This is a genomic window from Fructilactobacillus sp. YLN 2507 (assembly GCF_059614085.1).
This window is the reverse complement of record NZ_CM184303.1, coordinates 57,672-115,342: the sequence shown is the minus strand read 5'-3', so window position 1 is coordinate 115,342 and position 57,671 is coordinate 57,672. Positions and strand designations below refer to the sequence as shown.

Annotated in this window: 59 protein-coding genes and 1 pseudogene (1 of these 60 only partly in view); 20 read left to right on the top strand and 40 right to left on the bottom strand. The window is 34.4% G+C overall.

The genetic code is table 11. From position 1 onward, the window contains the following. Positions 1–39 precede the first annotated feature (39 nt). Entirely contained in the window at positions 40–1,194 is a 1,155-nt protein-coding gene (locus AC0GLY_RS00520) for an MFS transporter (protein WP_496611630.1), read from the top strand. A 302-nt stretch (positions 1,195–1,496) separates the two neighbouring features. Then, positions 1,497–1,952 carry an LbetaH domain-containing protein gene (locus AC0GLY_RS00515; RefSeq protein WP_496611629.1) on the top strand — a complete coding sequence of 152 codons (456 nt, stop codon included), beginning with the start codon at positions 1,497–1,499 and terminating at the stop codon, positions 1,950–1,952. A gap of 158 nt (positions 1,953–2,110) precedes the next feature. Here AC0GLY_RS00515 and AC0GLY_RS00510 read toward each other — a convergent pair whose 3' ends face one another. From AC0GLY_RS00510 to AC0GLY_RS00485, 6 genes are all read right to left on the bottom strand, one after another. Further along, positions 2,111–2,710 carry a nitroreductase family protein gene (locus tag AC0GLY_RS00510; protein WP_496611628.1) on the bottom strand — a complete coding sequence of 200 codons (600 nt, stop codon included), beginning with the start codon at positions 2,708–2,710 and terminating at the stop codon, positions 2,111–2,113. Between the two features lie 82 nt (positions 2,711–2,792). Then, on the bottom strand, positions 2,793–3,161 hold the full coding sequence (locus AC0GLY_RS00505) for a carboxymuconolactone decarboxylase family protein (RefSeq protein WP_496611627.1): 369 nt from the start codon (positions 3,159–3,161) through the stop codon (positions 2,793–2,795). Positions 3,162–3,181: 20 nt separating this feature from the next. Further along, entirely contained in the window at positions 3,182–4,195 is a 1,014-nt protein-coding gene (locus AC0GLY_RS00500) for a zinc-binding alcohol dehydrogenase family protein (protein ID WP_496611626.1), read from the bottom strand. Positions 4,196–4,570: 375 nt separating this feature from the next. Further along, positions 4,571–4,966, bottom strand: coding sequence for a VOC family protein (locus AC0GLY_RS00495; RefSeq protein WP_496611624.1), 396 nt, complete (start codon positions 4,964–4,966; stop codon positions 4,571–4,573). Between the two features lie 36 nt (positions 4,967–5,002). Continuing rightward, a complete protein-coding gene (locus tag AC0GLY_RS00490; protein ID WP_496611623.1) occupies positions 5,003–6,334 on the bottom strand; it encodes a sugar MFS transporter in 1,332 nt (443 codons plus the stop codon). Between the two features lie 460 nt (positions 6,335–6,794). Beyond that, positions 6,795–7,766 carry a GMP reductase gene (locus AC0GLY_RS00485; protein ID WP_496611621.1) on the bottom strand — a complete coding sequence of 324 codons (972 nt, stop codon included), beginning with the start codon at positions 7,764–7,766 and terminating at the stop codon, positions 6,795–6,797. Between the two features lie 242 nt (positions 7,767–8,008). Between AC0GLY_RS00485 and AC0GLY_RS00480 the strand changes: the two genes are divergently transcribed. Continuing rightward, on the top strand, positions 8,009–8,563 hold the full coding sequence (locus tag AC0GLY_RS00480) for a DapH/DapD/GlmU-related protein (RefSeq protein WP_496611620.1): 555 nt from the start codon (positions 8,009–8,011) through the stop codon (positions 8,561–8,563). A 121-nt stretch (positions 8,564–8,684) separates the two neighbouring features. On the opposite strand, the gene AC0GLY_RS00475 is transcribed toward AC0GLY_RS00480, so the two are convergent. From AC0GLY_RS00475 to AC0GLY_RS00465, 3 genes are all read right to left on the bottom strand, one after another. After that, complete coding sequence (locus AC0GLY_RS00475; RefSeq protein ID WP_496611619.1) at positions 8,685–10,001, bottom strand: APC family permease; 1,317 nt, start codon at positions 9,999–10,001, stop codon at positions 8,685–8,687. A gap of 310 nt (positions 10,002–10,311) precedes the next feature. Next, entirely contained in the window at positions 10,312–10,875 is a 564-nt protein-coding gene (locus AC0GLY_RS00470) for an LOG family protein (RefSeq protein WP_496611618.1), read from the bottom strand. A 68-nt stretch (positions 10,876–10,943) separates the two neighbouring features. Then, entirely contained in the window at positions 10,944–11,309 is a 366-nt protein-coding gene (locus tag AC0GLY_RS00465; protein ID WP_496611617.1) for a PaaI family thioesterase, read from the bottom strand. 79 nt (positions 11,310–11,388) lie between these two features. Between AC0GLY_RS00465 and menB the strand changes: the two genes are divergently transcribed. From menB to AC0GLY_RS00440, 5 genes are all read left to right on the top strand, one after another. Further along, positions 11,389–12,210, top strand: coding sequence for a 1,4-dihydroxy-2-naphthoyl-CoA synthase (menB, locus tag AC0GLY_RS00460; RefSeq protein ID WP_496612209.1), 822 nt, complete (start codon positions 11,389–11,391; stop codon positions 12,208–12,210). Positions 12,211–12,224: 14 nt separating this feature from the next. Next, the gene (locus AC0GLY_RS00455) at positions 12,225–13,658 is read left to right on the top strand and encodes an o-succinylbenzoate--CoA ligase (RefSeq protein WP_496611616.1); all 1,434 of its coding nucleotides are present in this window, start codon (positions 12,225–12,227) and stop codon (positions 13,656–13,658) included. Positions 13,659–13,732: 74 nt separating this feature from the next. After that, on the top strand, positions 13,733–14,140 hold the full coding sequence (locus tag AC0GLY_RS00450; RefSeq protein WP_496611615.1) for a CidA/LrgA family protein: 408 nt from the start codon (positions 13,733–13,735) through the stop codon (positions 14,138–14,140). Further along, positions 14,140–14,880 (top strand): antiholin-like protein LrgB, encoded by a 741-nt coding sequence (gene lrgB, locus AC0GLY_RS00445; protein WP_496611614.1) that lies wholly within the window; start codon positions 14,140–14,142, stop codon positions 14,878–14,880. Before AC0GLY_RS00450 ends, lrgB begins: the two co-directional genes overlap by 1 nt. A gap of 149 nt (positions 14,881–15,029) precedes the next feature. Then, the gene (locus AC0GLY_RS00440; RefSeq protein WP_496611613.1) at positions 15,030–16,412 is read left to right on the top strand and encodes a sugar porter family MFS transporter; all 1,383 of its coding nucleotides are present in this window, start codon (positions 15,030–15,032) and stop codon (positions 16,410–16,412) included. Positions 16,413–16,462: 50 nt separating this feature from the next. On the opposite strand, the gene AC0GLY_RS00435 is transcribed toward AC0GLY_RS00440, so the two are convergent. From AC0GLY_RS00435 to AC0GLY_RS00395, 9 genes are all read right to left on the bottom strand, one after another. After that, the gene (locus AC0GLY_RS00435) at positions 16,463–17,503 is read right to left on the bottom strand and encodes a zinc-dependent alcohol dehydrogenase family protein (RefSeq protein ID WP_496612208.1); all 1,041 of its coding nucleotides are present in this window, start codon (positions 17,501–17,503) and stop codon (positions 16,463–16,465) included. Between the two features lie 95 nt (positions 17,504–17,598). Further along, positions 17,599–18,459: a triphosphoribosyl-dephospho-CoA synthase CitG gene (gene citG / locus AC0GLY_RS00430; protein ID WP_496611611.1), complete on the bottom strand. Its 861-nt coding sequence runs from the start codon at positions 18,457–18,459 to the stop codon at positions 17,599–17,601. Further along, the gene (gene citX, locus AC0GLY_RS00425) at positions 18,446–18,976 is read right to left on the bottom strand and encodes a citrate lyase holo-[acyl-carrier protein] synthase (protein ID WP_496611610.1); all 531 of its coding nucleotides are present in this window, start codon (positions 18,974–18,976) and stop codon (positions 18,446–18,448) included. Before citX ends, citG begins: the two co-directional genes overlap by 14 nt. 60 nt (positions 18,977–19,036) lie before the next feature. Next, positions 19,037–20,575, bottom strand: coding sequence for a citrate lyase subunit alpha (gene citF, locus AC0GLY_RS00420; protein ID WP_496611609.1), 1,539 nt, complete (start codon positions 20,573–20,575; stop codon positions 19,037–19,039). Continuing rightward, the gene (citE, locus tag AC0GLY_RS00415; RefSeq protein WP_496611608.1) at positions 20,565–21,479 is read right to left on the bottom strand and encodes a citrate (pro-3S)-lyase subunit beta; all 915 of its coding nucleotides are present in this window, start codon (positions 21,477–21,479) and stop codon (positions 20,565–20,567) included. The genes citF and citE overlap by 11 nt, the downstream gene beginning before the upstream one ends. A gap of 1 nt (position 21,480) precedes the next feature. Continuing rightward, complete coding sequence (citD, locus tag AC0GLY_RS00410) at positions 21,481–21,774, bottom strand: citrate lyase acyl carrier protein (protein ID WP_496611607.1); 294 nt, start codon at positions 21,772–21,774, stop codon at positions 21,481–21,483. Continuing rightward, positions 21,764–22,822 carry a [citrate (pro-3S)-lyase] ligase gene (citC, locus tag AC0GLY_RS00405; RefSeq protein WP_496611606.1) on the bottom strand — a complete coding sequence of 353 codons (1,059 nt, stop codon included), beginning with the start codon at positions 22,820–22,822 and terminating at the stop codon, positions 21,764–21,766. Before citC ends, citD begins: the two co-directional genes overlap by 11 nt. Positions 22,823–22,850: 28 nt before the next feature. Continuing rightward, on the bottom strand, positions 22,851–23,993 hold the full coding sequence (locus AC0GLY_RS00400) for an NAD(P)-dependent malic enzyme (RefSeq protein ID WP_496611605.1): 1,143 nt from the start codon (positions 23,991–23,993) through the stop codon (positions 22,851–22,853). A 67-nt stretch (positions 23,994–24,060) separates the two neighbouring features. Then, positions 24,061–25,344, bottom strand: a complete 1,284-nt coding sequence (locus tag AC0GLY_RS00395; protein ID WP_496611604.1) for a 2-hydroxycarboxylate transporter family protein — start codon at positions 25,342–25,344, stop codon at positions 24,061–24,063. A 188-nt stretch (positions 25,345–25,532) separates the two neighbouring features. Between AC0GLY_RS00395 and AC0GLY_RS00390 the strand changes: the two genes are divergently transcribed. Beyond that, positions 25,533–26,480, top strand: coding sequence for an L-lactate dehydrogenase (locus AC0GLY_RS00390; RefSeq protein WP_496611603.1), 948 nt, complete (start codon positions 25,533–25,535; stop codon positions 26,478–26,480). Positions 26,481–26,538: 58 nt separating this feature from the next. Here AC0GLY_RS00390 and AC0GLY_RS00385 read toward each other — a convergent pair whose 3' ends face one another. The 4 genes from AC0GLY_RS00385 to AC0GLY_RS00370 all read right to left on the bottom strand — a co-directional run bounded on the left by AC0GLY_RS00385 (position 26,539) and on the right by AC0GLY_RS00370 (position 29,258). Beyond that, entirely contained in the window at positions 26,539–27,507 is a 969-nt protein-coding gene (locus AC0GLY_RS00385; RefSeq protein ID WP_496611602.1) for a type I phosphomannose isomerase catalytic subunit, read from the bottom strand. An 81-nt stretch (positions 27,508–27,588) separates the two neighbouring features. Next, positions 27,589–28,380: an alpha/beta fold hydrolase gene (locus AC0GLY_RS00380; protein WP_496611601.1), complete on the bottom strand. Its 792-nt coding sequence runs from the start codon at positions 28,378–28,380 to the stop codon at positions 27,589–27,591. 2 nt (positions 28,381–28,382) lie between these two features. After that, positions 28,383–28,733 (bottom strand): hypothetical protein, encoded by a 351-nt coding sequence (locus tag AC0GLY_RS00375; RefSeq protein WP_496611600.1) that lies wholly within the window; start codon positions 28,731–28,733, stop codon positions 28,383–28,385. 27 nt (positions 28,734–28,760) lie between these two features. Beyond that, complete coding sequence (locus tag AC0GLY_RS00370) at positions 28,761–29,258, bottom strand: MarR family winged helix-turn-helix transcriptional regulator (protein ID WP_496611599.1); 498 nt, start codon at positions 29,256–29,258, stop codon at positions 28,761–28,763. Positions 29,259–29,418: 160 nt separating this feature from the next. Between AC0GLY_RS00370 and AC0GLY_RS00365 the strand changes: the two genes are divergently transcribed. After that, complete coding sequence (locus tag AC0GLY_RS00365; RefSeq protein ID WP_496611598.1) at positions 29,419–30,354, top strand: ATP-binding cassette domain-containing protein; 936 nt, start codon at positions 29,419–29,421, stop codon at positions 30,352–30,354. Between the two features lie 14 nt (positions 30,355–30,368). Next, positions 30,369–31,148 carry an ABC transporter permease gene (locus tag AC0GLY_RS00360; RefSeq protein ID WP_496611597.1) on the top strand — a complete coding sequence of 260 codons (780 nt, stop codon included), beginning with the start codon at positions 30,369–30,371 and terminating at the stop codon, positions 31,146–31,148. On the opposite strand, the pseudogene AC0GLY_RS00355 reads toward AC0GLY_RS00360, so the two are convergent. Both AC0GLY_RS00355 and AC0GLY_RS00350 read right to left on the bottom strand, forming a co-directional pair. Then, positions 31,149–32,480 (bottom strand): annotated as a pseudogene (locus AC0GLY_RS00355) (amidohydrolase family protein). It lies immediately after the preceding gene. A gap of 64 nt (positions 32,481–32,544) precedes the next feature. Next, the gene (locus AC0GLY_RS00350; protein WP_496611596.1) at positions 32,545–33,882 is read right to left on the bottom strand and encodes a uracil-xanthine permease family protein; all 1,338 of its coding nucleotides are present in this window, start codon (positions 33,880–33,882) and stop codon (positions 32,545–32,547) included. Between the two features lie 209 nt (positions 33,883–34,091). On the opposite strand from AC0GLY_RS00350, the gene AC0GLY_RS00345 reads away from it, so the two are divergent. Next, positions 34,092–34,352 (top strand): hypothetical protein, encoded by a 261-nt coding sequence (locus AC0GLY_RS00345; protein ID WP_496611595.1) that lies wholly within the window; start codon positions 34,092–34,094, stop codon positions 34,350–34,352. Between the two features lie 93 nt (positions 34,353–34,445). Here the strand turns inward: AC0GLY_RS00345 and AC0GLY_RS00340 are convergent, their stop codons facing one another. The 6 genes from AC0GLY_RS00340 to AC0GLY_RS00315 form a co-directional block, all read right to left on the bottom strand. Then, the gene (locus AC0GLY_RS00340; protein WP_496611594.1) at positions 34,446–35,009 is read right to left on the bottom strand and encodes a hypothetical protein; all 564 of its coding nucleotides are present in this window, start codon (positions 35,007–35,009) and stop codon (positions 34,446–34,448) included. A gap of 14 nt (positions 35,010–35,023) precedes the next feature. Further along, positions 35,024–35,752: a hypothetical protein gene (locus AC0GLY_RS00335; RefSeq protein ID WP_496611593.1), complete on the bottom strand. Its 729-nt coding sequence runs from the start codon at positions 35,750–35,752 to the stop codon at positions 35,024–35,026. A gap of 614 nt (positions 35,753–36,366) precedes the next feature. After that, positions 36,367–37,650 (bottom strand): replication-associated recombination protein A, encoded by a 1,284-nt coding sequence (locus tag AC0GLY_RS00330; RefSeq protein WP_496611592.1) that lies wholly within the window; start codon positions 37,648–37,650, stop codon positions 36,367–36,369. A 530-nt stretch (positions 37,651–38,180) separates the two neighbouring features. Further along, entirely contained in the window at positions 38,181–39,680 is a 1,500-nt protein-coding gene (locus tag AC0GLY_RS00325) for an MFS transporter (RefSeq protein WP_496611591.1), read from the bottom strand. Between the two features lie 99 nt (positions 39,681–39,779). Further along, positions 39,780–40,073 carry an ArsR/SmtB family transcription factor gene (locus tag AC0GLY_RS00320; protein WP_496611590.1) on the bottom strand — a complete coding sequence of 98 codons (294 nt, stop codon included), beginning with the start codon at positions 40,071–40,073 and terminating at the stop codon, positions 39,780–39,782. A gap of 61 nt (positions 40,074–40,134) precedes the next feature. Beyond that, positions 40,135–40,980 (bottom strand): aldo/keto reductase, encoded by an 846-nt coding sequence (locus AC0GLY_RS00315; protein WP_496611589.1) that lies wholly within the window; start codon positions 40,978–40,980, stop codon positions 40,135–40,137. A 242-nt stretch (positions 40,981–41,222) separates the two neighbouring features. Here AC0GLY_RS00315 and AC0GLY_RS00310 point away from each other — a divergent pair, with 242 nt between their 5' ends. Beyond that, positions 41,223–42,380 carry an MFS transporter gene (locus tag AC0GLY_RS00310; protein WP_496611588.1) on the top strand — a complete coding sequence of 386 codons (1,158 nt, stop codon included), beginning with the start codon at positions 41,223–41,225 and terminating at the stop codon, positions 42,378–42,380. Positions 42,381–42,434: 54 nt separating this feature from the next. Here the strand turns inward: AC0GLY_RS00310 and AC0GLY_RS00305 are convergent, their stop codons facing one another. The 3 genes from AC0GLY_RS00305 to AC0GLY_RS00295 all read right to left on the bottom strand — a co-directional run bounded on the left by AC0GLY_RS00305 (position 42,435) and on the right by AC0GLY_RS00295 (position 43,849). After that, positions 42,435–42,800, bottom strand: coding sequence for a winged helix-turn-helix transcriptional regulator (locus tag AC0GLY_RS00305; RefSeq protein ID WP_496611587.1), 366 nt, complete (start codon positions 42,798–42,800; stop codon positions 42,435–42,437). 108 nt (positions 42,801–42,908) lie between these two features. After that, on the bottom strand, positions 42,909–43,262 hold the full coding sequence (locus AC0GLY_RS00300) for a hypothetical protein (RefSeq protein ID WP_496611586.1): 354 nt from the start codon (positions 43,260–43,262) through the stop codon (positions 42,909–42,911). Positions 43,263–43,291: 29 nt separating this feature from the next. Next, on the bottom strand, positions 43,292–43,849 hold the full coding sequence (locus tag AC0GLY_RS00295) for a hypothetical protein (protein ID WP_496611585.1): 558 nt from the start codon (positions 43,847–43,849) through the stop codon (positions 43,292–43,294). A 426-nt stretch (positions 43,850–44,275) separates the two neighbouring features. Here AC0GLY_RS00295 and AC0GLY_RS00290 point away from each other — a divergent pair, with 426 nt between their 5' ends. Further along, on the top strand, positions 44,276–45,301 hold the full coding sequence (locus AC0GLY_RS00290) for an MFS transporter (RefSeq protein WP_496611584.1): 1,026 nt from the start codon (positions 44,276–44,278) through the stop codon (positions 45,299–45,301). A 46-nt stretch (positions 45,302–45,347) separates the two neighbouring features. Here AC0GLY_RS00290 and AC0GLY_RS00285 read toward each other — a convergent pair whose 3' ends face one another. The 4 genes from AC0GLY_RS00285 to trhA form a co-directional block, all read right to left on the bottom strand. Further along, the gene (locus tag AC0GLY_RS00285) at positions 45,348–45,926 is read right to left on the bottom strand and encodes a hypothetical protein (protein WP_496611583.1); all 579 of its coding nucleotides are present in this window, start codon (positions 45,924–45,926) and stop codon (positions 45,348–45,350) included. A 122-nt stretch (positions 45,927–46,048) separates the two neighbouring features. After that, positions 46,049–46,759 carry a gamma-glutamyl-gamma-aminobutyrate hydrolase family protein gene (locus AC0GLY_RS00280; RefSeq protein ID WP_496611582.1) on the bottom strand — a complete coding sequence of 237 codons (711 nt, stop codon included), beginning with the start codon at positions 46,757–46,759 and terminating at the stop codon, positions 46,049–46,051. A 12-nt stretch (positions 46,760–46,771) separates the two neighbouring features. Then, entirely contained in the window at positions 46,772–47,638 is an 867-nt protein-coding gene (locus AC0GLY_RS00275) for a MetQ/NlpA family ABC transporter substrate-binding protein (RefSeq protein ID WP_496611581.1), read from the bottom strand. 310 nt (positions 47,639–47,948) lie between these two features. Continuing rightward, positions 47,949–48,596 (bottom strand): PAQR family membrane homeostasis protein TrhA, encoded by a 648-nt coding sequence (trhA, locus tag AC0GLY_RS00270; protein ID WP_496611580.1) that lies wholly within the window; start codon positions 48,594–48,596, stop codon positions 47,949–47,951. A gap of 227 nt (positions 48,597–48,823) precedes the next feature. Between trhA and AC0GLY_RS00265 the strand changes: the two genes are divergently transcribed. The 3 genes from AC0GLY_RS00265 (at position 48,824) to phnD (ending at position 50,772) form a co-directional block, all read left to right on the top strand. After that, positions 48,824–49,267 carry a LytTR family DNA-binding domain-containing protein gene (locus AC0GLY_RS00265; RefSeq protein WP_496611579.1) on the top strand — a complete coding sequence of 148 codons (444 nt, stop codon included), beginning with the start codon at positions 48,824–48,826 and terminating at the stop codon, positions 49,265–49,267. Then, positions 49,264–49,725, top strand: coding sequence for a DUF3021 domain-containing protein (locus AC0GLY_RS00260; RefSeq protein WP_496611578.1), 462 nt, complete (start codon positions 49,264–49,266; stop codon positions 49,723–49,725). Before AC0GLY_RS00265 ends, AC0GLY_RS00260 begins: the two co-directional genes overlap by 4 nt. 111 nt (positions 49,726–49,836) lie before the next feature. Continuing rightward, positions 49,837–50,772: a phosphate/phosphite/phosphonate ABC transporter substrate-binding protein gene (phnD, locus tag AC0GLY_RS00255; protein WP_496611577.1), complete on the top strand. Its 936-nt coding sequence runs from the start codon at positions 49,837–49,839 to the stop codon at positions 50,770–50,772. A gap of 58 nt (positions 50,773–50,830) precedes the next feature. On the opposite strand, the gene AC0GLY_RS00250 is transcribed toward phnD, so the two are convergent. After that, positions 50,831–51,841: a YeiH family protein gene (locus AC0GLY_RS00250; protein ID WP_496611576.1), complete on the bottom strand. Its 1,011-nt coding sequence runs from the start codon at positions 51,839–51,841 to the stop codon at positions 50,831–50,833. Positions 51,842–51,951: 110 nt separating this feature from the next. On the opposite strand from AC0GLY_RS00250, the gene AC0GLY_RS00245 reads away from it, so the two are divergent. The 3 genes from AC0GLY_RS00245 (at position 51,952) to AC0GLY_RS00235 (ending at position 54,922) form a co-directional block, all read left to right on the top strand. Continuing rightward, positions 51,952–52,797: a LysR family transcriptional regulator gene (locus AC0GLY_RS00245; RefSeq protein ID WP_496611575.1), complete on the top strand. Its 846-nt coding sequence runs from the start codon at positions 51,952–51,954 to the stop codon at positions 52,795–52,797. Between the two features lie 82 nt (positions 52,798–52,879). After that, positions 52,880–53,671 carry a glutamate 5-kinase gene (gene proB, locus AC0GLY_RS00240; protein WP_496611574.1) on the top strand — a complete coding sequence of 264 codons (792 nt, stop codon included), beginning with the start codon at positions 52,880–52,882 and terminating at the stop codon, positions 53,669–53,671. Positions 53,672–53,680: 9 nt separating this feature from the next. Further along, positions 53,681–54,922, top strand: a complete 1,242-nt coding sequence (locus AC0GLY_RS00235; protein WP_496611573.1) for a glutamate-5-semialdehyde dehydrogenase — start codon at positions 53,681–53,683, stop codon at positions 54,920–54,922. Positions 54,923–54,963: 41 nt separating this feature from the next. Here the strand turns inward: AC0GLY_RS00235 and AC0GLY_RS00230 are convergent, their stop codons facing one another. Both AC0GLY_RS00230 and addA read right to left on the bottom strand, forming a co-directional pair. Further along, positions 54,964–56,166 carry an arginine deiminase gene (locus tag AC0GLY_RS00230; protein WP_496611572.1) on the bottom strand — a complete coding sequence of 401 codons (1,203 nt, stop codon included), beginning with the start codon at positions 56,164–56,166 and terminating at the stop codon, positions 54,964–54,966. 147 nt (positions 56,167–56,313) lie between these two features. Beyond that, positions 56,314–57,671: the 3' end of a helicase-exonuclease AddAB subunit AddA gene (gene addA / locus AC0GLY_RS00225; RefSeq protein ID WP_496611571.1), read on the bottom strand. 2,365 nt of this gene lie beyond the right edge of the window; 1,358 of the gene's 3,723 nt are visible here — the last part of the coding sequence; its start codon lies beyond the right edge, outside the window; it ends in the stop codon at positions 56,314–56,316.

Sequence of the window (57,671 nt, the reverse complement as noted above, 5' to 3'; positions counted from 1 at the left end):
GATAGTTATAAAACAATCTATTTTACAAAGGAGCCTCTTATGCGACGTTATTCGTCTATGTTTTTTCTAATTATGTTTGTAATTGGAACTGATACATTTTTAATAGCACCATTATTGCCAACATTAGCAAAAAATTATGGTATATCTACTTCAATCTCAGGCTGGCTAGTAAGCGCATATGCTATTGGATATGCCTTATGTGCATTATTTTCTGGTCCTATTTCTGATGGTAGAAATAGAAAAAAGGTCCTAACTTGGGGATTAGCAGGCTTTACTATATCAACTTTTCTTTGTGGTTTTGCTTTCAATTTCCCTTTAATGATTACCTTCAGATTATTAGCTGGAATTAGTGCATCTTTTGTTACACCACAAGTTTGGGCTTCAATCCCAGTTGTAGTAAACAAAAAAGACATTGTAAAAGTAATGGGCTATGCAACTGCAGGTTTATCTGTTTCTCAATTAGTTGGGATCCCAATTGGAAGCTATTTGGCTGTGATTTCTTGGCAAACTCCATTCTTCGTTATTTCAGTTGCTTCATTAATTTTATTAATTCTTAGTGTTTTTGTTTTACCCGAGTTAGAAATTGGTGAAAGAAAAAGATTTTCTTTCTTTGAAACTTATGAAAATGTTTTAAAGAATAAAAAATCCACGAATTATTTATTTGCTTATTTTATTTTTCAAATGGGATCATTTACTGCTATTTCCTTTATCTCTACTTGGTTCACAAAATCCTTTGGTCTTACATTAACCAATGTAGGTACTGCAATGATTGCAATTGGAGCAGGTAATTTAATTGGTTCATTAACTGGAAGTAAAATCGTAAAAAAGTTGGGGATTCAAAAATCATTTTTATTTGAAATTTTAATTTTAATTTTTTTATATGTTATTCTGGCTTTTATTCATACGTTTGTAATATCAGAAATTATTTTCACAATTATTTTTCTATTTAACGGTTTTATTTTCCCAATTTTTATGGCTACATTACAAAGCACAACTGTTAATGAACGTAGTACCATTTCTTCTTTATCAAATGCAGCAATGTACTTTGGTGAAACAATTGCCGGCGTTATTGGTGGAATTTTATTTAAAGAATTCTTAGGATTTACTGGAATTGCAATTTTTGCTGCTTTAACAATGTTAATTTCTTTAGGATTATATTGGAAATCAGGATTATTTAAAAAAACAAAAGTATAATCATTATTGATTCAAAATTAAAATACCTATCTAACAAAACGATACTGCTAGATAGGTATTTTGCTTTTTAAAGTCAATTACCAACACTAATTTATTTAATAAAATGTTATTATTATACTAATCAAAAAATTAAAACAAAACTAGGAGGCAGGTCTCCGATTCAATATCGAAAACTTGTCTCCTAGAAAAACTAAATATGTGTCCAACTTTATGGGTTCACATCAGAATAGTGAACCACTTGATTTTTGTGACTCTACTTTTAAAGAATTATTTGATATTCAAGAAAAAATACAGCACTTTTAATGGAGTTTAACAATGAACCTAACTATAAAGTTAGACAAAAGCTTTTAGAAAAAATAACTGACCAAAAACTTCCAGAAAATATTAAAGTTTTCGCACCTTTACATAGTGACTTTGGTAGACATATTTTCTTAAAATCTGGTGTAGTTATCAATACAGACTGTGTTTTTGTAGATTTGGGAGGTATTTATCTAGATGAAAATGTTTTAGTGAGACCAAGAGCTACTTTTATTACCCTTAATCATGATCTTAGACCCGAATATCGAGATATAATTCTTACCCAAGCAATTCATCTTCATAAAAATGCCGGGATTGGAGCTGGAGCAATTATTTTACCAGGTGTAACAGTTGGCGAAAATGCAATTGTTGGAGAAGGTGCAGTTGTCAGAAAAAATGTTCCAGCCAATTCAGTTGTAATTGGTAATCCAGCTAAAATAATTAAAAAAGGTAAGCATTAAAGCAATCCTATGACTACTTTATAAACTATAATTTTAAATTCTCTTTAAGAGTTATTTTATGACATCGATATATTTTTAAATTTAGTGATGAAAAATGCCCCATAAAAATTAGATTTTTATCTAACTTTTATGAAGCACTTAGTTAAAGTAATTTAATTTTATTTAAACATTTTAAAACGTTTGTCATCTTCCATATATTCTTTTTCTCCAGCAGGAGCTTCGATAGATCCAAAAGGCATTTCTGCTCTTAAAGTCCAGCTATCAGGAATATTAAACTCTTTTGCAACTGCTTCATCAATTAGTGGGTTGTAATGCTGATTAGAAGCACCAATCCCCATTTCTGCTAACGCAACCCAAATTGAATAGTCTGCGATACCAATTGATTGTTCTGACCAATCATAAAAATTAGAAGCATAGCTAGGAAAATTATTTTTTAAATCATCAACTACTTTTGTATCAGTGTATAGCAACACCGTTCCAAATCCAGATTTAAAAGAATTTTCTACTTTATCAGCAGTTTCTTTAAAATCAGCTTCACTTTTAGAAACTTCATGAAGCTTATCTAATGTAATATCCCAAAGTTTTTTATTAGCTTCTCCAAATAAAACCACCGCTCTTACTGATTGAGAATTGAATGGAGAAGGGGATTCCCGTACTGATTTTTTGATAACATCATATACTTCTTCATCTGTATGCGTTTTGTTATCACCTAACGCATAAATTGAACGACGCTTCTTTTGTAAATTATAAAAATCCATTATAAATCTCCTTAAATATTTTAGTTACTTTAAGTAAGTATATCACCAACATCACATAATTATAAATAAAAAGCTTTAATTTTTAGGCTTGAAAAACTTTTTTTGCAATTGCGATCGCATCCATTACTTTAGGAAAACCTACATAAGGGATACTTTGAATAAAAATCTCAATAATCTCGCTTTGTTTCAAACCAACATTCAACGCTTCCTTAACGTGTGCTTCTAGTTCGCCTAATTCAGATTGCGCCAATACTGCAGTCATAATAACCGTTTCTCTTTGCTTTAAGTCCAAACCAGATCGCGTATAAATATCGCCAAAAACAAATTCTACTATATATTTAACTACATCTGGAGCAACGTCTCCTAGACTAGCTTGAAGATTTTTCATTGCCTCAGAATCTACTTTGGCAAGGGATTCTTTGCCTTTATTAAATCTATCATCATTTGCCATTTTTGTGCTCCTAATCAATTCTATTTATTTGTTAAAACAACCTTACCAATCATCTTCCCTGAAGCAACTAATTCATGAGCCTGTTCTAAGTTTGCTGCATTAATGGGAGTTAACTCTTTTGTAAGTGTTGACTTAATCGTGCCATTATCTAATAATTCAGCAACTTTATTAAGAATGTTATGTTGGCTAATCATATTTTCATGATAGTAAGACTTAGTAAACATCCATTCCCAAGCAAAGTGACCACTCTTTTTAGTTAATTGTTGTAAGTCGATTCCAGCCTGATTTTCGGTAATAGAAGCAATTCTTCCAAATGGCTTAATGATTTCAGTCATCAATTGCCAATATGAATCAATTCCTTTTAATCCTAAAATATAATCAACATACTTATAACCAAGCTTATTTAATTCATCAGCTAAATTATAATGATGATTAATTACGTCATCAGCACCATGATCCTTTACCCATTGGATAGTTTCTGGTCTTCCAGCAGTTGCAATTACATGTAACCCAGCCCATTTTGCTAACTGAGTAGCAATAGAACCAACACCACCAGCACCATTAATAATTAGAATTGTATGTTTTTGATTTTCAGCATAATTGTTTGGATTAATTTCTAATTGTTCAAACATAGCTTCCCATGCTGCCAAAGATGTTAAAGGCATTGCTGCTGCTTCTGCATCAGTTAATGTTTTAGGAGCATTACCAACAATTCTTTCATCTATTAATTGATATTCGCTATCACTTCCAGGTCGAATAAATGAACCTGCATAAAATACTCGATCACCAGGTTTAAACATAGTAACACTAGCTCCAACAGATTCTACTACTCCAACTGCATCCCAACCAATTACTTTAGGCTTTTCTAATGAACGATCTAAGCCATTTCTAACCCCAACATCTACTGGATTAACTGAAGTGGCATTAACCTTTACCAATAAGTCATGATCAGTTGGCTTAGGCGTGTTAGTCTCAAATTCAAAAAAGTTTTCTCCAGTATCTGAAACTGGTTTATTATATCCAATTGCTTTCATAAATATTTCCTCCATCTGTTCTTATAGAACATTTCCTTAAGTTGTATTTTTAACTCAAGACTATCGTAAATCCGAAATTAAAATTCAACAATAGTGAAATTTTTGTTACATCGAAAATGAAAATAAACAAAAGAGGATGTGAAATAAACATCTAAAAAAGAATCAACGATTGTGATGATGACATTACATATAAGAAACTAGTCTAGTTAAGGATTTGTTTTGATAAATTTTCACAAATAAATATAGGACGAAAAATCAAAATCAGATTTTTCGTCCTATATTATTTTTAGAGGCTAGTTATGTGACAACCTCTTATTTTTTGGATAGTTTATAAATTCTCAATCCAAGATAATAAAAGTCAAACTATTAATTAAATCATTTCAATATCTGACAAAATTCAATTCTTTCATGGTTTGGTCCATAAACATTAAAATATTTTATTCCATGATCCCAATAGGAGGATATTTCTTGAACTTGGTCATCGTCAATATTTAAATTCATTTCTTTGGCAACTTGAAATGCTTGCTCAATATCAGGCGTGTTAAGTGCAAAATGATTTATAGCGCCATCGACTGGATTAGTTGGATCACCTTCCCATGTCTCAATAGTTAAATTGCCAAATTCCATAAAAGCAACTGTAACCGCTCCATTATTAAATTTACCTTTTTCAGTGAATCCTAAATCTTTATAATAATTAATTGTTTTTTCTAAATCCTTTGTAGGTATGCCAACGTGTTGTACTCCAGTAATTAAGTTGCCCATTTTTTTCATGATTTTGTCTCCCTTTTTATATTTTTTTAAAATACATTAGTCATTCTGTGAAACGCGATTTTTTAAATTATAGATGGCAAAAGCAATCATTACTCCTAAGGTGATGATTTGGACACCAAAAGAAAGCGACATTGAATGGAACAAATCGGCTGCATATCCTTGAACAAGGGGCCAAATCCCACCGCCAACAATCATCATGACCAATAATGCCCCAGCTGTTTCTCTTTCATGAGGATTTTTGACGAATCCTAAAGAGGTGCTATAGATTGTAGCATATCCAGGACCCATCAATCCAGAAACTAAAACGGCTGCGTATACACTCATAAAGCTATGGTCAACAACAATAAAGATTATGCCTGCTAATGCAAGGGTTTCAAATACTAAGAAAACCTTTAGTGGGTTAAACTTCTCCATTAATTGATCAGCCAATAATCTACCAATGAAAAAGGCAATATAACTGTAAATAACAAAATTAGCTGCCTCACTTGATGTGATCGAATGATTTAGGTTTAAAGCAAGTTGGATTGTAAATGACCATACTCCAACTTGTAGTCCCATATACATAAACTGAGTAAGCATCCCAAAAGTGAATTTATGGTTTTTCAACAATGAAACAATTGTTTTCCATAGCGGATCTACCTTTTCTGTAACTGTTGGCTTACATTTAGGAAATTGGACAATTAGAAACAAAACTAACAATACGACCAAAACCATGATCATGTAGCGATATGGAAGTAGTGTCCTGTGCAATGCATCTTCTGCAATAGCAACTTGTTTAACAGCAGAAACTCCTTTGAGTTTATCCGCAAGGCTAATGCCGTTGCCAAATATTAAGTATTTTCCAAGTAAAATTCCAATTACAGCACCAATTGGATTAAAAGTTTGGGAGATATTTAATCTTAACGTTCTTTTATTTTCTGGACCAAGTAATGAAGAAAAAGTATCCGCCGATGTTTCCAGAAAACTCAATCCTGTTGCTAGAACGAATAAAGCTATAAGAAAGAACCCATAAGTTGCTGATTCAGAAGCGGGGAAAAAAAGAACACAGCCACTGATATAAAGAATCAGACCAATTACGATTGTAAATTTATATGATGTTCTTTTAATTAAGTATGAAGCAGGAATTGCCGTCAAAAAATAACCTAAAAAGAAGGCGCTCTGCACATATGCAGAAGCAAAATAACTTAGATGAAAGATTGCCCTAAACTGGGTAATCAAGACATCGTTTAAGCTTTGTGCTGCTCCCCACATTGGAAACAATAGCGACACCAAAATGAACTGAAGTATTGGCGTCTTATTTAAATAGCCACTGTCTAGTTGTTTCCCTCTAAATTTAAATATGTTTAAAATACTAACTTTATTATTCATATAATCACCTATCCTTCTTTTTGAAAGCGCTTTCAAAAAAGTTTAACATATATTTTCATTTTTAACAATTACGACATACTTATTTTAACGATTTTAGATGCCTTAACTCCGAATGGCAGGATTCGACAAATAAATGTAAATAAAGATTTGTGAGTTGCTTTCATTACCTAAAACAGGTCAAATCTATGCCAAACATAAAATAGAAGTGAACCAATTTTTGGAAAGATGAAAGCTTCTTTGAATTTTGATTGTAGAGAAATTGATAAAGTCCGAAAAGAAACAGGAATTGTGATAATGATATTAAATATAAAAAAATAGTCTCATTAGGGACTTGTTTGGATAAATTTCTACAAATAAATAGGACGAAAAATCAAAAATAGATTTTTCGTCCTATTTATTTGTAGAAGCTAGTTATATCATAGTTCTTTTACTTTGAAAAATATTTAATTAACAGTTTTGTTTAATCGCCATTATAAATAGAATTTTTTACAATTACATAATCAACAGTCTTTAATGCGGAAAGATCTCTCCCACCAGCGTAAGAAACTGATGATTGAAGATCTTCTTTCATTTCTTGAAGGGTATCATAAATGCTTCCCTTAGAAGTTACAAGCAATTTTTTACCTTCCACATTGTGATAAGCACCTTTTTGGTACTGTGAAGCGGAACCGAAGTATTCTTTAAATACTTTTCCGTCTTTTTCGACTTTTTTACCAGGTGATTCAAGATGTCCAGCAAACATTGAACCAATCATCACCATTGAAGCCCCAAAACGAAGTGACTTTGCGATATCACCATCAGTTCTAATCCCACCATCAGCAATAATTGGTTTTCGAGCACCCTTTGAACAAGCGTTGATGGCCGCTAATTGCCAACCGCCTGTTCCAAAACCAGTTTTGATTTTAGTGATACAGGCCTTTCCAGGTCCAATTCCAACTTTAGTAGCATCGGCACCGGCATCTTCTAAAGCACGGACTGCTTCAGGAGTTCCAACGTTTCCAGCAATCAAAAAAATTGAAGGAGCTTTTGCTTTAATGTACTTAATCATTTTAATCACTGAATCAGAGTATCCATGCGCAATATCGATGGTTACGTATTCAGGAAGATCACCAGATTCCACTAATTCATCAATGAAATCGTATTCAGCTGGTTTTACTCCAATACTGATGGATGCAAATTGACCATGATCGTGCATGGAACGAATAAAATCATGCCGTTTTTCTGGTTGAAACCGGTGCATTACATAGAAATATCCATTTTTTGCAAGTGAAATGGCTAATTCTTCATTAATAACCGTTTGCATATTGGCAGGAACGACCGGTAATTTAAAGGTTCGATCGCCAAATTTCATTTCGGTACTACATTCACTACGTGAGTTAACAATACATTTGTTAGGAATCAATTGGATATCTTCGTAATCAAAAACTTTCATGCTTTTTTCTCCAGTCATAACGAACTTTTTAAGTTTCAAATATTAATATTATTCGCATTACTGTTCTTATGTTATCTGAAAAATTGCAACAAATCAAGAATATTTTAATATAGTTCGTAAATAAAATTGCTCTTGACGAAACTTTACCAAATAACTGACGTTACCATCTAAAATTAATTCATTGGCTCTAAAAGTGATTAATGTTATTATTATTAAAAATTAAAAATAAGGTGGTAACTAATATGACAAGTGATTTATTACAAACAGCCCTAAATGGTGGTACTATAAACTTTCGTGACCCTGCTTCTAAAGAAATCTTTGATATTCATTATCAAAATGCCGCTCTCTTGATAAAATTTAATAATGAATCTGATCCAACTATTCAAAAACAACTGTTAGAAAAAATTACGGGTAAAAAAGTGCCAGAAAATGTTATGATTTTTCCCCCCTTAAATACTGACTTTGGTCGTCACATCTTTTTAAAATCTGGAGTATTAATTAATACTGATTGCCTTTTTGAAGACGCAGGCGGAATTTATTTAGACGAAAATGTACTAATTGGTCCCCGCGTTTCCCTAGTTACAATTAACCACGATAAAGATAATCGTGACTTAATGCATATGAAACCAGTTCATATTCATAAAAATGCTTGGATTGGAACTGGAGCAATTATCTTACCTGGAGTTACTGTTGGTGAAAACGCCATTGTTGGTGCTGGGGCAATTGTTACCAAAGATGTACCAGCCAATACAACTGTAGTTGGTAACCCTGCAAAACCGATTCACACAAATAAATAAAATGATTCATTTATGCACCATAAGCTAAAAATTAGCTTATGGTGTATTTTATTTAGCCCTTTTCTCAAAACAAAAAAACTTATCCTAATAGAGTATCAAGATAAGTTTTAACAAATTAAGTTTAAATACCAAATTTTTTGTGTAAATAATAAACTGGAATCCCTAGTAAAGTAATAACTAGGCCAACTGCGGCAAGTCCAGTTTGATTAACTAACGTTGTTACAATAATAAATAATCCACCAACAATTGCCACAATTGGAACGAATGGATACCAAAGGACTCGATAAGGCCGTTCCAAATTTGGTTCCCGTTTTCTTAAAATAAAAACTGCTAAAAACATTAAGCAATTAAAAATCCACATTACAAACACCAACATATCCGTTAAGATGTCAAAACTTCCTAAAATAATCATGATAATTGCAATTACTAAAATGAATAGGCTAGCCACATAGGGAGCCGCAGCTTTGTTTAATTTGCTAATTTGTTTACTAAATGGTAATAAATCATCTTTAGCTAGCGCATAGGGAATCCGGGCACCCGTCATTGTATAACCGTTAATCGTTCCAAAAACTGAAACTAAAATTCCAATTGTAACTAATTTCCCGCCAAATTCACCGAATAATTTGCCAGCTACTTGAGAAGCGGTATTAGTATTACCAGCAATGGCGTCAATAGGCATGTTCTTTAAGAAAATCCAGTTAACCAATACATAAATAATCATGATAAAAGTTAAACCAAACACAACCGCTTTGGGAATGTCTTTCTTGGGACTCTTCATTTCTCCAGCAATATCACCGATGTTAATCCAACCCTCATAAGCAAACATCGTGGCCAACAACCCACCTGAAAAGGCCGTTAACAAATTGGCATGGTCAGTTGGAGCTATCGGGAAGAACGTCACATCTACGTGGCCGGGCATCAATAATCCCACAATCACAATTAGAAAAATCGGAATCAGTTTAAAAATTAAAGTGGTTGATTGAACCATTCCCCCAACTTTGGCGCCTAAACTATTCAAAGCAGTAATTATAACCACCACGGCAATCGCAATTGGAATAACTAAAGACATACTTAAGTGCAGTAAGACGATTACTTGAGTAGAGAAAATGATTGCTAATGCAGCCATATTAGCGGGCACGTAGATTAACATTTCGGCCCAACCGAGCAAAAATCCACTCAAAGGTCCATAAGTATGACGCATGTATTGAACACTTCCGCCAGTTTCAGGAATCGCTGCTCCCAATTCAGCTACCGTCAACCCCCCACAAATAGTTAAAATTCCAGCCACAACCCAAGCTAATAAAGTCAAACTAACCGAATGAGTTGCCTCAACAACACTCGCTGTCTTGAAAAATACTCCTCCACCAATTACCGTTCCCATTACCAAAGCTAGGGCGGTAAACGGTCCAACACTTCGTTTCAATTTTTGCTCTTCCATAATTAAAAGCTCCCCCTTTAAAAAATAAGTAATAAAAAGGCCTAGTTAGCATTAACTAACTAGGCTTAAAATTCATTTAGATATTCGGCGAAACATTCATGAATATTAATGATGACCTAGTTAGAAAACTCATGCATCTAACCAGGCAACTCAAACTAACCTCGCTTAGATACAGCATGCCAAGCAAAGCTAGAGGATGAGTTAAGTTGATTCATCATTTTAAAATTCATCATAATGTTCCTTTCTGTTTTTGATATGTCTGATTATAACCTGCGATTTTATAAAACGTCAATACTTTTTTAACCAATCTTTAATATTTTCTAATTTTAGGTGGAACGTATCCCTCAATAAAGGTTCCAATTTCAGTAAGTGAATCTGAGAAAAATAACTTATCCCGATCTACTTTCGTTAAAAAACCCTTCTCAGTCATTTCATCATACATTTTTTCTAAAGGACGATAATAATCTGCAACACTGTACAAAATACAAGGATTATCATTGTCACCAATTCGCGCCCAGGAAAAGGCTTCGGAAATTTCTTCCAAAGTTCCTGGACCACCAGGAAGCGCGATACAAGCGTCGGAAAGTTCAATCATCCGCCGTTTACGAAGTGACATATTTTCAACGACTTCCAAATCAGTTAATCCATCTAATGCCGTACCACGTTCTGCTAATTCTTGTGGTAACACTCCATAAACTGAACCACCATTTTGCAAAACTGTTTGCGCCAATACTCCCATTAATCCAAATTTTCCGCCACCATAAACTAAGGCATAGTCGTTTTCTACTAGCCATTTGGCTAATTTAATCGTGGCAACTTCATAAATTGGATTGTTACCCATGGCTGCTCCACAATATACTGCAATTGCTTTCATTAATAAATCCCCCTTAATTAACTACATTAATTATCAATATCTCGTTATAATAGATAATACACGATTAATTAAACTGATTGATTAACCAGATTAACGTTTGATTCACTAATTTGGTGATTATTATAGAAAATCCCAACTTTCCAGGTTTGGATTTGATGGCCAACTTTAACTGGGGTCGCAATCGCTTGAATTTCACCCAATTTTACCGGTTTCAGATGGGTCGTTTGGATATCAAGTCCCACCGCAACTTGATTGCTAGTATCAAGATTTTGATTAGCACCTAAACTAGCCGCCGTTTCTGCCAAAACACAACTAATCCCACCATGCATTAAACCATAGGGCTGTTGATGTTCTGGCTTAATTTCCATGGTCAAAATAACTTTGTTGGCAGTTAATAATTCAGTTTTGATGTTAAAAAAATCAATCAAGTTCATGCGTTAATCCTCTCTACTAACAATCTTTTTTAATTAATCTTATACTAATCATATTATCACAATTAATTTGGAGGTCATGATGACTAGAAAATGGGAAACAATCGAAAACAATTATCAAGATATTTTATTTGAAAGAACAGGTAAAATTGCCAAAATTACCATTAACCGTCCCGAAGTCCGGAACGCCTTTACCCCAGTGACGGTCGAAGAAATGATTGACGCCTTTGCGCGCTGTCGGGATGACTCAACCATTGGAGCCATTATTTTAACCGGTCAAGGTGATCTTGCCTTTTGTTCTGGTGGAGACCAAGGAGTTCGGGGAAACGGTGGTTACGTTGGTAAAGACCGAATTCCGCGGTTAAATGTCCTTGATTTACAACACTTAATTCGTATCATTCCTAAACCCGTCATTGCCATGGTTCGTGGTTGGTCAGTTGGGGGCGGAAATGTTTTACAGCTTGTCTGTGACATTACGATTTCTGCAGACAACGGTAAGTTTGGTCAAACTGGACCAAAAGTTGGTAGTTTTGACGGTGGTTACGGTTCTGGCTTATTAGCTGACACAATTGGAATGAAACGGGCCAAAGAAGTCTGGTTTATGTGTAAAACCTACACTGCCCAAGAAGCCTATGACATGGGCTGGATTAATAAAGTTGTTCCACTTGCTGATGTGGAAACCGAAACTTTAGCCTGGTGTGATACGATGTTAAAACGCTCTCCAATGTCACTTCGGCTAATCAAAGCTTCAATGAATGCTGCTACTGATGGTTTAGCTGGAATTCAACAATTAGCTGGTGACTCTACCCTCCTTTACTACACAAGTGATGAAGCTAAAGAAGGTCGCGATGCTTTCATGGAAAAACGTGATCCTGACTTTGATAAGTTTCCTAAATTCCCATAAAGAAGGTTTGCTAAATGGATAATTGGCTGAAAAAGCGAGTTGCTCTAACGCCAAACCGAATGGCTCTTTCTTATCATGAGCAACATTGGACGTTTGCCGAATTACAACAAGCCGTTTTAAAAACTTGTGATCAGTTAGTTGGTAAACAAGTCCATAAGACAAAGCGCGTGGCCGTCATCGGTAACAACACTCCACAACTTTATTTCACTATTTTGGCACTTCAACAACTTGGTATTGAGATTGTCTTAATTAATAAAAATTTGGCATTACCAGAAATTAAATACCAACTTCAAGATGCCCAAGTTAGTTACTTAATTTATGATGATGAGTTTCAAAATAAGTTACAAGCATTACCCTCAGTTAAGCTAATGTCATTAACTGACTTAAGAAATTCACGAACCAAGAATGCCACAAATTTAATTAAATCGGAATTTGATTTTAACCAAGTAACTACCATCATGTACACATCCGGTACTACTGGCAATCCAAAGGGCGTTTTACAAACTTACCGAAACCATTGGTCAAGTGCAATTGGAGCTGATTTAAATTTACCAGTAACCGAAAAAGATATTTGGATTTGTGCCGTTCCCTTATTTCACATTAGCGGTTTTTCAATCATCATGAGAAGCCTAATTTATGGAATGGGTGTTCGTTTATATGAACATTTTGACGCAGGACTAATCAATCATGATCTCACAACGGGAACTGGAACAATTATTTCGGTAGTACCTTATATGCTAAAAAAATTGTTAGCTATCAAGACTCAACCTTACAGTCCCAACTTTTCGTATATGTTACTTGGTGGCGGTGAAGTGGCGCTTAAAATTTTAAAAAATTGTCGTGATCAACAGATTAATGTAATTCAATCTTACGGAATGACCGAAACAGCTTCGCAAGTAGTGGCTCTGAATGCTACGGACGCGATTCGTAAAATTGGTTCCGTCGGAAAACCCCTGTTCCCTGTAAGTTTAAAAATTGCTAATCCTTCGTCCTCTCAAGGGATCGGCCAAGTTTTGCTAAAAGCCGATAATATTTCTCCTGGTTATTTGAATGAAAAAAAGCATGATCAATTTACCTCTGATGGATGGTTTAAAACTGGTGATTTAGGTTACTTAGATGATGATGGCTTTCTCTACCTCAAAAGCCGTTTATCTGAATTAATCATTTCAGGGGGGGAAAATATTTATCCCCGTGAAGTCGAGGCTGAAATTAATCAGTATCCTGGAATTGTCGAAACAGCCGTAGTCGGAAAGCCTGATGAAACTTGGGGATCAGTTCCAGTCGCCTTTGTCGTTACTAATACAGCGATTAATTTTCGGCAAATAACGACTTACTTAACCAATAAATTAGCTAAATATAAAATTCCCAAACAGTTTATTTTAGTAAATCAACTGCCAAAAACGAATAATGGGAAGTTACGGCGAAAGTTATTACAATCTCAGCTTTAATTTTTCATTTACGCTAAATACTGTTATAATCATAAGTGAAAACAATCACATAAATATAGAAAGAAGTTTAAATTATGAACAAAAATACCCCTGAAAAGCCAAAACCAGCTTCAATTTTTGTGCAAATTGGGATTTACGCAAGTATCCTTTTTGTTTCTTCTTTAATTTCACAATTATTTCCAGCTAGCTTCCCGATGCCAACTCCTGTAATTGGTTTAATTCTTTTGTACGTTTTGTTAACTTTAAAAATTATTAAACCTGCTCAAATTGAACAATCAAGTAACTTTCTGATTGGAATGCTAGCCTTCTTATTTGTCCCATCTGGAATCCAATTAGCGGCTTCCTTAGATATTATGGCTAAAGATGGTGTACGGTTAGTGATTATGATTTTCATTTCAACTGTCGTCATGTTAGTATCCATCGCAGTTGTTGCTGCGGGTTTGATTTGGCTCAAAAATAAATTTAGCAAGGAGGACAAATAATGCAAGGAGAATTAGTTAAAGTATTGGGAACGCCATTTTTTGGAATTGCTCTCTCAATTGTCGTTTATTTAATTGGAATGTGGCTCTTTAAAATTACCAAGGGATTCTTCCTTTTTCAACCACTCTTCGTAAGTATGGTTTTAGGAATTTTCATTCTTTGGTTGATTGGTCATTCTACGGGAACCAATACTGCGTGGGTTTACACTTCGCTTTATAAACCCGGTGGTGATATCATTTTTTGGTTTCTCTATCCTGCTACTATTGCATTTGCCCTTCCTCTTTTTAAACGAAACGATATTGTCAAAAAATATTGGTTAGAAATTATCCTTTCATTAATTATTGGGCTAACGATTTCGTTAGTAATTATGTACTTTGTTTCAAAAATGTTGGGACTTCATAATTCAGAAATTGCTTCTTTACTTCCACAAGCCGCAACGACAGCAGTAGCTATGCCTGTCGCAGCCGGAATTAAAGGTGTTCCTGCAATTACAGCCATGGCTTGTATCTTAAATGCCGTAATTATTTACGCAATGGCTGATTGGCTAATTAAAATTTTCCATTTAAAAAATGCAATCGGAATTGGGTTAGGTTTAGGAACTGCTGGACATACTTTAGGATCGGCCAAAGCTGTTAAACTTGGCTCAGTCGAGGGTTCAATGTCAGCTATTTCAGTAGTTATTATCTCAGTGGTAGTTGTCATGGTTGTTCCAATCTTTGCACATTTAGTTCACATTGGCTAATTAACTTTAAAAGCAAAACTCCATCCAAATTGGATGGAGTTTTTTATTGTGAATAAATTCATTTTTAAAAAGGGTTGTATTTCGATCTGTAAGCGCTTACAATTAGATTGTTAATTAATTTAACTTTTCTTAAGAAAGAAGGAATTATTTTGAAAAAACATCATTTAAGTATTGCGTTTATTTTTATCTTTGGTGCTTTAGGTGGTTTGTTATTTGGATTTGACACTGGAATTATTTCTGGTGCATCTCCCTTGATCGAAGCTAACTTCCACCTTGGAACTGAACAAACTGGATTTATCACTTCATCTGTATTGATTGGTTCAGCTATTGGAGCATTATCAATTGGTTCATTATCTGATCGCTTTGGTCGGAAAAAACTACTAATTTTAGCTTCAATTTTATTTTTAATTGGTTCAGGTCTTTCTGCTGTAGCTACCGGTTTTATCTCAATGGTTATTGCTAGAATTATTCTTGGACTCGCCGTTGGTGGTGCTTCAGCTTTAACTCCTGCTTACCTTGCTGAATTAGCAGATAAGAAACACCGTGGTTCATTAGGTACAATGTTTCAATTAATGGTCACTTTAGGTATCTTACTTGCTTATGTATCTAATCTTCTATTCTTAAATCATAATCTTTTAGGGATTCGTGACTGGAGATGGATGCTTGGATCAGCTTTGATTCCTGCCGTTTTACTTTTCATCGGTGGGGTCTTACTTCCTGAATCTCCTCGTTACTTAGTCGAAAAGGGTAAAGTTGATGAGGCTCGTAGTGTTTTAAAGATTTTAAGAAATAACACTGGCGAAGATCCTGAAGAAGAAATTAAGGATATTCAAGGAGTTTCAAATCAAAAACAAGGTAGTCTTAAAGAGCTTCTTACAGTTGCTCGTCCTTCTTTAATTGCTGCAGTTGGAATCATGGTTTTCCAACAATTAGTTGGGATTAATGCCGTAATTTACTTTTTACCACAAGTATTTATGAAAGGTTTTAACTTCCCTGCTGCTAGTGCCATTTGGATTTCAGTTGGGATTGGTATCGTTAACTTTGTAGTTACTGTTCTTGCTTACTTAATTATGGATCGAGTTAATCGAAAAACCATTTTAATTTTTGGTTCAATTGTAATGGGAATTTCATTAACAGCACTTGCAATTATTAACTTCACTTTAAGTATCAGTACAGCAGCTATTCCAACGATGCTTTTAATCGCCGTTTATATTTTTGGATTTGCAATTTCATGGGGTCCAATTGCCTGGTTACTAATTGGTGAAATTTTCCCACTTTCTGTTCGTGGAATTGGAACCGCGATTGGATCAGCAACCAACTGGATTGCAAACTTTATTGTTTCACAATTTTTCCTTACAATTCTAGCTTTATTCCATAACAACGTTGGTGGACCATTTGCCATCTTTGCAGTTTTCTCCTTCCTATCATGGTTCTTTGTTGCAAAATTTGTTCCCGAAACACGTAACAAATCACTTGAATCAATTGAAGAAAACTTAGTTAAAAATTACAACAGTAAAAAAAATAAAAAATAATTTAACAAAAATCACTTGAAAATTAAAATTTTCAAGTGATTTTTTGTGATTTATTTACTAATAATTAAAAGTGATTTAATTGCTTCGCGTTTGTCCATGGCTTCATAAGCAGCTTGAATATGATCAAGATCAAATTGTTTCGTGAAAACTTTTCCTGGTTTAATTTTACCATCAAGTACAGCTTGGAGTAATTCCCGTTTATCATAAGTAGTCACTGCCGCAATTCCACCGCGAAGGCCAGTATTATTAAAGAACAGCTGATTGGTGTTCATTTCAGCTTTTTGAGGGATTCCAACTCGACCAATAATGGCACCGGGACGAGCAATTTTAGTCGCCGTTTCCACTGATTGTTCAGTTCCCACACATTCTAAAATTGAATCAGCTCCCTCATTATCAGTTAATTCCATAACATGTTTAACCGCTTTTTCACCACGTTCTGGCACAATTTCAGTTGCACCAAATTCCTTAGCCAAAGCTTGACGGTCAGCATGACGACTCATCGCAATAATTCGTTTTGCCCCACGCAGTTTAGCGGAAATCACGCCACTAAGGCCAACGGCTCCGTCTCCCATTACTACAACTGTATCACCAGGTTTTACTTCTGCACTGGCAGCGGCATGATAACCAGTCGCCATTACATCTGATAAAGTCACAAATGAATTTAACATTTCATCAGAATAATTTGCTGGTTGACCAGGAATTTTGACTAATGCCCAGTTGGCATTGTAAAAACGAAGATATTCTGCTTGATAACCAGTATTTCCAGCACTTTCTTTATTAAAACAATTTCCATCAAAGCCTGCTAAACAAGCAGCACAATGACCGCAACCATGGGTAAATGGTGCAATTACAAAATCACCAGGTTTGACTTCAGTCACCTCAGAACCAACTGCTTCGACGATTCCAATTGCTTCATGACCAACTCGTGAATTACCTGAACGATCTGCTAGTCCCCGAAACCACCATAAATCTGAGCCACAAACACTTGCTCTGACAATTTTAATAATGGCGTCGCCTGGTTGTTCAATTTTTGGTTTAGGTACTTCTACCGTATGAACCTCGCCAGGCTTGATAAATTCAACTGCTTTCATTTTATCCATTTAATTGACTCCTTTTTATTAATGATTAACAACGAGTCTTCATAATAGCAGTTCCAAAGTCATCACGTCTAACATTTTGCTTACCATTAGTTAGTTAATTTCGCTAAAAAAATCGTTAGAATCAGTAAATCAGCGGATCCACCTAAACTTAAATTATGAGTCGCACATTTATCACAGAGCTTTTCTAACAGGTATTTATCTAATCGACCAGAATGTTGATATTTATCCACAATTTGTCGTGCATCCATCTGAACTTCAGTTACCAACCTAGAATTATGTGCCCTTTTAATCAAATTACTATCATAATTGCGAGCAATGATTGCTAATAATGCAATCAAATTTCGCTCATTTTGGGATAGCTTTGCTGATTCATAAATAGGCAGACTATAGTCCATTACTAGGGGGAAACCTGCTTCAGTTTCTCCACGTATTCCCGTTAAACCTAATTTTTGAAATTGCTTTTGGCCAGCGGTTAACGGACCCGTCGTGACTTTTTCTAAATCGTTTTTCACTAACCCCTTAGTCATTTGCCTTTCAATGGCCATTAATTCAGGCACAGTATTAAGTTGTTTTTGATTAGCGTAACCGAGTGCCGTGACCATAATTCCTAGGATAAAAACGATTCCTTTGTGCGTGTTTACCCCAGCAGTTGTAGCAAACATCGTCTTTTCTGCTACGACCCCCATTGGCCGTAATTGATGAAACAATTCCGTTAATTGGTTTCCTTGAAATTGATTTCCTAAGTTCCAGCATGATTTGAAGTATGGCAGCATCGTTACAGAACTATTGATAAAGGTATAGACATTCATATCAGAGTGACCGGCATTATTAACCGGATCAACTAAGCCGGGTTTCGGCCATGTCACCACCTCATCAAGCATCGCTTCCACTGCTAAATTAGCCGCCGTTTCGGCATCAGTCGCTAAAATTTTATCATTTTTTGTCATCGATTTCCTCAGCATAAATTTCAGAGATTTTATTTTGGAGTTCTGCAACCGAATGTTTTCGGCTGCGTGCACACTCTTTCGCGTTTTCATTACAGATTAAGCATTTTCGGGTAGGCATTCCAAGCTCAACACGGGCATAGTGACCATGCTGTTTATTTAAAACATCAATATCAAATAAGCGCCCGTAATTACGTTGGTCCTCAAAAGCAATTGCTTTTTTTTTAACCGTTTTGGCATCTAGCTTGGTCACTAACAATAATTCCGGACCAGCAGCTGAATTCAAGTCGACTTTTTTGAACGGTTCAAAACCCGGCACAAATTGTTTTGCCCCCGTCTCAAATAAACGTTGTAAAGAAGCATTATTTTTGATTGGTCCTGGAATGTTTAATTTAATCGTAATAATTGTATCATTAGGAAATTTGTCCATTAGTTGACTTTGAAATTTACTACGTTGATCTTTATTTCGCAAAACATCATCAATCGTTTGTGGTGTTCCCATTTTAAAAATATTTTCCATAATGCTCCATTCAAAAAGGACTCATCCGACTTTAATCAGATGAATCCCTTTTACTTTAAATTAGTCTTTAACTTCTTTAATTGAATCAATAATTGTACCATCACGGTATTCAACTAATCCAACTGTTTTATCAGTATATTTAAGTGGTTCTTCTTGACCAACAATTTTTTGAGCCTTTTCAGCAAGTTCGTCAATCGTATAAAGGTTAATTCCAGGAATATCTGAAAGCTGTTCTTGAAGGTCTTTACGGTTAGGATTTACAGCAACTCCATAATCAGTAACTAAGACGTCAATTGAACTACCAGGAGTAACAGCAGTATCAACACTTTTAACGATTGAAGGAATTCTTCCACGAGTTAAGGGGGCACAAATAATGGTCATTTTTGCCATGGCAGCATCTTGGTGTCCACCAACAGCTCCACGAATTACACCATCTGAACCAGTTAATACGTTAACGTTAAAGTTAGTGTCAATTTCAAGTGCACTCAAAATTGATACATCAAGTTGATCAACCATCGCACCTTTGTTATCTGGATCAGCATACCAAGAAGCATCAATTTCTTGTTGATTTTTATTTTCTCTCATTGAATTGGCAGCAGCCTTATCAAAGTCTTGAACATCCATCAACTTTCCAATTAAACCTTCTTCAAGTAAGTCAACCATTGGTTTAGTAATTCCACCCAAACCAAATGAAGCCTTGATATTTTGGTCAATCATTGCATTTCTCAAGTATCTAGTAACGGCTAAAGCAGCACCACCAGAACCAGTTTGGAATGAGAATCCGTCTTTGAAGTAACTTGAATTAGTAATTACATCACTAACCATATTAGCAATCTTCAAGTTCTTAGGGTCTTTAGTAAATCTAGTTGCACCTGATCCAATTTTATCTGGATCACCAACTTTATCAACTTCAACCACGTAATCAACTTGGGTTTGTTTGATAGAAGCAGGAGTGTTTGGATATGCTACCAAATTATCAGTTAATAAGACTACTTTATCAGCATAGGCAGCATCCATTAAGGCGTAACCTAGTGAACCAAAGGCTTCTTCACCGTACATACCGTTTGCGTTACCACAACGGTCTGAGTTAGGTACTCCTAAAAAGGCTACGTCAATTTTGATATCACCATTTTCAATGGCACGAGCACGACCACCGTGAGATCTAAAAATTACTGGAGTATCAAGGGCACCGTGAGAAACAACATCACCTAATTCGCCACGCATCCCTGAAGTAGTGATGTTAGTAACTGTTCCATTTTTGATGGCTTTAATAGCAACATCATTCATAGCACCAGTTAGTGAAGAAGGAGCAAGGGTTAAGTTTTTAATGCCTTGTTTCATAATTTCTTCCATCACAGTATTAAAAACAAAGTCACCATTTCTAAAGTGATGATGAAATGAGATTGTCATGCCATCTTTAACGTTGTCTTTCACAAGTTTAGCAAGATCATTAGTTACTTTACCATCACCATCTGAAACTCGTACTTTAGGAGCAGTCCTTTGAATAATTGGATGACCAATTTCAGTAGTTTCAAATGGTTTGTAGTTGTATTTCTTCATTAAATCATCTGGTAAAATTCTTCCAAGTTTATTTTCCAATGTAATGACCTCCCTTATCTACTAATCCTGAGGCTTTGGCAAGCTTCATAACTCTTTCAGCACGTAATGCAACGGGACGATCGACCATTTGACCACCCATAGCGATAACTCCTGAACCAGCAAGTCTTGCATTTTCGATTGCAGTAATAACGTTTTTAGCGTTTTCAATTTGTGCCTTAGTTGGAGCAAAGACTTTATTAATAACCGGGATTTGGCGAGGGTTAATTACTGATTTACCATCATAACCAAGTTCGTGAATGTATTCCGTTTCGTTGATAAGCCCTTGCGTATTATCAACATCAGTGTAAACCGTATCAAAAGCTGCAATGTCAGCAGCACGAGCAGCATTGATAATCATGTTACGGGCAAATTCAAGTTCTTTACCATCAGGATAACGGTGGGTTTGTAAATCAGTAGTATAATCTTCAGCAGATAAGGCAACCCCAATCATTCGATCAGATGCTTTTGCAATTTCAGGAACGTTTAAGACCCCTTCAGCACTTTCAATGGCAGCCATTAAATGGGTTTGTCCAACAGGAATGTCAAATTGCTTTTCAGCAGCAACCACTAAATCTTCCATTTCTTTAACCATCGCAGCATTTTCGGTCTTAGGAATTCTAATTACATCAATTCCAGCTTTAACCATGGCTTTAACATCCGCTTCAAAGAAGTCTGTGTCCAATCCGTTAGTTCTAACTACTAATTCAGCATCGCCATAATCAACGGTCGTTAAAGCTTCATATACTAAGTTTCGAGCTGAATCTTTCTCTGCTAAAGAAACTGAGTCTTCCAAGTCAAACATAATTGAATCAGCACCATAAATTCCGGCATCTTTCAACATTCCAGCATTATTACCGGGAACAAACATCATTGTTCTACGTAAACGATCTTTTTTAAATGTCATATTATAAGACCTCCCAATCTGGTTCTTCACTAGTCCCAAGTGAACGTTGAATTGCAGTGATGGTTCTAGCCTTAATTACACAATCAAGGGCACCTTGGTCAACTGCTTTAATGTTAATGTTTTCAATTCCAAATTTGTTAACAATGGTTTCAATGGTTTTAATGATATCTTTACCAAATCTTTCCTTTACATCAGATGTAAGGTCAATTTTGATTCCATCGTTACCTTTACTTACTGTAACTTGAATATCAGATGATTCAAGGGTTCCAGCAATTGCTGTTTTTTTAATTTCCACTGATCTTCATTCCTTTCTTAATCCGGTTCTGCAATGCTTGCTTGTTTTTAACAATAAAATCGTAGGTTGTTGGTGGCACTAATAATTTTATTTCTTCAATATTATCATTAGCGATTGCCAAACGAACCGTCCGGGCAGAAACTATTTCACCATTATCAACATTACATAATCGTGGAATAACCTTTACCTGAATCTCAGGCGGCAAGATCTTTTCGAGCACTTCGTTATAAATCTTGGTCGTTCTTGATTCTGGTTCAGTTCCCAAATACCTAGTTGAAATTGACAATTTTTTAGCAATCCACTGTTTAAATACTAACGCATCAATGGTAGTTTGATAAACAATTTTGTCGTTTTCATAACTTAAGAAGTAAGCGGGAAAGGTTGCATAACTAACTAAATAATCTTCGCCAGGAACTACCACTACATTATCTATGTCTTTAGTCCCAGCGACAATCATTTCAGTTCGTTCTTTCGTAGTAAATAACGATTTGTCAGTACTTACTACGAAAACATAAACATGGTCACTACTTTTGGCTGCCTGTTCAATTAAATAACGGTGCCCCTTAGTAAAAGGGTTTGCATTCATAACAATTGCACCAATTTTTTCATTATCTTTGAACTTAGGCAAATCTGCCAAATAGCTAGTAATACTTTGATCACCGGTTTCCAAAAAAGCGGCATCGTCACTTTTAACAATTAGGGAAAAGCCTACTTGTTCAAAACTTTTACAATACTTAGGCTTAGTAAACACTAAAACATGAAAAACATCTTTACGTGCCAAAATATTTAGTAATTCTGAAACGATTCGATTAAATAAAGCACCATTGCTACTGTCTTTGTTACACACAGCAATGTACTTTAAAATGTTTCCAGCATACGATCCCGTTGCTATTAATTTGCCATTTTTAAATAACCCAATCGTTCCATCCAAAGGCTCTGTTTCACTTTGACTAAAATTACCAATTCCTAAGTCTTTTAAGAAATCACTCCATTGGATAAACTGATCTGTATCTTGTATATTAATGTTTCTAAGCTCTAAATTATCCATTAAACACTACATTCCTATCAATAATACACTAATTTTTTGTACTGTAATTTTCAATTGACTTAGTAACAGTTGGAACTACTTCTTTATCAAATACACCTGGTACAATTTCATTAGGAGTAGGGTTAGAAATTAAGTCTGCTAAAGCATAAGCTACAACTTCTTCAATTTGATAAGTAACCTTATTAATTCCTGTTTCTAATAATCCCTTAAATAATCCTGGGAAAGCTAAGATATTATTAACTTGATTAGGATATTTGCCGGAACCCGTAGCAACTACCGCAGCACCAGCTTCCTTAGCTACATCGGGATCAATCTCTGGAACTGGGTTAGCAAGGGCAAAAATAATTGGATCTTTAGCCATTCTCTTAACTTGTTCTGCTGATAAGACATTAGCAACTGATAGCCCAATAAAGACGTCTTGACCATCAATAACATCGTCTAAAGTCTGACCTTCAATCCCAATTGATTCTTTAGCAAGTTCAACTTGGTACTTATTGTAATTACTGCTATCTGGTTTAACAACCCCATCAATATCAACTAAAGTAAGATGTTTGATTCCAACTTTTTTTAACAGACGAGCAGTCGCAACCCCGGAAGCACCAACTCCGTTAATCAAGACTTTTAAATCAGTAAGCTTTTTGTTAACTACTTTAGCGGCATTAATTAACCCCGCCAAAACTACAATTGCAGTTCCTTCTTGGTCATCGTGATAAACCGGAATATTTAACTCTTTACTCAAAGCTTCTTCTAATTCAAAACACTTTGGAGCTGCAATATCTTCTAAATGAATCCCAGCAAAAGACAATGAGATTGCTTTGATATGTTCTTTCATGGTTTCAGCATCACTAGGGTCAATAGCAATTGGTAAAGCATTTACTCCTGCTAAATCTTTATACAACAATGACTTAGCTTCAATAACAGGTAATCCTGCTGCTGGACCAATATTACCTAATCCTAAAATAGCCGTTCCGTCTGAAATTACTGCCACTAATTTTCCACTCATAGTATATTTACTTTTAAGGGCAGGGTCTTTTTCAATAGCTTTAGAAATTTGAGCTACACCAGGTGTATAAGCTTCCCCTAGTTCTTTTTTGTTGGTAACATCAAAATCTGACTTGATTCCTAAAACACCGGTATATTTCGCATGTATTTTAAAAATATCTTCATCCATATTTGATGACCTCCTCTTCTAAATTTTTGTTTCCATTTTTTATTATAAACTATTTTATAAAATCTAATTATCCAAATAATGAAACAAAAATTCCAGCCATCACTAGCATAACTGCACCACCGAGCCGGTTCCCCATTTGGGCAAAACCAATCAAATTCATTCGATCACAAGCAGCCAAAACAGAAATGTTTCCGGCTCCACCCATTGAGTTATTAATCATTCCAGCGGTAATTGCTGATTCAACTGGATAAAGACCAAATAATTTCCCGAGAAGAGCAGCTGCAATGGAAATTGAAATCAAACTAGTAAGTACAAGGAGGACAAATTGCCAAGTTAACGAGTGCGTAAGAATAACTAAATCTAGTTTAGTTAAACCAACCCCAGCTAACAAAGCATGAGTTAAGTTTTTAGTAATTGAACTACTAAAAGTAACGGCTGACTCTTCATAGTACTTAGGAAGCCAACCAGTTGCTTTTACAATAATTACCAATAAAATCAAGAAAGCATATTCGTTAATTTTTGGAAAAATTCCATTAAGCATGACTGCAATCATATAGAATGCTAGAGCAAAAACTAATCCAACTCCCATTTTTTGGAAGTCAATTTTAGGAGTCATTCGTACCTTTTTATCAGTATCACCCGGTAACATCACTCCGTGACCATTCCACTTACTATTTTCTGATAGTTTAGAAAGAAGTCCTGCCCCAATAATGGCAAAAATATTACCTAAAATAACTGCGGGAAGTAAGTTTGATAGATATCCAGCTGCCGATCCCCCAAGTGCATTGTGATAAATTTGTGATAGTGGAATTGCTCCAGCACCAATTCCTCCACCCATCACTGGGAAAGCTACATTTAATGCACCATATCTAAACCCTTTTCCAATTAGTTGAGACATCCCAATCGTAGCAATGAATGCAACTGCCATTGACAAGAAAGCCACTGGTAAAAATCTAATTGAAGCTTTCAAAAGCATTTTTCGGTCCATACCTAAAATGGCTCCCACAATCAAAGAAACAATAAAGAAGTCAATGAAGTCAGTCTTTGTGACAAAAGTATCAACCGTAACAACTACGGATTTAGGAATGATTCCTGTTAAAGCTAAAATAGAACAACCAAATAGGACGAAAACTGCACCACCACCTAAATAACTTTTAAAAATAGGAAGGTGTGCCCCTAGGTAGTATAAAACATTTCCTAAAATCACCATTGCGAAAAGTGCACCTAGCATATTGCTAGGCAACATTTTAAAGTTTACGACCAATAAAAAGATAATCGCTGCCAAAGAATAAGCGATTAATCCCATTCCATCAATCTTAAAGCTTTCAAGCTTATTTACTATGTTTTTCATAGTAGTATTCCTCCAAAAAATTGTGAATAATTAAACAATCATCCATTTAATTATATGTGTTATTAATCACAATGTAAACGATTTTAAGATAAAATAATAATTTTACCTTACTTACAATTTATTAAATAAGATCATATTTATTTTAAGATTTAGTGATATTATTAAATTATATCAAGGAGGAATTTTCAATGACTAAAAAATACAAAAAAGTGGTTTTAATTGGAAACGGAGCCGTTGGTTCTGCGTATGCCTTTGCCATGATTCAACAAGGCCTAGCTGAAGAATTTGTAATCGTTACAAGAAACAAAGAAAAAGCTGCCGGAGATGCACTCGATTTAGAAGATGCCACCCCCTTCACTTCTCCAACTAACATCTATGCGGGAGAATACTCTGATTGTAAAGATGCTGACATTGTTGTCATTACCGCTGGAGCTCCACAAAAACCAGGTGAAACTAGATTAGATTTAGTTAATAAAAACCTTAATATCCTAGCAAAAATGGTCAAACCCATTGTTGCTTCTGGTTTTGCTGGAATTTTCCTAGTGGCTGCTAACCCCGTTGATATTTTAACCTATGCTACTCAAAAATTATCTGGGTTTCCCAAAAATAAAGTGATTGGGTCTGGAACTTCACTTGATACTGGTCGTTTTAAAGTAGCAATTGCTAAAAAATTCAATTTATCTCCTGAAAGTATTAATGCTTATGTACTTGGTGAACACGGTGATTCAGAATTTGCTGACCTAGACGAAGCCACCATTGGTAACGTTCCATTATTAAAATATGCTGCTAAACGTGGAGTTTCTAAAGAAGACTTGCTTAAATTAGAAGATCAAACTCGCAATAAAGCTTATTCTATCATTGACCGTAAAGGAGCTACTGCCTATGGAGTTGCAACTGCATTAATGCGAATTTCACGGGCAATTCTCCGAAATGAAAGTGCTGTTTTAGCTGTTTCTGCTCCAATTGAAGAAGAATATGGTTTAGACGATGATTTATACCTGGGGACACCTGCTGTGATTAATGCTGAAGGAATTGATAAAGTCTTAGAAATTCCTCTTAGTCAAAATGGAATTGACCAAATGCATGCCTCTGCTAAAGAAATCAAAGAAATCATTAAAGATAGTATTGAACAATAATTATTAAGCCAAACTAAAAACTCGTACAGGAATTGTTTAGAATTTCTGTACGAGTTTTTTATTCTGTAACTTGAATAATCGTTAAGTTACCTTTGAAACAATAATTTTTAATTGGAGTCGGCATGATAAAAGTATTTCCGGTTTCAATTTGGTATGTTTTATCACCACAAGCTAGAATCCCTGATCCTGCAATTACAACATTAATTGAATAATTATCATTAATAATTTTAGTATTTTCTCTAACATTAACTTTATCGACATTAAAATATTTAGATCGCAAAATACTAATAACGGCAGAATTATCAGCATTAACTATTGGTTTAGTTATTTTTGCATCTGGAATCAGATTGGGAAAATTAGTCACTGCAACTGCTTTATCAACTTGAAGCGGTCGCTGTTTGCCAGTATTAGGATCAACCCTAGCAAAATCAAAAAAGCGTAACGTATTATCAGAGCTTTGCTCAATCTCCAAAGCCACAATTCCAGCACCTAAAGCATGTAGAGTCCCAGCTGGAACGTAAATCAAATCGCCAGCTTTGACTTTAATGGTAGTCAAAAGTTTTTCTAATTTACCTTGATTAAGGGCCACTTTCATTTCATCTGCCGAACGTGCTTGATGTCCATAATACGCAACTGCCCCAGGTTGAGCTGCTAAGATATACCAACATTCCGTTTTTCCGTTTGGCTCTGCAAAAAATTTATGTGCATTTTCATCGTTGGGATGAACTTGAATTGAAAGACTTTGTTGGGCATCTAGCATTTTAACCAGCAATGGAAATGATTGATCTAACCGATGATAACCAAATAATTGTGGTTCATCATTCCACACCTGTTTTAACGTTTTACCACGATAAGGACCATTAATAATTTCTGATAAATCATTCCCATATGCTGAAGCTAACCAAGCTTCACCTGTTTGATTAGTCGGAATATCAAACTTAAACTTTTTAAGATTAGTGCCACCCCACATTTTTTGCTGAAAAATTGGTTTTAAAAATAGGGGTTCAATTTCATTTTGTTCACTCATAACTATGCCTCTTTTTGATTAATTTTTTTAATCAAGTAAAGTATAACATGTAATCGCTTTCATAACCATTTTTTCAGTCTTCTAGTGATTTTTCCTCAGCCATTGCAACAACGTCGCATTAAAGGTATCGGGCTGTTCAACCATGACTAAATGTCCTGCATCATTAATCGTTGTTGCTGTAACCTGACTTGATAATGTCTCACACAAATTTGCAAATTTAGGATTAAAGTATGGCGACTCGCCTCCGCTAACAATTAATAATGGACATTGCAAATGGGCCATCACACTGCGCCAATCTTGCGTGGCATGATCAATTAAAAATGGAAAATTTAGTTCGGTATCATACGGAAAATCAGATTTTAGTCTTTGTAATTTGTCAAACAATTGATTGTCAATATTTCGATGAGTAGCCTTGCCAAAGGGTTGCGCTAATTCAAAATGAAAATCATCCCACGTAATTTCCTTAAATCCATAATTCCAAGTTTCATCATTAATCATTTTCGGACTTTGATCAACGTCAATAACGCCCTTTATTTTTTTTGATCCAAATAAAGAAATATAGGCAAAAATGGTCGAAGCCCCCATTGAGTTTCCCATTAAAATAGGATTGGTAATTTTCAATTTTTGCTGTAACTCAAATAAATCCATTGCATGTCGGGAAATTCGTAATCCACGATTAGTATGTTCTGATTTGCCTTGATTACGAGCATCAATATTAATTACCCGATAATGGTGCTCAACTAAAAAATCAACCGTTTTTTCCCAATATTCTTTATAAGCACCAATTCCTGAAAGAATCATAATTACAGGATTTTCCTTTTCTCCATTATCATCATAATCTAGTTCAACCTGATCTGAAGTATAAAATTTCATAACTAATATCCCCTAAAGTAAGCTTTAACAGCTTGCTTCATTTTTTTGAATAATTGTTTTTGGCTAGCAATTAATTTACCATTTCGCTTAATTTCAATCCAATCATCTGGATGGTCCTTAACCAGTTTAATAAATCTAATCTTAGGCTGTTTGGCTTGAAGATAATCCAAGGTATATTCACTATCTAAAACTTTATCAATTTTATTATTTAAATTAACATTTGCTGCATGATTAACCAACCCAACTTGAATTACCCGAACATGACACTTATCAATTAATAAATATGCCAAGTCTAGAAGCACTTGATTATTAAAGCGTTCTCTTCGCTTTAAGTGGTATTCATTTGTTTTCATTTAAAACTCCTTTTTTGAAAACTATCGTTAATTTTCATAATTTTTTCGTTTTAGCTGACTGAAACGAATTTTAGTCCCAATGTTTTTAATCCCATTAAGTTGAAGATTATCTTGAATACCTTCATTTAATTTATCTAAAATTGTAGATAATTCTTGGCGTTCCGTTTCATTTAAATAGTCAAGATATTCTGGAATATAAAACAAACTCTGATTAGCTGCTTTACTACCCTTTTTAGTTAATTTAATTAATTGAACTCGGCCATCTGTTTCAGATTGCTGCTTTGTTACATAACCCTTTTTTTGTAGTTTACTAACAAACTCCGAAGTAGATTGAACACTAATTCCTAAACGAAGTGATAATTCCTTTTGCGAAACATTATCACCTTCACTAAGTGCTACCAAAATTTTATTTTGTCCTTTAAATACTGGTGAGTGTCGTTCTGCTTGCTCGTCTGCAATGTCTTGTAACGTCGCAAATTCGTACAACTTAGCCGCTAATAGATGTTTTTCGAGCATATCGTCCATATTATTCACTCCTTATTTGGTTCTATTAATTTAATTATACCAATCGTACCCGAATCATGAACTGTAAGGCAAATAAACTCATTGACTTTTTAATCAGGTGCCCTTATAATATTCTTTGTCAGGTACCCTGATTACATTTCGAAAAAAGGAAGGAACTACAATGAAAGAAAAAAAAGCTGTTGAAGTTCATAACTTAAGTAAAAAATTCAAGCAACAAATTGCCGTTGATAATATCTCCTTTAACATTAAGCAAGGAGAGGTTTTCACTCTCTTAGGTCCAAACGGAGCTGGAAAAACCACCACTTTAAATATGATGACTACCCTTTTAAAACCAACTAGTGGTTCAATCAAGATTTTAGGTCATGATACCCAAAAAGAGGCCCAATTAGTTCGTTCGCTATTTGGCTTAACTGCACAAACAGCTTTAATTGATGAAGATTTATCAGCAAGAGAAAATTTAATGATCTTTTCTCGTTTAAATGGACTCTCTAGAAAGGATTCTAAAATTAGAACCGAAGAGTTATTAAAAGAATTTTCACTAACTGATTCAGCTGAAAAAGCCCTTTCGACTTTTTCTGGTGGAATGCGACGACGTTTAGACTTAGCAGTAAGTTTGATCGCTCGTCCAGCAGTAATCTTTTTAGATGAACCTACTACTGGCCTTGATCCAAGAACTCGAATTCAAATGTGGGACACAATTAGAGCTTTAGTTAAGGCTGGTTCAACGATTATTCTAACCACACAATATCTTGAAGAAGCTGATCAATTGGCTGATCACGTTGCTATGATTGACCATGGTAAAATGGTTGGCTTCGGTACTCCAAATGAACTAAAAGCCAAAGTTGGTGGTAATAAATTAAATTTGAAATTTTCCAATGAAACTCGAGCACAAGCAGCAGTTCAAGTGCTTAATCATCATTTAACTACCAAGATTAAACAGACTGAAGATGCTGTCTCAATTCCATTACAAGATATAAATGAGGTAACTGGAATTCTCAATCTATTAACCAATGCTAAGATATCAATTACTAACATGGAAGTTAAACAACCTTCAATGGATGACGTTTTCTTTGCCATGACTGTGGGAAAAAATTAAAAAGGAGAGCTATTATGAATGAAACTAAACCCTACAAAAGCCACATTATTCAAAATACAATAACTATCGCTTATCGCAATCTATTAAAAACATTACACAATCCTGATGAACTATTGGACGTAGTCATTCAACCCGTTTTATTTATGTTAATGTTTGGATACCTATTTGGTGGAGCAATTGCAGGAAATGTCCACAATTATTTACCAATCATTGTACCTGGAATTTTAATGCAGGCTTTACTTTCATCTTCCTCAGGTTCTGGTACCCAAATCAGTGAAGATATGCATACCGGAATTTATAACCGATTTAAATCATTACCAATTTCAAATCTTGCACCTTTAGCTGGTCAATTAGTTGCAGACATTTTGCGTTTAATGATTGCAGCCATCGCTTCGTTAGCAACTGGATATTTAATGGGTTGGCGTCCCGAAGCTGGATTTGGTTGGTTAGTGATCGTTGTAATCCTAGATGTTTTTCTGGGTTGGTCTATCAGTTGGATTTTTGCTTTTTATGGACTTATCGCTAAAAGTACAACCATGGTAGAAAGTGTTTCTTTAATGACGATGTTAATTTTAATCTTTTTATCAAATGCCTTTGTCCCAGTAAAAACTTTACCAACTTTTATGAAAGTCTTAGTTAGTTTAAACCCGATTACTTACGTCATTAGTGCTTCTCGAACAATGCTTAATCAAGGAGTTTGGTCTAATGAAGCATGGATTGTCTTTGGTGCAGGAATTCTTATCATTGCTATCTTTGCCCCATTAACGGTCATGGTTTATAACCACAAAAGATAATTATTTAGCTTGCAAACCTTCCACATAAACTGCTTTAATATCGTTTTGAGTGGTAGAATACATCAAGTTTTCAAAAATGTCATCTGGTGTAGCTGGCTGAAAGGGTTTGGGTCGATTTTCTATAATTTGTAAATCAGCTAGGTAACCTGGTTCAATTTCACCAGTCGGTAAATTAATTGCTTTTGCTCCGCCAACTGTTGCAAGATAAAAGGCCGTTTTAGCTGTAATTCGACTTTCTGGTACACCGCGTTTCTGTGATTCAATTCTAGTATCAACACCACTTTGTAATTGTTGAGAAGACAAAATTGCCTGTTTCAAGTTATCATACATGCTTGGTGAAAATCCACCTGAGATGTCAGTTCCAATTCCGAGATTCACGTGATGATCTAAAATTCTCTTAACTGGTAAAATTCCATCTCCAAAATAAACATTTGAAATTGGACAATGTGAAACTGTGACACCAGCCTTTTCAAATAACTTTAAATCAGCATCATTTAACAACGTTCCGTGGGCCATAATACTACGACAATTCATTAAACCACAATCAGCTAGAACAGTCGCATCACGTTTTCCATACTTTTTCAATGCATAACCATTTTCCCAATCACTTTCACTACAGTGAGATTGAATGGGCAAGTCATATTGATTAGCCAACTTAGCAAGTCCTTTCAATGCTTCTAAACTACAGCTAGGTAAAAATCTGGGTGTAATTACTGAGGTTTGCTTAATCAAATTCGTTTGATTTTGTCATTGTAATTCATCAATAAAACTTTTGGTTTTGGCAATGCTATCAGAAGCAGATGCATCACGATAATAGGCTGGATTAATTTCTGAGTCATCCATTGCAACTTGTCCAATTAATCCCCGTTGTCGATTTTTATTACACATTTTTGCCAAAATTAGATTTGATTTAGGATAAATAGTTCCAAAATAAACTGCTGTAGTTGTCCCAAAATTCACTAAATTTTTCGTTAAATCATCATAAACTTTCTCTGAAAATGATAAATCCTGATATTTAGCTTCTAACGGAAAAGTGTACTCATTAAGCCATTCACTTAATGGCTTATCTAAAGCTAATCCGGCATTAGGCCATTGGGGTGCATGAATATGAGTATCAATGAACCCTGGTAAAAAATATTGATTTTCGGTTAGCTCAATTAAATTATTCTGAGCCTTTGCTAGTTGTAAAATTGATGCATAATCATTATCATTTTCGTGTAAAATTCTAGAAATTTTTCCATCATCGTTAACTACAATTAAAACGTGATTTAAAAATGTAATTTCTGTTTTACTAGCTGAAGTAAATCCGGATCCCTTAAGTACTAATTTCATTTTTTAAGCCTTTCTATAAAAATAGCACAATGCTCAAAAAAGCATTGTGCTATTTGAATTTAATTTATTTTTCTGGTTGTAGTCGTTTAGGCATAATTTGATTCAAAATCACACAGGCAATTGCAGCAACGGCAACTGGTGATTCAAGTACATATTGAATCATTTGAGGAGCTTCCTTAACAGTTGAAGCAGGAATCAAGATCATTGCCATCGTAAGAATAATTGGCATTCCAACCACATACAAATCACGTTCACTAGTTCTAATTCCTTTAATAACTTTCAATCCGTTTAACATAATTGTGGCACAGATGATCGCAAATACTCCACCAATAACGGGAGCTGGAATTGCTGATAAGAATGCTGATACTTTTCCTAAAAATCCTAAAGCAATGAACCAGATTCCAGCACTAATGAAAACTTTTTTACTGGCAATCCCAGTAATTGAAATAACTCCAGCGTTCGTTGAATAGCTTGTAACCGGTGTACTTCCAAGTAAAGCCGAAATAATACAACTAATTCCTTCTCCAATAATTCCCCGATTCCATTGCTTAGGTGAAATTTTTTCATCAGTTACGGCACTCATGGCAAACCAAGTCCCAGTTGTTTCAGCTGTAATGACCGCATAAATGACAATGAAAGTTAAAATAGCAGAGAAGTTAAATTGCATTCCATAGTGGAAAACGTTGAAACTTGGGAAAGTAAACCAATGAGCCTGTTTAACTACTGACCAATCAAAGAGCCCCATCATTGTTGCGGTGATGGTACCTGCTGCAAGAGCTAGAATAATCGAGCCAACTTTAAAGAAGTGTTTAGCTTTGGGAAAATAAAGACCCAAGAAAACAGCGAATAAAAGTACAAAAGCCGTTACAGAAGCCAAGACAATATTTTGGTTAATATGTCCGGGAGCCTTAAAGATATTATCATTTAGAGCAGCTGGCATTAAGGAAAGTCCCACACTAGTAATAATGGTACCCCCTACAATGGAAGGAACTAAAACATTAATTACTTTTTGAAAAATCCCAGTCATCCCCAGAACAACCATTAAAATTGCACCAACAACTAATGATCCAATGACAGTAGCCATTCCTCCATGAACACCACCACAAGCAAGATAAACCCCCACAATTGCACCAATTGGCACAAATGATGGTCCCGCCGAAATTGGCATTTTCATAAAGAATTTAGTTTGCAAAATCGTTCCAATCCCAGCAGCTAAGAAAGTTGCTTGAATCAAACTCATTTTTTCAGCCATTCCCATTGCTAACAACCCAGCAATAATAACGGGTGGCACATAAACATCCATTGCTAAAACGTGTTGTAACCCTAGTAAGACGGTCTGTCCGGTAGGGACATTATCGTTTGGACCATAAATTAATGAACTTTCACTGTCTGTTTTCGCCATTGATTATTTCCACCTTTTTTAAAATTAACATTTTTCGATAAAATAATAATAACATTCGGCTTTGATTTTGTAAACCGAATTTTAAATTGATAAACCCATGTATAGTTCGTATTATATCGAGTGGTTAATAATTACACAATCTTACCGCTTTCCATGATATTATGGTTAGAGAATAAATTAATTCGCCAATAACGAATAGGAGAATACTTATGATTATCTTTTTACATGCTTTAGTTGGAATAGTCGCTTTTATCGGAGCTGGTGCTTTAGGAACTAGCTTTTCTGGTCAAATCGACCAACTTTCAACTCTTCAAAAATGGTCATTAATTACCACAGTAACCACCATTGGTTTAACTGCTGTATTAGGCCTTTACTCTGTTGCGGGAATTCCCGGTGCAGCATTATCATTGATTCTTTTGGTCGCTTTTGAATACGTTTGTTTCTTCAAGGGTGCTAAGGAAGATGCTTAATAAAAAAATTTAAACAATATTAATAAGACAACCAATCATCTGTATTAAACAGGTATTGGTTGCCTTATTTTTTATTAATTTAGAAAATTGTTTTTAATATCTTGGAACTACTTGATCAAAATCTGCTGGGGAACTAGCCATTCTAGAACTATCCCTCATTATTTTAATATGAACTTTATCTTCACCAACTGGTGCTAATTGAGCGAGCATTCGTGTATTAACATCACTGTTAATATCATTATTATCTGGAGCATAAAATTCTTGTTCACTATAATCCTGAAGCTCATCGTTTTTATTAGTTTTTGATTTAGTAGTAAGCATTACTGCATTCGATTCATCAGGATGTAATCCTGTGACGGATTTTACAAACGGCCCATAACTTAAATCATCTTGGGGCGCATATTTGTTTGCTAAGGCAAGTGCCTCGCTTTCTGAAATTGGTCCACCTTTTTGTGTCTCTTTTTCTTTGCTTTCAGTACTTTGCTTATCATCATTTTGAACTTCTTTATCATCACTTTTGGTTTTCTTGGGTTGTTTCTTTTCTGTTTTTGTATGTTGTTCTGAATCTTTTGGTTTAGATGATTCTTTATTATTTCCACAAGCAGCTAAACTAACTACAAATAAAAGTGATGCAACACTAATTAATAATTTTTTCATTTTCAGCATTCTCCTTAATAACGATTAATAACATATGTTTTGATGGGTAATTTATCATTTCCTAAAACAAATTCTTCTTTTATAATTACTTTGTCTGCTTTTTTAGGGTCTGGATATACATAATATTCATGGCCGCTATCTTCATAGACTTGACCGTAATATAAATAATCGCCTTTATCAATAAGACCACTAGTTCCTCCATCTTTCTTTGGATCACTAGTGGTATCTCTACCTGTATCTTTATGTATTAATTCTCTACCCTCTTTAAGGTCAATCTGTTTCAATTTTTTAGTACTTCCTACAGTATAAGAATTCTTAGGGTTTTTACCGTATCGGTTTAACTTATATGTTAATACTGGTGACCCAAATTCCATCATTTGTTGTGACTTAATAAAAACCTTAGAAGGGTTATCTACATCTGGATATACATAATATTTTCCACCAGGATTTTGGTAACATTTACCATAATTCAAATAAGTTCCGATTAAACTAAGGCCACCGGAGTTTTCTGAGCCACTATCTAGTTCTGATGTATCCATACCATTAGTTTCTTTTATTAAATTCCGACCTTCGGCATCACTAATAAGCTGGATTTCTTTTTCACTTTTGGACTTAATATTTTTAGATAATTTGTCTTCATGTTTTCTATTACTACCAGTAGACTCATTCTGGATTAATAAAAAACAAAATAACAAAGTTAGTGCTGAAATCAAAATTGAAACTAGTCTCACTCCCTTTTTCATTATTACCTCCTTAAATAATTATAAATAATATTTATGATTAAATTATTTATATGTTATATCTTCTCCCCCAAAAATTAAAGTTTTTATTAATTAGTCATATCAATTTTTTATGTAAAATTGTGGATTTATTTTTCGTTAATATTACATAGTTATATCATTAAATAACGAAGTATAAAGTATGATAATCCATTAACAAGGAAAATATAGATAGCATTTTCCTTATAGGTACGTTATTTTTAATTTTATTAAAAATTATTTCATCTTTAGTTAATAACAATTATGAACCAACATACCCATCTATATTAGGTATAATTATCTTGGGTCTCGTAATAATTAATGCAATCGCTGAACTACAGGTATCAAATGATAATTTTAATATGTTATGTATATGCATAATAGTAACATTAATCATTTGGTTGATTTATTCGCTAGAACTAGCTACATATTCATTCGTAAATAGTGCTCTAAACGATAAAATTTATGAATTAATGGAAAATAATTCTGTGGAAAAATCTAATAATAGATAACCCCCACAAAAAAATTTTTTGTGGGGGTTAAAATTTTCTATGAAAAACAACTTATTTAAGAATTTGTTTATAGATTGTTTAACTTTATTAAAAGTTATCTCCATACAAATACTTTTTCAACGCCTGATACCTTTTATAGTATTCCTGCTCTCGCTTATTATCACGAGGTTTGTAATATTCCCTATTTTCCAATTTTTCTGGTAAATATTTTTGATGCGCAACCTGATGTGGTTCATTAAAGGGATTAATCATATCCCCACCACCAGTCAACTCTACCGAATGTTTATAATGAGAATCGCGCAAATAGCTTGGCATTGGATACATTTGATTAGGTTTTTCGCCATCAGCCGCGGCCCGTTCATATGACTTCCAAGCTGAATCCGACTTTGGTGCTAAACACAAAGTAATGGTTGCATAGGCTAAATTAGTCGATGCCCGTGGAAGTCCAATTTCTTTGGCCGTCTGACAAGCAAGCACTGCGGTATCAACGGCACTTGGTGAAGCTAACCCGATGCACATATAGGCGGCATCACGGATTCTTCGGATGGCTGATTCAAGATCACCGGATTTTAAAATAACGCTTAAATAATATAAGGCTGCATCCGTATCTGAACCAATAATCGCGTAGTTAAAAGCACTCAAATAATCATAATGATAAGTTGTATCTTTATCAAAAGCAAAATGCTGATTTTTAGCGAACTCAATAATTTGCTCATGGGTTAAATCTTTCCCATACATCGCAAATAGCGTTTCTAAAATATTCAAAGAAACTCGAACATCGCCATTGGCGGAGTTCCCAATCATCTTGGCCGACTCATCATCTAGCTCAAATTTAAAAATATCTTTAGCCGTTCTTTTCAAAACAATCATGATATCTTCTGTTTTGACCGGCTTCATTTCAAATAGTTCACACCGTGATCGAACAGCCGGATTAATCGTAATAATCGGATTTTCCGTTGTAGTTCCGACCAACATAATTTGGCCAGACTCTAAATATGGTAATAAAAAGTCCTGAACTGGCTTCGTCAAACGATGAATTTCATCTAGTTGGAGAATAAATGATTCATCTTTATGCTGATTAACGATTTTTTGTAAATCAGCCTTGTTATTAATACTAGCATTATAGCTTTCCAATGGCATCTTGAGCATTTTAGACATCACATATGCCAAAGTCGATTTACCAGTACCAGGTGGTCCCCAAAGAATCAATGAAATAGAAATTTTTTTATCAATAATTTGGCGTAACGGCTTCCCAGGACTTAGCAAATCTTGTTGACCCACAATTTGATCGATAGTTTGTGGTCTAACTGCATCCGCTAACGGCTGATGGATTTTATTTTCATTAAATAACGAAATTGAGTTTTGTGTCATTTTTATACCTACTTTATAGAAACATATTCCTTATGATAGCTATTGCTAATAATTATCCAACACTTTGTTGTTCATTAAAAATAATTTGGCTTTACTAATCTTTTTTAACATCCAATTATTAAGGTTTTCATCATTAATAAATAAAAATTATTATTTTGTACTAGTTTTTCAACGTTTCGTCTGGTAAAATTTTGCAAAAGGAGAACTATATATGGCTAATTATGTTGGTTTTGGTGTTGTAATTGTATTATTAATAGTACAAGCGATTTTATCTAAACAGGTAAAATTCTTTTTTCTCGGTTTCATAATTCCCATCTTATACTTGTTATATTTAATCTATATACTTGTCAAAAAAGACACAAGTATATTATTTGGCTATTCATGTTAATAATTGGAGAAGCACTCTTATTAGAAATTCAATACACTGAATATCATAAGAAAAAATCAAAAAAGAACAAGAATTAGGCAAAAACCATAAAAGAGCTAATAACGACAATTATTTAATTAGTCGCTATTGGCTTTTTTTGAAGTTATTCCTTTTCCACATCCAACGGTTTGTTCATTTTATCTAACAAATTAACGACGATAACAACCATAAATAAAATTAAAACTAAATAAAATACATTATGGAAAGCCGTCAATAATATTTGATTAATTTCATTAACTAATTTAACGGGTAAATGGACCGATGCGGCATGCTTAGAAGAAATCACACTATTTAATAATTTCGAAGTTATATCAGGATAATGTTGATGTTCCACATTCAAAGTTAAATTGAAAACAAAGCCAAACACCCCTGTCATAACCGTCTGTCCCAATGTTCTACCTAGTGTAATCATCGAAGAAGCCACGCCGACATTGGCTTTCGGCACGATTGCTTGCGAAACTACGGTATTTATAGTGATAATTATTCCTAAGCCTGCCCCCGTTATTCCAGAAATAATATAAAACCAAATCATTGGTAGTGAAACAGAGCTAAAAACTAGGATTAAGTAAAAGACAAATTGAATAATGACAATTGGAACCACAATCAATTTTGGAGCAAAATGTTTAATTAACGTGCCAACGAAAAACGAGGTAATTAACCAAGCCACAGTACTAGGTGTGATTGCTAATCCAGCAATCGTTGCTGAAACCTTATAAATTGATTGCAACCACATGGGAAAGTAGATTTGAAAGCCAAATTGAATGCCACTTAACAATAAGGCCGTTAAAATTTGCGCTGAAAAAGTCCATGATTTAAATAATTTAAGGGGTATGACTGGATCATTCGCCCTTTTTTCAGTCCGGACAAAAAGCACAAATGAAATTAAAATAATGATTAAGCCAATTAGTAAAATCGGATAATTAAGCGTCGGTTCACTCAATAATTGCAAAGTTACTAATAAAGAAATTAGAAATAAAGCTAACCAGGAACTACCCCAATAATCCATTTTTAAGGCTACTTTTTGCTTTACGGGATCGGCATAACCAAAATAAATTAAACAAAAGACGATGATTCCCAAAGGAACATTAATGAAAAAGATCCAATGCCAGCTTAATTGATCAACAATAAAGCCTCCAATAATCGGCCCAATTAAAGCGGAAATTCCCCAAGCAGTGTTATTCCACGCCATCATATTCGTACGCTCGTCTAACGGAAATGTGTCGGCAATTAAAGTAAAAGTAATTGGCATAATTGCACCAGCACCAAGTCCTTGTAAGGCCCGTGCTGCAATCAACAATTCAATGTTAGTTGCCAACCCACAGGCCATCGAACCTAAGGTGAAAACGACTAAGCCAAAAAGAAAAATCGGTTTTCGCCCAATCCGATCGCTGAGTTTCCCATAGATTGGCGTACTTAACGTTGTGGTTAAAAGGTAGGTGGCAAACACCCAACTTTGCAAAGCTAAGCCATGTAAACTACTTAAGATTGAAGGCAATGCAGTGGTAACAATCGTAGTTTCCACAGATGTCATAAAGGTCGCAATTAAAACCGAACTAATAATCAAAAGCTTTTTCTTCGTCCACTTGTTTTTCTTTTTTAGCAAAATTAAAATCCCCTAACTGTTTTTTTATTTCGATAAACATCGAAATAAACATTTAGGTTAGTTCCTTTTTTTAATAAATGCAAATAAAAAGAACTACCGTTAAAAGGTAGTCCCTGATTTAATTACAGAATCTAAGTGTAATTTATCAATCATAGCTTGGTTAACTGATAAATACTTTTCATGACCAGCTTTTCTCATATTGGTTAACCCAGCATGTCTTAATATTTTAAAATGATAAGAAACCGTTGAAAGCGAAAGTTTAAGGTGTGAACTCACTTCCCCACACGTCATCTCTTTACCATTATCCATCAATATCCTAACAATTTGAATTCTGTTAGGATCGGCTAAAGCCTTAAACACCTTTGAAAGCTGAACTTCATTTGTTTCTTCCAAAAATCATCATCTCTTTTTAATAGTAATCGGCTTATATTATTAACTCATTTTAAAATATTATTTATCCTTGCGTAAAGTTATGCATATGATTTGGAGCCACATCTCTAAGTGAATTTAATAATTTCATATCTTCGTCCGAAATTTCAAAATCAAGTTCTGTATTTTGCTTAATATGCTCTGGTTCAATTCCCTTTGGCAAAGGTAAAACATCATTTTGGATAATGAAACGCAATGCGATTTGAGGAGTTGAAACCCCATACTTTTCAGCCATCGCTTTAATAACTGGACTGTTCAATAAATCTCCCGTAGCTAGAGGCGAATATGCCTCAACCAAAATATGGTTTGCTTTGGCAAACTTTGTAATGTTCGGTTCTGTATATCCAACGTAATATTGAATTTGATCTACCATTGGCTTAACTGAAGCAATTTCAAAAATGTTCTTTAAATCAGCCACATTAAAGTTAGATACTCCAATTGCTTTTGCCCGACCAGATTTGTAAATCTTTTCCATAGCTTTCCACACGTTTCGATTCCCCATATCATGGTTAGAGCCAATGTCGTTCCATGGCCAAGGAGCATGAATCAAATAAAGATCAACATAATCCGTCCCAAGCTTTTGCAAACTTTTTTCAAATTCAATTTCTACTTCGTCATAAGTCTTAACTGAGGCAGGTAATTTAGTCGTCAAAAACAATTTTGAACGATCAATTTTAGAGTATTTAATTCCTTCTCCGACACCTTCTTCATTTCCATACACGGTTGCTGTATCAATTAATCGATATCCATCTTTAATAGCAGCTTCAACCGCTGTTGCAGCAATATCATTAGGAGTTTGCCAAGTTCCAAAACCTAATTTAGGAATTTTAACGTTATTATGAAGAGTGTATGTTTCATTTAAGATATTCATATTGATTTGACCTTTCTGTAAAATTCAGTATTTATTGGCACTAGTATATATCAAGCTGAATTTAATAGGGTAATAAAAGCTTGTGAACATAGTACAAGAGAAATTAAAAGAAAGAACTATTAAAAATTAAGAAATAACCACATTATTATACATTAAAATGTTACCTAGTATATTTTTCTTCACTTGTTTGTAATTTTTAGATGAACTAAATTATGGACAAATAAATAAAAGGAGAAATTTTTATGAGAAAAAATAAAAATGTAATCACAATTTTAGGATTGTTCTTTGGAGTATTTGTAACGGGGGCTGATTCCTTTATTATTTCGCCAATCTTACCTGAAATTGCGCGTAGTTTTAATACATCAATTGGTCTTGCAGCTTATGGTGTAACAATATATGCCCTTTGTTTTGCTGCTGGTTCACCGATTTTTGGACCTTTAGGTGATAAGTATAATAAAAAGAAATTATTAATTACAGGTATTTCAATTTTCTTTCTTGGCACCTTATTGTGTGGATTGGCTAATAGCATAATTGAATTTTATATATATCGTGCAATTGCTGGGATTGGGGCATCTTTATTTGTTCCTAATGTATGGGCATTTATTGGAACTCATTTTAGTGGTAAAAAGCTAAACCAGGTAATGGGAATTGTCATGTCTGCATTATCACTTTCAATTGCAATTGGGGTCCCATTAGGAACTACGCTTGCACAATTAAGTAATTGGCATATGGCTTTTTGGGGATCTGCATTTTTAACTCTCTTTTCCTTAATTCTGATTCTATTTGTTCCAAAACAAAAAGAATCACAAAACACTGTTAAAATTTCATATATCAAATCATTTAAAAATGTATTTTTAGCTAAGAATGCATTACCAGCATTAATGATTACATTAACCTGGATGATTGGATTTTATAGTGTTTATACTTTCTTAGGAACTTATATTCAAAATAATTTTGGCTTTGATGTTGCCATGACTGGCTATGTATTTATTGCGTATGGTTTTTCTAATTTCATTGCTAGTTTCTTTGGGGGGAAAGTAATGGACAAATTAGGAAAGAAAAAGTCGATTAATTTAAATGCAATATTGTCAATAATCTTTATTTTAGGATTAATTATTTCTAAAAATAATATTTGGGTTATCGTACTTCTATTAATATTATTAGCATTTGCTCAGGGATTTGGAGTAACTTCATTAAATGCATATATTGTTAATGTTGTACCATCTAATCGTTCAACTTTGATGTCATTTAATAGCTCATTTCTTTATTTAGGACTTACTTTGGGTTCTGGAATTGGCGGAATTATTTATGATTCATTTGGTTTTATTGGGGTATGTTTAATGGCTGCTTTAGGATTATTTGTAGCACTCATTATTACTAATTTATTAAAGGATAAATAAATTAATAAAATAACTTATAACTTGATGATTATAGTCACCAAGTTGTAAGTTATTTTAATCTTTTTTATTAGTTTTTTCTTCAATTTTAATATATTGAGATCCCCACTTATCCATTTTCTTAATAATAGGAACTAGTGATTTTCCTAGATCTGTAAGCGAGTAACTAATCATTATTTGATTCTGATTAGTTATTACTATATTCTTTTGCACAATATCATCTTCAATTAATTGTTTTAATTGAATTGCCAACATTCTTTTAGAACAATTATGAATGCTTCGATTTAAATCATTAAAATGCAATTTATTGTTCATTAAACGACAAAGAATAATTGATTTCCATTTCCCAGCAAGAATTTCTAAGGTTGTATCTAAAGGACAAATTTCACTGTGCTTGTTTTTACTTTCTAATGCTTTATTCATATTAGATTCGACCTCATGTATTTCTCGATTATTAATCTTATTATCATAATAATATCAAAAAATTAATGTATGATTTCTTTGTTAAAGTTTATCACAAAAAATTATTTTTTAAACTAAAGAACCCAAAATTGATAAGCACGTAATCGTCACAATCAAAATTGTTTCATAGTATTTAAGTTTCTCTTTTAAAACTAGGCTACTAAGTGCAACGCTATATAAGGAAGTCATGTTAAGAAAAATCCACGCAATTCCTGATTTGCCTGATGAAGTTGAAAGGGTAAATGTGACCTGGGCAAGAATGGTTAAAACCGAACGAGCAGCATAAATGAAAATAATCAAGAGCGGCGTTTGTTTAACTGACTCCTTGGAAATTATAGGTGAAGTTTTTCTAATTTTTCCAGCCAATGAGACAAAAGTAATCAATAAACGAATGTAGATGGTGATTAAAGTAAAGACCATCAATGCCCAAACGTTACTTTTAACGCTACTAACTAATAATGGTGATACTCCCGCTTGAATAACAATACGGGTACAATCACCAACAAGGATTTGATTATCAATCCCACTTGACTAGTAGTCGTGATGTATTGATTATTCGTTTTGTTTTTAATGGAAATAAATCCAACTACAATAATTAAAATTGTAGAAATCACCGAAAACGAATATTGAAATAAACTAAAATAGCCGGTAGTAATAAAAAGTGCAATTGGAATTAACACGTTAGAACTATTACTCAACATAACCGCATCCATCACGGACCAATGTTTGTAAATATAACTATAACCGTAGGCCACTCCTTGAACTAGTAAGGCATATACGAACAAATTACCCCACATAGATAAACTCAAATTAAAAGTTAGCGACTTAGCTTTAATTATCCATACTAAACAAACGGTCGCTAAGATAGAGGCAAAAAGATTATTATAAAAATTGATTTTCAGTGATGATTCCTTCCGATATCCCATTTGATATCGATCAATGATTGAAATAAAACCACGCGATAAAGAAGAAATTAAAGCAAAAATCGCTAGTGCTAAAGTAGTCATCATTAGTTCCTTTTCAAATTAAAAGCAAACAATTATTTTAATAGTAATATAATTGTTTGCTTTTTACAATGGGTAAATTTTGGGCACTGCCTTTAATAGTGAATCTTTAAGTCTTTAGTAATTTTATTATCAGTAGAGTATTAATTATTATTTCCATTTGAATTGATTTAGCTCCAAAGAAAAAAGTAGAGGATTTTAAATTTTTATAAAAGCATATACTATCTTGGATTTTACGAACTTTTCTTCCATCTATTCGTTTACCTATCGAAAAATAATTGATATGATTGTTATTAATTTTATATAGTCCGTATATACAATAAGAAAGGAGATTTTATGCTTCTAATCAAGAATTCAAAATTTGCATTACTTTCCTTTAGCTTTTTGCTTTCTTCCATTGCAAATTAGATTTATAAGCTGGCTTTACCGATCATGATTTTGAATATTACAGGTTCTGCATATCATGCCGCATCAACGTTTGGAATTTCTTTTATACCATGGGTATTATTTTCTTTATTTGGTGGAGTTATTGCGGACTCATTAAAAAAGAATCGTATTCTGTGGATTGGCAATTTAACAGCTAGCTTTTTGACAGTCGGTTTAATATATGCATTTACAGCTCGACCATTAAATTTGATTTTTATTTATACGCTTGTATTTTTTCTTTCAAGTGTTGATCCTCTAGTTCATCCAAGTTTTCAAAGTCTAATTCCAGAAATTGTTAAAAAGGATGATTTTATTAAAGCAAATGCAAATATTCAAACTATTGATAATTTTTTATCCGTGATAGGTCCTTTAGTAGGTGGAGGAATTGTTACAGTATTTGGAGGACCATCGACATTATTGATTGCAGTAATATTCTTTCTTTTTGCAGCAATAATGGATTTATTTATTCCATCAAAATCTATGAAACATAAATTTTCATTTCGTACGCTTTTAAATGATGTAAAAGTTGGTGCTCAATATTCAATAAACCAAAAAGTTATTTTTTTTGGTTCATTGATGTTTTTCTTTACTAACTTTGGAACTAATATGTTCGAAGCAAATTTTATGTATTTTATGACTAAAAATCTTGGATTATCTGTTTTTAATACTACTGTTGCAATGGCAATTGCAGGATTTGGATCAATTTTGGCTGGTTTAGCAACCCTACTATTGGTAACAACTAGAAACTATATTGTAATTGGATTTATTTTAGGAATTGTGAGCTTTTTAGGGACGATTAACGTTATTACATACTTCACCCTTAGACAAAGTACTGTTCCACAAAATTTACTTGGTCGTGTAGTTGCAGTTACCAGAATGGTATCGTTTGCATCTATTCCAATTGGAGCTTGGTTTGGTGGCTATATTTTAAAAGATGGTTTTAGTATGGTGACCGTTATTTTACTGGCAGGAGCTATTAGAACTTTAACAGGAATTGTTGCTAACTTCACCCCACTATCAAATGAAAAATAAAATAGCTTATCAAATGATTTGATAAGCTATTTTATAAATTCATATTTTATGGTCTCAAACCAAACGTTCCATCTTCCATAACGCGATAAATTCCAATTGTTCCACTACCACCTTGTTGTTTGATTGATTTTGAAATTACTTGGATTTCATAAACACCATTATCTGTCGAAAGAACTTGATAATACCAGTCGCTATTATCGCCTAGTCCATTTTTTAAAACACTAATTGCTTCGTTAGCATTGTTAACCACATTTCCGGCTCCATTTTGTGCAGCTGAATGAGCTGAGGAAGGATTAGTTGAGACATTATTATCGTTAACCGAACTATTTTCAGCTGAATTAGCGGAACTCGTAGCTTCAGAACTTTTATTACTAGTAACAGTATCCGTGCTGTTGGAAGATGTATTAGTGGCATTATTTGCTTTAACATCATCATTCGTCTTTATTTTTTGTCCTGAGTTATCTGTCTTCTTGGAATTTTTTTTAGTCTTAGTTTTTATAACTTTACTTGACTTAGGCTTACTATTAGTAACTTCACTCTTTTGATTGTGTAAAATCACTCCCATTGCAATTATAGCTGCAATTATAACCACAATTATCGAAATCATTAATCCGTGCTTTTTCATAATTAAATCTCCTTTTAATATGTTTAACATTAATGATACACTTTATTACCATCAATTAATCAATTAAAAAATCCCGAATGTTAGTGCCCACTAATAATGGGTCTAAATCATTCAAGATTTTTTTATTTAGCTGCTCGTTCAAAGAAATCAAGAAAAAGCTGTTCTTCTGATGAATCATTTTCCCACAGAAATTCTGGATGCCATTGAACTCCCATGATACTAGCATCCGCATTTTCCATGGCTTCCACCACTCCATCATCGGAAACCGCCGTCACCTTCATTTGGTGAGCAACGGTTTTTACAGCTTGATGATGTTTAGAATTAACAATTGGGGAGGTGCCTACAGCATGAGCTAAATGACTATCAGCTTTAACCTGCACTGGTCGAGTGGCTTCGGTAGATGGCTCAGGCTGAGCATGTTCATGAACATTCGTTTTTTGAGTATCCAAATCTTGATAAAGACTGCCCCCTAAGGTCACATTAATCATTTGGTGACCACGACAAATACCTAAAATTGGAATTTGATTAGCAATGGCGTCCTTGATAATTTGCATTTCAAATTCATCATGGGGAAGATAGGTTTTTCCTAACCTTTCATGTGGTGTCTCACCAAATAAGGAAGGAGTCACATCATGTCCGCCTGGAATAATTACCCCGTCAACATCATTTAAATACACTGATACCATTTCTGCGGGTACCAAGGGAATCAAAATTGGGGTAATCCCATGCTTAACTAATAAATTAATGAATATATCTGCGGTATAATTCGCCTTATCTAAATTGAAATTTTTTGTGGGCAATAAATTAATATTGGCCGGTATTCCGATTTTCAAGTATCGTCACTCCTAGTTTTCAAGATAACTAACGGGCTTATTAACGTCCAACTTAGTACCCTTGAAAGTTTTTTCAATGTATTTTTGTACAGGCTTACTGTGATAAAGTTTAACAAGTTTCTTGTAGTCAGGATTATTTTTATTTTTAGCATTGGTTGCTAAAACGTTAATGTTGTTTTTAGTTGATTGGTCAAGTTTTTCATGGAAAATTGAGTCTTTGAAAACATTCAAACCACTTTGAAGTGCCATCGTATTACCAATCACTACAGCAGCGACTTTTTTATCTTTTAGCAAACGAGGTCCGATATGATCATCAACCAACTGTAATTTTAAGTCCTTCTTATTATCAGTCACATTATCAGTTCCATAAAGGCCACCTTTAGTATTACCAGTTAATTTAATTAAGCCCGCACTCTGTAACAATTTTAAGCTTCGAGAAGTGTTAGCTGGGTTACTTGAAATTGCAATCGTGGCATGATTGGGAATATCCTTAATCGATTTGTATTGTTTTGAATAAATTCCCATTGGTTCAAGGTAGGTTGTTCCCAAGGGAGCTAACTTACCATTTTTACTTTGAGCATTAAAGTATTTCAAATAGCTGTACATTTGAAAGGCATTGACGTCTACCTCACCATTTAAGGTTGCTTTATTCAAAGATACTCCATCCGCAAAGTCTTTTACTTTTAAACTAAGCCCAGCTTTTTTCGTTTCAGGCATCTTGGCAATGTGTTCCCAAACTTGCGTATCTGGTCCATAAGCACCAATCGTAACCGTTTTTCTAGCAGTGGCAGTTTGATGATTATGAAACTGTGTGTAACCAAAGAAGCCAATTACTAACACTAAAACAACTCCAATTATCCATTTTAAACTCTTTTTCATATTTTTTCTCCCCATATTTAAAAAAACCGGTCAAGTTAACAAGTGTTAACCTAACTGGTTTCTTTTTTAAGAAAGCCTCTTTGTTGATGCAACAACCCCAGTTAGATTAACTCTAAGTTTGTATCTATCTGAGTATGACAAAATCACTCTACTAGATACAGATGTCGTAACATCCGCATCCAATGCGAACATTACTATCTCGTACAAGTACAGTATGCCAAGTTAAGCAAGTTATTTTCGTTTGTCATTCGCTTTCTCCCTTCTTAATCAATAATTAAATTTAAACATGTTCGGTTTTATGAGTCAACCATTAAACACTAAGATAAATAGAAAAATACATTAAAACCGTTCCAAGCATCACGAATAAATGCCAAATTACGTGCCCAAACAAAATTTTTTTAAAACTATAAATTACTGCTCCTGAGGTAAAAGCTACGCCACCAAGCACCAAAAGCCAAAAACTCAAGTGACTTAAATTATTCCAAAGTGGCCAAATATCAATTAAACACATCCAACCCATAATTACGTAAATAATGGTAGACCCAATTGGGTATTGATTACCATACAGTGACTTATAAAGAATTCCGGCAATCGCCATCGCCCAAATGATGATTAAGGTCGTCCAGCCTAAAACTCCACCAATTGTGACTAAACAATAAGGAAGATAGGTTCCTGCAATTAGTAAATAAATGGCTGAATGATCAAAAACTTGAAAAACTTTTTTGGCTTTCGTAAACACCAGGCTATGAAATAAGGTTGAAGCTAAGTAAAAAAGAACGAGAATTGATCCATAAATTGAGAAGGCCGTAATACGCAAGGCTCCACCGATTTCCACTCCCCGTAAAATAATTAACACTAATCCAGCAATACTTAAAGCTACACCAAATCCATGCGTCATCGCACTCAAAACTTCATCTAAAATTTGATAGTTGCGACTTTGTCTAAACTTTTCTATCATAAATAAACCTCTTTTTATTCATTCTTTGAATAAAGCATACCAAAGATTCACTAATGAAAGTTAAACCACGTTAAATTAACGTTAAAACTTAATTATATCAACAATCATAATGTTACAAATTGCATAAAAAGCACCAATTAGCTTTCTAAAACAACCAATTATTTAGTAGCTATTTCATTTTCAAAATTAATCTTTAATATAAGAGTTATTGAAGGAGGGAAATCATTTTGAAAGTAAAGTTCAACATCGCTAAACAATTCATCGAACCATTTATTCAAATTAACGCTGCTCAAAAAAGCAATGATTTACAACAATTAGCTGAATCAATTCAAAAACTAACTCAGGAATGGCTCATCACTGGTTATCAGAATCGACAGCAATTTGTCCTTTCTTTAACTCAAATTGTCCGCTTTTACACCGAAAATGGCGTAGTAATTTGTGAAACTGAAAATCAACAACATTATCGGATTAAAGACCGAATTTATTTTCTACATAATCATCTTCCCAAAGAAATGTTTCTTCAAGTTTCTAGTGCTGAAATTGTTAACATCAATAAAATCGATTATTTTTCGCTAAGTAAGGCGGGACGCTATCAAATCAAGTTAGCCAATGGAGGATTAACTTACGCATCACGTCGCTTTGTTAAAAAAATTAAGGAGGATCTAGCATGAAACGAATACCTCAAAAAATCATCGTTGGCGTAGTTGGAGGAACCTTTTATGGTTTCGTAATTGCTTTATGTATTTCTTTTTACTATCACTTAAGTTATTTTCAACCATCCAGTGATCAATTTGTAAGACAGTTTGACAATAACCTAATTGCAACTGCTGTTTCTGTTTTACTTTGGTCATTAATGGGAATAGTTTTTAGTCTCTCTTCCACCATCTTTAATATTGAAAGCTGGGGCATTACCAAACAAACTGTGGTTCATTTCTTTGCTACATATACTTTATTCACACCCTTAGCAATTTTAGCTGGTTGGTTCCCCCTTCAACTTCATTTTATGATTTCATTTACCATCATTTTCATTTTTATCTATATTTGGATATGGATAAATTCATTTTACAAAGCTAAAAAAAATCTAAAGTTACTAAACGAAGAAATAAAGACGCACAAAAAACGTATTTAATTTAAATATCCTTTGATAAAGTGAACTATTATTCAATTTTACCTTGAAATAGTTCACTTTTATTGTTATTATTCTTTTGTAAGCTAATGACCTAATTCAAAGGAGAATAACATGAAAGTCAATAAAATTGTCAAAACCTTACTTGCCGTTTCAGCAATGTCACTATTAGCTGTCGGACTTACTGGGTGTGGTAAAAAAGGTAACGCTGAATCTCCAGATCCAAAAACACTAACGGTTCAATTCGTTCCCTCAGTTAATGCTGGTTCAATGGATACAAAGATTAAGCCACTTCAATCTTTACTTTCGAAACAATTGCACATGCCAGTTAAAATGACGGTCGCAACTAACACAAATACCATGGTTGAAGCACTTGGTTCAAAAACCCTTGATGTTGGTTTCTTACCTTCAGCCGCCTACGTTTTAGCTCACAAACAATATGGGGTAGTTCCTTTGCTACAAGCCCAACGTCAAACTCGTGATGCTAATGAAGGTTTTACCAAAAAGCTTACTAATCATTACTATTCCGAAATCGTCGTTCGTAAAGACAGTAACATCAAATCCCTTAAGGATTTAAAAGGTAAAAAGATTGCTACTCAAGACACTACTTCTGCTGCTGGTTATATTTATCCAGCCGTTGAAATGCAGCATGAAGGGGTTAACCTAAATAAAGATTGTAAACCATTCACTGTTAAAGGATCTGACCAGGGAGTGATGTCAGTTGTAAATGGTAATGCCGATGCTGCCTTCGTCTTTGAAGGTGCTCGAAGTATTGCTGCCAAAGATGATCCTAAAGCAATGACTGATACCCGCGTTCTTTACAAATCAACTCCAATTCCTAATGATACGATATCTGCTCGAAAAGGTCTCTCACCTAAACTTGACAAGAAAATTCAAAAGGCCTTCATTGACATTTCTAAAACAAAACATGGTCGCGAAGTGCTCTTCAACATTTACCAACATAATGGTTACATTAAGACTAGTGACAAAGATTTTGCTCCTATGAAATCTTACATTAAACAAGCTAATGATTTGAACAAAAACAAATAATTAATCAGTTTTAAAAAGATTCCTATCCTTTAGTTAAGGATAGGAATCTTTTTGGTTTTTATTTAAGTAAGACGATAATTAAAATAATTGAAACCACGATTTGAACCAATCCAATACTGCCTCCATAAATCAAAAATTTCTTTCCAGATTGAATAAAAGCGCTTAAGTTTAAACGTAATCCAATCGCAGCAAGAGCGGTAATTTCACACCAACTACTTAAAGTATGAGCAACAAGTCCAATAAAACTTGGTAGATGAACTAAGCTGTTTAGTACACAGAAAAGCAAAAAACCAATTACGTACCACGGTAATGAACTTCCTGATCCATTTCCACTAATTTCAGCATCTGCTTCTAATTCATTTTGCATTGTTTTTTGATGCATTCGTCCAAAAATAAAGACCACAATTACAATCATCATAATCCGCATAATTTTAAACAAAGTTGCAAAGTCTACCGTTAAAGAATTAACCATACTAGCACTAGCAATTACTTGACCTACTGATTGAATCGTTCCACCAATCATGGCACCACGAAGCAAATTATTGGTGCCAAATACAAAAGTACTAATGATGGGTAATGCCAACATTAAGACCGTTCCAGTCAAATTAACCAAGGTAATTACCATTTCTTTATCTTCGTCATTAGCGTCAATTACGGGTGCAATCGAAGCAATCGCAGAAGAACCACAAACCGCATTTCCCCCAGCCATTAAAAGGTAAATTCCCTCTTTAAAATGCAACATTTTTCCAATTAAAATAGCGGCCATAATGGTAATTGCCATTTGAATAATTATAAATAAAAATCCCATCCAACCCACTTTTGCAATAGTTTGAAAGCTAATTGTTAATCCCAGTAACACTACTGAATATTCCAATAGTGCTTTTTCTGAATAATGCGTTCCCTTGTTCAAAATCGGTTGTTTAATAATGGTATTCCCTAGAATAATTCCCACAATAATTGCAATTGTAGCGCCTCCCAGGTTGGGAATTACTAAAGCTAATCCCTGACTAATGACAGCAATGATAAATGAAACGCTTAATCCTGGTAAAATTGATTTAACTTTTGCCATAATATTACCCCTCTCGTTGATTACTTTATTAGTTTACCAGGGAAACTGTTATTATATAAATAGATAATACAGATAACTATTATTTAAAAAACTAATAATGGAGTGTGACAATGTTAAAATATTTTCCAGTGTTTAAAAGTGTTTACGAAACTTTGAACTTTTCACGCACTGCCCAGCAACGCTTTGTGTCGCAATCCACAATTTCCCAGCAAATCAAACAATTAGAAACCGAATTAGGCGTCAAATTATTTATTCGCAAGGGGAAACGGGAAATTAAACCGACCCCAGCAGCTGATGAATTATATACGACTGGTTTAAAAATTTGGGAGCAAACCATTACCTTAGAACACAAAATCAGTAAAATGGATTCAAATGAAATTAATTGTCGAATTGGGGTTTCAAATACCATTGCGGAAACAACGATTGCTACTATTTTTCAAGCTCTCCAATTACCCAACAACATTAATTTGACCCTTAAAATGTCTAACTCAACCGATATTGTAGCGGGTTTAAATCAACATCGATATGATTTTGGTTTCATCGAAAAACCAATAACCACCCCTGGAATTGAACGATTTGCTTTCTTCAAAGATTATTTAGTCCATGCTGGTAATTTTGCTGATGCTACTTGGCTCAAACGAGAATCAGGTTCGGGAGTCCGCCACTTTACCGATCAATATTTAAAGCTTAATAACATTACGCCCCAGCAAGTCTTTACCATTGAAAGCAACGAAATGATTTTAAAATTTTTACAACAAGGAATTGGACAGACGATTACTTCCAAAACCGTTCTAAATGATGAAATTCCTTATCATGAACTCGGGCCTAAATTTAAACGAGATTTTTATTTTTTATCACAACCCACTTATCAAGTTGATACATTGAACGGCTTAAAAAAACAATTTCAGCAAATCTTAAGGAAAATTCATAATGAACAGGCGATTAATGAAAAATGATGCTTAATTTTTAATACCAAATTAACAAAAATCCCCGTATAATGGTTTTAACTAAAATAAAATATTGGATAGAGGAAAAATTATGGACGAACAAAAGCCACGAATTGTCGTTAAAGTTGGTACCAGCTCCCTAGTCAATGCGGACGGTTCCATCAAAGTACCCACGATTAATCGTTTAGCCCGCACCCTCAGTGATCTCAATCAATCTGGCTATGCCATGATTTTGGTTAGTTCTGGTGCAGTAGGCGCCGGTATGAGCAAACTTCATATCCAACAACGACCAACTGATATTGCAGAACTTCAGGCCCTTTCCGCAGTTGGACAGGTGGCTTTGATGGAACTATATACCCGAGCTTTTAATGCTAATAATCAAGAAATTGCGCAAATTTTACTAACTCGAGATGTGGTTGATTTCCCAATTAGTCACAGCAATGCATTGCGAACCATTAACCAACTCGTGACACAACAAGTAATCCCAATTATTAACGAAAATGATCCCGTTTCGGTCGATGAATTTCATCATCAAACCACTTTTGGTGAAAATGATCAACTTGCTGCAATTGTTACCAAATTTATTGCAGCTGATGAATTAATTATCATGTCAGATATTAATGGGCTTTATGACGCAAACCCTTCCACGCACCCGGAAGCCAAATTACTCAAGGTAATTCATAAAATCGATGATAAAATTTTAGAATTTGCAGGTGGGAATGGCTCACAATTTGGATCTGGAGGAATGGTAACTAAGCTTAAAGCCGCACAAATCATCTTAGATAGTCACAAAAAGATGGTAATTGTAAACGGGAAAAATCCCGCTATTATCAAAGATGTTATTAATGGCGACTTTATTGGGACAACTTTTAGCGCTAACTAGGAGAAAATTATGAATGAAAGCTTAACTACAATGGGAAAAGCTGCTAAAACTGCCAGTCGGCAATTAGGTGGCCTACTTACAACACAAAAAAACGAAACCTTGCTAGCGATTGCGAATAGTTTAGAAAAAAATGTCGCCACTTTGTTAGCTGCTAATGAAAAAGACTTACGGCAAAGTGAAGTTCCAGTTCGTTTTGTGGATCGACTCACATTGACCGAAAGTCGGATTAAAGCCATGGCGGAAGGCGTACGCGCCGTGGCTAAATTACCAGATCCAATTGGTAATGTCGACTATGCCTGGCGCAATGAAGCGGGCTTATTGATTGCGAAACAACGAGTTCCTTTAGGCGTCATTGGAATTATTTATGAAGCCCGTCCCAATGTGACCGTTGATGCAGCAGCGCTTTGTTTCAAAGCGGGAAATGCCGTCATTTTGAGAGGTGGCAAAGAATCACTACATTCTAACTTAGCTCTCGCTAATTTAATGCGAGATGTATTCGTTACCCAAGGACTTGATCCTAATACCATTCAGCTAATTACCGCTACTTCACACGAAGTGGCCAACGAGTTCATGCAGCTCACTGAATACCTAGATGTTTTAATTCCACGTGGGAGTGCCAACTTAATTCGAGCAGTCATGAAAAATGCCACGGTTCCTGTGATTGAAACAGGAGCCGGAAACTGTCATATTTATGTCGATCAAGCGGCCAATTTAAAAATGGCAACTGACATTATTATTAATAGTAAAGTGCAACGCCCCTCCGTTTGTAATTCCAACGAAAAGGTGCTCGTTCACGAAAAAATTGCGAAAACTTATCTCCCAACCTTAATTCAACAGTTACGTGACAACCAGGTTGAGGTTCGTGGGGATACGGCAACCCAAGCAATTGTTTCTGACGTAATTCCAGCAACTGCTACTGACTGGGACACCGAATATAACGATCTCATCATCGCAATTAAAGTAGTTAAGTCAGAAACTGAAGCGATTGATCACATCAATCGTTACAGCACCAAGCACTCTGAAGTGATTGTCACTGACAGTTATGCAGCTGGACAAACCTTTCAACAAGCAATTGATGCCGCTTGCGTTTACCTAAATGCTTCATCACGATTTACCGATGGTTTCGAATTCGGCTTTGGCGCTGAAATTGGAATTTCCACTCAAAAGCTCCATGCTCGTGGTCCGATGGGACTTCCCGCTTTGACTTCCTATAAATACGTAATCAACGGAAATGGTCAAACACGGAAATAAGAAAAGCAGTTTGTTAGAAATTAATCTAGCAAACTGCTTTTTTAAATTAAATTATCGCGCCAAATTGGCTGACTCATACAACGAGCTCCGCCACGGCCACGGGACAACTCCGAAGACCGAATTTCATGAACCTTAATTCCGTGGGCACGCATCATTTCAATTGATTTATAGTTGCGATCATAAGTTACAACTTCACCTGGCGCAATTGCAAGGTTATTAGAACCATCATTCCATTGCTCACGTGGAGCAATAATTGGATCTCCATCTCCGGTTTCAATCAAATCAATTTCAGATAAATCAAGTACTTGTTGTAATGTGGCTTTTAAATTAGTGCTCTGCTCAACTAAAATGCCACCATGTCCATCGGCACGAAGCACATTAATGTTCATTTCATGATCTTGATTCATAATACCAGGAAAAACGGTAAATTGATTGTAATTAATCATCGTAAAAACCGTATCTAAATGCATCATAGCGTGATTATGAGGAATTTCAACAGCAACAATAGTATCAAACTTTGAATCTGGATGAGTAAATAATTTTTTTGCTAACATTTCAATTGATTTACTAGAGGTCCGTTCCGAAATTCCAATTGCTAAAGTATGCTCATTTAAAACTAATTCATCGCCACCTTCAATCCGAGTTGGTTGATTTCGATCTAACCAAACTGGAGAATTGTCGGAAAAAAGCGGATGATACTTAATCACGAATTCAGTAATTAATGATTCTGGTGAGCGAACAAAAAAGGTCATTTTATTAATGGTTAAACCAGTTCCCATCATTGCTTGAGGATCACGAGTAAAGTAAGCATTAGGCATTGGTTTCAGTAAAAACGGATCTGTTTTATATTTCAAATCTATCGTTTCTTTCCGTAACCCAGCATAAATGGTACTTACTAATTCTGACAATGACAAAGTATTAAAATAATTCATAATTTCGGTTTGAAGTGCTTTACTGTATTGATACTCAGCTAAGTAAGCGGTTAAAAAATCGTTTTTAACTTGCTCATCAGCCAAAATATCAGTTAACAATTGTTCAATATAAATCGTTTCTGCACCTCGATCACGCAGCAATTGTGTGAATTCATCATGTTCTTCTTGCGCAATTTTGAGAAAAGGAACGTCATCAAATAGCATTTCTTTCATCATATCTGGAATGATATTTTCGATTTCTGCACCTGGGCGATGAACTAAAACTTTTCGTAACTTACCAATTTCTGAATTTACCTGAATTCCCTTTGTCATAACAATCCCTCATTTTTCCCTCTTAATGTGGCTAGCTTAGCACTAAAATTCTTATTTACCTACACTTAATGTCGGAAAAACTAACACCAATTAAAAATAGCAAAAACCCTAACAGCTTTAGCAATCTAATAACAATGTTACTGGGTTTTATTTAATTTCTAAAAATTCTTGATTGGATAATAAGTATAAATATTTATGCTGAATCGGTTGCTTTAAAATATCTTTCAATGCTTTGGCATATAAATTAAGTTGACCGTTATACATTTCGCGAATTTTTTGCATATCAGGTGCTGGGTGATTAGGATTTACAAAGCTCGTTTTGTAATCAAATAGCGTGGTTCCCTGTTCTGGGTCTTCAAAATAGCCATCAATAATCCCATGAACCAGAATTTTTTGGTCTGCATCATTTTGAAATTCCGAGAAAATTTCGCCAGCATTGATAATCAAGGAAAACGGAACTTCTCGATGTAAGTTTTCGGGATAAAGTAAGATACGTTTCCCTAACTCACTTTGGTAAAAACTTAAAATGGCATCCCGATTAATTTTATCAGCCACCGCTTGCGTTAATAATTTGTCAGCGACTAACTGTGCAATCAAATCATTAATCGCATCTAAGTCAACTAGCTCATACACATTTAACTTTTGAAAGACTAGATGGGTAGCGGTTCCAATTTCTCGTGAATTTGGGGCTTGAGCTGTTTGTAAAAATTGTGGTTCAGCAAAAGTTTCATTATTATAACGTGTATTTTTCAAGACTTCATTTTTTGCTGCTAAACTACCTAATTGAATAATGTCGGGATCATCAAATTGTCCTTTAATTTCAGAGACGGATTGGTAAGCAGTAGTCCGCGTTGCATCGGGATATTGATATTTAAAGTTCATAATTTGCTTAATGTAATCAACATCTGCTTCACCTTTCTCCCCAGTTTGCAATTCAGACTTTGCATGTACTCTAGGCTTTATACCATGAAAATCTTTTAACTCAACAAATTGCACCGTAAAATCGGCTTGATCTCCAGTTAATAAGTGAACATCATTTTCAGTACCAAATTCAGTTTGATAGCTAGGATGGCGAGCGAGGGCTGCCCCAATCCAATTCATAAAGTTTTTAGCTCCACTTCGCAATGATTCATTTAACACTAAATCTTCACTTTGATTAGCCTTATTCCATGACTCTAGCATTGCCGATTCAGCATCGCTTTTTTTATCTGCCTTCGCAATTCCAGTAATAATTAATTTTTGTTTGGCACGCGTTAAGGCCACGTATAGTTTTCGCATTTCTTCCGCTAGCATCCGCTTTTCCGCTAAATTATTAATTGCCAAATACTGTAACGTTGGAATTTTTTCATGGCGTTTAGCATCAAAGTATTGAATTCCGACCCCTAAATTATCGTCCAAAATAAAGCTATTCATTAAGTCCATTCGATTAAAACCATGCGTTGCATCCATCAAAATCACAACCGGATATTCCAAACCTTTACTTCCATGAATGGTTTTAACAGTTA

Bases quoted from the DNA above. Each gene is read 5' to 3' on its own strand.
- AC0GLY_RS00520 (WP_496611630.1), top strand. From the start codon at position 40: ATGCGACGTTATTCGTCTATGTTTTTTCTAATTATGTTTGTAATTGGA.
- AC0GLY_RS00515 (WP_496611629.1), top strand. From the start codon at position 1,497: ATGGAGTTTAACAATGAACCTAACTATAAAGTTAGACAAAAGCTTTTA.
- AC0GLY_RS00510 (WP_496611628.1), bottom strand. From the start codon at position 2,710: ATGGATTTTTATAATTTACAAAAGAAGCGTCGTTCAATTTATGCGTTA.
- AC0GLY_RS00505 (WP_496611627.1), bottom strand. From the start codon at position 3,161: ATGGCAAATGATGATAGATTTAATAAAGGCAAAGAATCCCTTGCCAAA.
- AC0GLY_RS00500 (WP_496611626.1), bottom strand. From the start codon at position 4,195: ATGAAAGCAATTGGATATAATAAACCAGTTTCAGATACTGGAGAAAAC.
- AC0GLY_RS00495 (WP_496611624.1), bottom strand. From the start codon at position 4,966: ATGAAAAAAATGGGCAACTTAATTACTGGAGTACAACACGTTGGCATA.
- AC0GLY_RS00490 (WP_496611623.1), bottom strand. From the start codon at position 6,334: ATGAATAATAAAGTTAGTATTTTAAACATATTTAAATTTAGAGGGAAA.
- AC0GLY_RS00485 (WP_496611621.1), bottom strand. From the start codon at position 7,766: ATGAAAGTTTTTGATTACGAAGATATCCAATTGATTCCTAACAAATGT.
- AC0GLY_RS00480 (WP_496611620.1), top strand. From the start codon at position 8,009: ATGACAAGTGATTTATTACAAACAGCCCTAAATGGTGGTACTATAAAC.
- AC0GLY_RS00475 (WP_496611619.1), bottom strand. From the start codon at position 10,001: ATGGAAGAGCAAAAATTGAAACGAAGTGTTGGACCGTTTACCGCCCTA.
- AC0GLY_RS00470 (WP_496611618.1), bottom strand. From the start codon at position 10,875: ATGAAAGCAATTGCAGTATATTGTGGAGCAGCCATGGGTAACAATCCA.
- AC0GLY_RS00465 (WP_496611617.1), bottom strand. From the start codon at position 11,309: ATGAACTTGATTGATTTTTTTAACATCAAAACTGAATTATTAACTGCC.
- menB (WP_496612209.1), top strand. From the start codon at position 11,389: ATGACTAGAAAATGGGAAACAATCGAAAACAATTATCAAGATATTTTA.
- AC0GLY_RS00455 (WP_496611616.1), top strand. From the start codon at position 12,225: ATGGATAATTGGCTGAAAAAGCGAGTTGCTCTAACGCCAAACCGAATG.
- AC0GLY_RS00450 (WP_496611615.1), top strand. From the start codon at position 13,733: ATGAACAAAAATACCCCTGAAAAGCCAAAACCAGCTTCAATTTTTGTG.
- lrgB (WP_496611614.1), top strand. From the start codon at position 14,140: ATGCAAGGAGAATTAGTTAAAGTATTGGGAACGCCATTTTTTGGAATT.
- AC0GLY_RS00435 (WP_496612208.1), bottom strand. From the start codon at position 17,503: ATGAAAGCAGTTGAATTTATCAAGCCTGGCGAGGTTCATACGGTAGAA.
- citG (WP_496611611.1), bottom strand. From the start codon at position 18,459: ATGACAAAAAATGATAAAATTTTAGCGACTGATGCCGAAACGGCGGCT.
- citX (WP_496611610.1), bottom strand. From the start codon at position 18,976: ATGGAAAATATTTTTAAAATGGGAACACCACAAACGATTGATGATGTT.
- citE (WP_496611608.1), bottom strand. From the start codon at position 21,479: ATGACATTTAAAAAAGATCGTTTACGTAGAACAATGATGTTTGTTCCC.
- citC (WP_496611606.1), bottom strand. From the start codon at position 22,822: ATGGATAATTTAGAGCTTAGAAACATTAATATACAAGATACAGATCAG.
- AC0GLY_RS00400 (WP_496611605.1), bottom strand. From the start codon at position 23,993: ATGGATGAAGATATTTTTAAAATACATGCGAAATATACCGGTGTTTTA.
- AC0GLY_RS00395 (WP_496611604.1), bottom strand. From the start codon at position 25,344: ATGAAAAACATAGTAAATAAGCTTGAAAGCTTTAAGATTGATGGAATG.
- AC0GLY_RS00390 (WP_496611603.1), top strand. From the start codon at position 25,533: ATGACTAAAAAATACAAAAAAGTGGTTTTAATTGGAAACGGAGCCGTT.
- AC0GLY_RS00385 (WP_496611602.1), bottom strand. From the start codon at position 27,507: ATGAGTGAACAAAATGAAATTGAACCCCTATTTTTAAAACCAATTTTT.
- AC0GLY_RS00380 (WP_496611601.1), bottom strand. From the start codon at position 28,380: ATGAAATTTTATACTTCAGATCAGGTTGAACTAGATTATGATGATAAT.
- AC0GLY_RS00375 (WP_496611600.1), bottom strand. From the start codon at position 28,733: ATGAAAACAAATGAATACCACTTAAAGCGAAGAGAACGCTTTAATAAT.
- AC0GLY_RS00370 (WP_496611599.1), bottom strand. From the start codon at position 29,258: ATGGACGATATGCTCGAAAAACATCTATTAGCGGCTAAGTTGTACGAA.
- AC0GLY_RS00365 (WP_496611598.1), top strand. From the start codon at position 29,419: ATGAAAGAAAAAAAAGCTGTTGAAGTTCATAACTTAAGTAAAAAATTC.
- AC0GLY_RS00360 (WP_496611597.1), top strand. From the start codon at position 30,369: ATGAATGAAACTAAACCCTACAAAAGCCACATTATTCAAAATACAATA.
- AC0GLY_RS00350 (WP_496611596.1), bottom strand. From the start codon at position 33,882: ATGGCGAAAACAGACAGTGAAAGTTCATTAATTTATGGTCCAAACGAT.
- AC0GLY_RS00345 (WP_496611595.1), top strand. From the start codon at position 34,092: ATGATTATCTTTTTACATGCTTTAGTTGGAATAGTCGCTTTTATCGGA.
- AC0GLY_RS00340 (WP_496611594.1), bottom strand. From the start codon at position 35,009: ATGAAAAAATTATTAATTAGTGTTGCATCACTTTTATTTGTAGTTAGT.
- AC0GLY_RS00335 (WP_496611593.1), bottom strand. From the start codon at position 35,752: ATGAAAAAGGGAGTGAGACTAGTTTCAATTTTGATTTCAGCACTAACT.
- AC0GLY_RS00330 (WP_496611592.1), bottom strand. From the start codon at position 37,650: ATGACACAAAACTCAATTTCGTTATTTAATGAAAATAAAATCCATCAG.
- AC0GLY_RS00315 (WP_496611589.1), bottom strand. From the start codon at position 40,980: ATGAATATCTTAAATGAAACATACACTCTTCATAATAACGTTAAAATT.
- AC0GLY_RS00310 (WP_496611588.1), top strand. From the start codon at position 41,223: ATGAGAAAAAATAAAAATGTAATCACAATTTTAGGATTGTTCTTTGGA.
- AC0GLY_RS00305 (WP_496611587.1), bottom strand. From the start codon at position 42,800: ATGAATAAAGCATTAGAAAGTAAAAACAAGCACAGTGAAATTTGTCCT.
- AC0GLY_RS00295 (WP_496611585.1), bottom strand. From the start codon at position 43,849: ATGATGACTACTTTAGCACTAGCGATTTTTGCTTTAATTTCTTCTTTA.
- AC0GLY_RS00290 (WP_496611584.1), top strand. From the start codon at position 44,276: ATGATTTTGAATATTACAGGTTCTGCATATCATGCCGCATCAACGTTT.
- AC0GLY_RS00285 (WP_496611583.1), bottom strand. From the start codon at position 45,926: ATGAAAAAGCACGGATTAATGATTTCGATAATTGTGGTTATAATTGCA.
- AC0GLY_RS00275 (WP_496611581.1), bottom strand. From the start codon at position 47,638: ATGAAAAAGAGTTTAAAATGGATAATTGGAGTTGTTTTAGTGTTAGTA.
- trhA (WP_496611580.1), bottom strand. From the start codon at position 48,596: ATGATAGAAAAGTTTAGACAAAGTCGCAACTATCAAATTTTAGATGAA.
- AC0GLY_RS00260 (WP_496611578.1), top strand. From the start codon at position 49,264: ATGAAACGAATACCTCAAAAAATCATCGTTGGCGTAGTTGGAGGAACC.
- phnD (WP_496611577.1), top strand. From the start codon at position 49,837: ATGAAAGTCAATAAAATTGTCAAAACCTTACTTGCCGTTTCAGCAATG.
- AC0GLY_RS00250 (WP_496611576.1), bottom strand. From the start codon at position 51,841: ATGGCAAAAGTTAAATCAATTTTACCAGGATTAAGCGTTTCATTTATC.
- AC0GLY_RS00245 (WP_496611575.1), top strand. From the start codon at position 51,952: ATGTTAAAATATTTTCCAGTGTTTAAAAGTGTTTACGAAACTTTGAAC.
- proB (WP_496611574.1), top strand. From the start codon at position 52,880: ATGGACGAACAAAAGCCACGAATTGTCGTTAAAGTTGGTACCAGCTCC.
- AC0GLY_RS00235 (WP_496611573.1), top strand. From the start codon at position 53,681: ATGAATGAAAGCTTAACTACAATGGGAAAAGCTGCTAAAACTGCCAGT.
- AC0GLY_RS00230 (WP_496611572.1), bottom strand. From the start codon at position 56,166: ATGACAAAGGGAATTCAGGTAAATTCAGAAATTGGTAAGTTACGAAAA.